This is a genomic window from Methanothermobacter sp., from assembly GCF_049720995.1.
Lineage (GTDB): Archaea > Methanobacteriota > Methanobacteria > Methanobacteriales > Methanothermobacteraceae > Methanothermobacter.
This window is the reverse complement of the sequence record NZ_JBNASF010000012.1, coordinates 1-49496: the sequence shown is the minus strand read 5'-3', so window position 1 is coordinate 49496 and position 49496 is coordinate 1. Positions and strand designations below refer to the sequence as shown.

Sequence of the window (49496 nt, the reverse complement as noted above, 5' to 3'; positions counted from 1 at the left end):
TTTTTGGTTCCAGAAAAAAAGGACATGAACAAACAATCATCTCTATACTGGTTTTTTGGTTCCAGAAAAAAAGGACATGAACAAACAATCATCTCTATATCACTCCAGAGACAGAAATGATGCTGCATTAAAAGGTTGAAAAGATTACAGATCAGATGCCAGGTGCCTTGCGAGGCGTCTTGCAAGTGCCATGAGAGTGAGGATTGGTGGGGCCCCCGGTGCCTCAGGCAGGACACTGGCATCGGCCACAAAGAGACCAGGGATGGATGTTTCAAGGTTCTCGTCCACAACATCCCCTATGGCCGCTGTACCCCCCGGGTGGGCTCCACGGGGGCGTGTGGATCGCAGGGTATCTGCCCGCACACCCGCCCCGGATAGAATCGCCCCTGCAAGGGAAGCGCCCTCAGCAAGATACCTCACATCCCTCGGGGTGTGGTGCTTCACAACCCTATCAGCCTCCACACGGCCGCAGGCCTCATCCCTTATCTTGACCATGAGTCCAAGGACATCCCTCCTGTTCCTCTCAGGAAATAGAAGGGTTGAGAAGTGGGGTGCCAGTATGAAGCCATCCATTTCAATGAGAGCATTCATCTGGACCTCATCACAGAATCCAATCCCATCAAGTATGCCCCCCACTGTAACGAAGGTGTCCATGAAGAACCTCCTGCCTGCATCGATACCCGCCCTCATGAGGATTCTGGGGGTTTCAACTGCCCCCGCCGCCAGGACAACTGTTTCATCATGGAAACTACCCGCGGATGTTTCAATACCCTTAATCCTTCCCCCTTCAAGGATCAGATTCCCTGCCTCTGTCCCCTCAACCAGCACCGCCCCGTGTTCAATGGCCTCATCCATGAATTCCCTTGCAGACCATTTGGCACTCCTGGGGCAGCCGAAGGAGCATTTACCGCAGGGTATGCATTTTTCGGGTCTTATGAACTTTGGCATCCTCCTGATTTTGAGTCCAAGGGACTCGGCTGCATCCATGAGGAGTGCAGTCCCCCTCCCAGTGTGTGTATCAGGGAGTTCCCGCACATCAAGTTCCCTCTCGATGGCATCGAGATCGGCTGTTATATCAACGCCATAATCCTTCAGCGTGTCCTCAAGGACTCTGACGGCGTTACCTGCTGCCACCAGGGTCGATCCACCCACGCAGCTTGTTTTGAGAAGGTCAGGGTCATCTGAACTCTCATCGTAGCACATGAATGCATCCCTATCCTGAACGTATGGACCCCTTTCTATTACGGTAACATCAGATCCCCCCACTGCAAGTTCCCTTGCAAGGGTTGCCCCTGAGGCCCCTGATCCGACTATGAGAACCATCAATTCACCTGTTTTTCAGGATCTGAAAACTTTATCTGATTTCATTCAAATAGCATTATGGCCCTTGTAGGGCATGAATTGACACAGAAACTGCATCCTATACATTTCTGGTCGTCAATCCTGATCTCCCAGTCATCCTCGATGTATATGGCACTCACAGGGCAGAGTGAGACGCATGCCCCACAGTCCACGCACTTATCCCTGTCCTTCTTCACCACCCTCATTGCAGGGTGAACCTCAATTCCAGCGCCCTCTATGAACTCTATTCCCTCCTTCTCCTCAGGACCGCTTATCTCAACGAGCATCTTACCTCCACGGGGGGTGATGTTGGCACGGAGTATGTTGAAGTCAATGTCGTACCTCTTTATTGCCTCTGAGATTATGGATTTGTTAACTATATTAGGTGAGAATTTAAGCCAGGCCTTCATATTGACTCTCCCCTGTTTTCCAGTTTTCCTATCAGCCTTGAAATATCCTCTGCTGTGATTATACCCTTCACACGATTTTCTTCATCCACTATCGGTAAACCAGATATATTGTATTTATCTATACGTCTTGCAACAACATCAACCGGTTCATTTTCCCGTGCTACGATTACCCTACGGGTCATTACATCCTTAAGGCTTTTCTTACCCCTTGCAACTGCATCTGCAATGTCCCATGATGTCACAATACCCCTGAGGATGCCCTGGCTGTCAACAACAGGTATATGGTTTATGTTGTTGTTAACCATCTTCCTTGCCACCTCCCTGAGGTCGTCATCCTCATGGGTCATTATGACAGGTTTGCTCTCAAGTTCCCTCACCATTATTGAGGGTCTCCTTATTTCAAGTGGCTTTGTGGAATGTCCCCTTGATGGTAGGTGTTTTAGGGGTTCTGTGAGGAGGAAATCTCCCCTTTCAATCCATGATTTCAGTTCCTCTGCAATTTCCGTTGCCTTTTTAAGTGATGAAAGTGGGGATGTTGGAACCTCAACACCATTTATTTCAATTTTACCAGATTTCAGCTCCTTATAATTTGTTTCCATGACAACCGGTCTTGATCTTCTTGGAACACCGTAATCTATCACCCTGCACACTATCTCCTCATCTGATATTCCTGTTGCAGCTGCTATATCCTCATTGAGCACTGGTATGGGTATTCCCGCCCCAACATAGAGTGTGGGACCGTACCTTGGCATGGTCGCCCCCCTCACGTATTCAGGATCCATCCCCTTCATATCACCCCTGAGCATGAGGGTCCCTGCGGCTGAAACAGGAACACCATTTTTCCTGTCCACATCCGCTGAGTGCTGTGTACCCTCACCGATTATATAGCCCTCTGCACCGCACAGAAATATCCTCGTGCCAACACCTATCGTCTGGAAGTAGGGGTCGTTGATGAGTGGGCTCAGCTCCCCTGCACTTGAATATGTTACATTACCGTAATTTGGAAGTAGTGTTCCCATGTAGGTGTAGAGGGTCTCCTGGGTTGAATTGACGGCAACAGCGTAGTTCTGGTAGCAGTTCCTGGGGTTTACCATGACCGCCTGGTTTATTGTCTCAAGGCTTATGAGGGTTTCCACGCTCTTTAATGGGTAACAGTCGGTACCATAGGCCTCTGCAACCAGTTCTATCTCCTTTCCCCTTATGAGGTCCTCAATGACGTGTGAACCTCCATAGCTGAGGCCTATCTCAGGGTCCCTGTTTGGCTGTGTTGCCCCTATGTAGGCGTCCACAGCTGCAAGACCTGAATATGCCTCCACACCATTCAGGTAGGTTTTTGACATCTTTATTGGTGGATCAGAGTGTCCGAAGTTGAGGAAAGCACCTGATGAGCACATAGCACCAAATGTACCGGTTGTAACAACATCAACTTCCCTTGCAGCAGCTTCTGGTCCGGTTTCAGCCACAATTGCTGTCATCTCAGCTGCAGTTACGACGACAGCATCCCCATCCCTGATCTTCTGGTTTATTTCCTCAATTGTCTTCAATATACCACATCCGGTGCTATCTGTAAAATGAACTGATTAGTTGGTATATGGGTGTTCATTTAAATAATTTATCTACTGACCCCTGGATCCAGTATCTGGCTGCTGCAATGGCATTCTACAAACTTAATCCAATAACTCCACAAACATGCAAAAGAATCATAAGGCTCCACCAACAGATAAACCTAAAGAAACTTCTTGAAGGCTGATGGGAAATGGATATCGATATGGATCATCTGGACAGGGTACTCAGCGTCATAGCTGAGAAGGTTGAATACGCAGATATAAGGGCAGGGGCGTCCTCTTCAGGTTCAATCATACTCAAGGACGGCAGTGTGCAGGAGGTCAAGTCAGGACAGGCTGCAGGGTTCAGGATAAGGGTGCTTAAAAATGGTTCATGGGGATTCGCATTCACCGATAAACCAGAAGAGCTTGAGGAGATGGCAATCCACGCTGTTAGGATGGCAGAATCCCTCAGGGGTGATGTTGAGGTTGGTTCACTGCACCCTCAACACGATAAGACATCCGTTAAATCATCAAGGGTCCCCTCAGATGTTCCAGCAGATGAGAAACGGGAGCTTGTATTTGAGGCTCACCATGCGGCATCGGTTGATGGAATTGTGAGCACCACCGTGAGTTACGTTGATATGGAGAGTTCAACCGTTTTCCTCAACTCTGAGGGATCCTGCATTGAGATGGCAGATTCAAAGGTTGCCCTCTTCCTCAATGCCGTTGCATCCGACGGTACCAGCATCCAGTTTGGTCATGGTAGCTGCGGAGGTACAGGAGGATTTGAGATACTTGAACGGGAGGACATCGAAGAATTCGGGCGCAGGACAGGTGAGAAGGCGGTGAGGCTCCTATCAGCAGATTCCCCCCCATCAGGGCGCTTCCATGTGATAACAGACCCTGAACTTACAGGTGTCTTCATACATGAGGCCCTGGGACATGCCGCCGAGGCCGACCTCATACTTCAGGGTGATTCAATCCTTGAGGGCAGGCTCGGTGAGAGGATCGCCTCAGAGTCTGTGACCATAGTTGACGATCCCACAATTGATGGTTTTGGCAGTTACAGCTACGATGCAGAGGGTGTAGGTGCATCAAGGACAGTTCTTGTGGAGAATGGCACTCTAAGATCACTCCTGAATTCCAGGGAAACAGCCTTCAAGCTTGGACTTGAACCATCAGGAAACGCACGTTCAGCCATAGGGGACCAGCCCATTGTCAGGATGAGCAACACATTCCTTGAACCAGGAGAACTATCATTTGAGGAACTCATTGAGGATGTGCGTGACGGCATCTACCTCAGGGGTTCAAGGGGAGGGCAGGTTGATACAGGTAAGGGGATATTCCAGTTCAACGCGGCTGAATCATTCAGGATAAGGGATGGTGAGATATGCGAGCCCCTCAGGGATGTTTCACTCTCAGGGAACGTTCTTGAGACCCTGATGAACGTTGATGGTGTTGGGTCGGACTTCAAGCTGGGGATTGGCTTCTGCGGCAAATCAGGACAGAGCGTCCCTGTGGGTGATGGGGGACCCCATGTAAGGATACTGAATGCGATGGTTGGTGGAACATGAAATCCATATCAAGAGAGGAGGGAAGGCTGCTTATTGAAACCGCAAGGAGTGTTATTGAGGAGCACCTCCACGGCTCTGAAACCTTCAGATTACCAGCGGATATTCCTGATAAATTCAGGGAGAACAGGGGAGTATTCGTTACACTGGAGAAGAATGACAATCTCAGGGGATGCATAGGTTATCCTGAACCGGTAAGGCCCCTAATAGATGCCCTAATCGACGCCGCCATATCCGCGGCCACACGTGACCCCAGGTTCCCACCTGTTGAACCCGAGGAACTTGATGAGATAGAGGTTGAGGTCAGCGTCCTCACACCACCCACCCCCCTCAGGGTTGAAAATCCCGCTGATTATCCCCTGAGGATAAGGGTTGGTGTTGATGGCCTCATCGTTGAGAGGGGATGGGCCAGGGGCCTTCTACTGCCACAGGTTGCAACAGAGTGGGGATGGGATGCTGAGGAGTTCCTCTGCAACACCTGCATGAAGGCTGGACTTCCACCTGACTGCTTCTATGACCCCCAGACAAGGGTTTACAGGTTCCAGGCACAGATATTCCGTGAAAGGGATTACAGATAAAAACCCGGAATCATACCCCTGAGGTTCACCGCATAAATAAGTACATTCCAGAATTATTAATGGAGAAAAGTGATTTTCATGATAATACCAACAGTTCCAACAGCAGATGAACTCCTTGATAAGGGGTTCAGGAGGGCCAGAAAGGCCGCATCTCTCAAGAGGAGTTCAAAGATTCCTGGACAGAAAAAGGCCAGGATAATTGAATCCACACGCATCCAGACAGCATGCCAGGTTATAAGGGACCGTCTGAAGATGATCATCCAGCGCATACCCGATATAGAATCACTGCCAGAGTTCTATCAGGACTACATCGATGTAACCGTCGGTGTGGATGACCTGAAAAAGTCCCTTGGGGCTCTTAACTGGGCTGTTGGAATACTCAATCAGCTTGAATCGGATTACATGAAGAAAATCAAACGTTCTAAACCATCAGATGCATCAAATCTGAGAAGGGAGGCGTTCGGAAGGATATCCTCAGTGGTAAGAAGAATCGAGGCTGACCTTGACTTCCTTGACTTTGCAAAGAACAAGCTCAGGAACATGCCAACCGTGGACTTCGACGCATTCACGGTGGTTATAGCAGGGTTTCCAAATGTCGGAAAATCCACACTCCTCAGGACACTGACCGGTGCAGAACCAGAGGTTGCTGATTACCCCTTCACCACCAAGGGTATACAGATAGGTCACCTTGAACGTAAATGGAGGAAAATTCAGGTGATAGATACCCCCGGGCTCCTTGACCGGCCGGTTGAGGATATGAACAACATTGAACTCCAGGCCATGGTTGCCCTTGAGAACATAGCCGATGTCATACTCTTCATATTTGACGCCTCAGAAACCTGCGGATACACACTCGAAAACCAGTACAGCCTTTATCTTGGTATAAAGGGCGTCTTTGACACCCCAATCATCACGGTTTTCAACAAGATGGACCTTGCAGAAAATGTTAAGTATCTGGAAGAATATATTAATATGGTTGAGGAACCACTGATGGTGTCTGCATTCAAGGGCAGAGGGGTCTCCGAGATAGTAAAAAAACTGGAGGGTTTATATGAAAAAGAAACTGGAAAAACCCATGACAATGTTTGAGAAGAGAAGGCTGATGGCCGAGAAAATGATGGAGGATATGATAAAGAACATGAGAGAGATGCAGAAGGACTTCGAGAAGAAGATATCAGAGTACACCGAGAACATACCCGAAAAACTGAACATGGACGTCATAGAAACAGATGACCAGATAATCATAAAGACTGACCTTCCCGGTGTTAAGAAAGAGGACATAAACATAGAACTCACAGAAAATACCATATCCATCTCTGCAGTCTTTGAAGAGGAAGTTGAGGTCCAGGAGGCCAATTTCGTCAAAAAGGAAAGGAAGTATGGTGAAGCAAGAAGGGAGATGAGGCTCCCTGAAAAGATAAAGGTCGAAGAGGCCAAGGCCAAATTTGAAAACGGCGTCCTTACAGTTGAGCTCCCCAAGGTGGAGGTCAAAAAGAAACAGGTCCTCAAGGTGGAATGAACCACCTATTTTATTTTGTTTCCAGCCGGCCTAAGACCAATCTCACCATCAACTAAAAAACAGATTCATACCAGTACCCTGAATAAAGAAAAATCTATTAGTATCTGACCTTGCCGATGTGCCTTGTGCTTCCTGGATCCTCACCATTGAAGTGGGCAAGGTAGTATACGAACCACTCAAGGGGAACTGCAAGCACAAATGGTGATAGCAGTGGACTGAGGTCAGAGTAATCAGACATCCTGAACACTATGTTAAGGGCTCCAAGACTCTCACAGAACCTCAGGGCCCTCTCTGTAAGCTCATCACCTGGGAAGCCCGACTCAAGGAATATCACAGGCACCCCCCTCTCCACCCTCTCAATGAGTCCATGCCTGAATTCACCAGAATAGAGTGGACACGCATGTTTGAGCGCCCCCTCCATGAGCATGGTCATGGCAAGCTTGTATGCCAGTCCATAGTTCGGACCGCTGCCCATACAGTAGAATATATCCTCCCCTGCATGCTCCTCTGCAAGACCCCTGCAGTCATCCTCGGTGTCCCTCAGGAGCCTCCCAATCTCATCAGGTAGCTCCTCAAGTTCTGAGAGCACACCCTCGGATACCTCATCGGTGTGAATGCCAAACAATATCCTGTAGAGGGCCAGGAGCTGTGTCATGTAGGTCTTGGTGCCAAGTATGGCCTCCTCCCTGTCGCAGCGGGTTATTATGGTTCTCCGGGACTCAGAGGCCATGTTACTTTCAGGTTCATTTGTGATCGTAACAGTTTTAAGTCCAAGTTCAGTGGCCCTTCCAAGTGCCGCGAGGGTATCTGCCGTCTCCCCGGACTGGGATGTGAATATAACCACAGAGTCCCTCTCCTCAATCTTCCTGTGGTAGTAGAATTCATAGCCGGTCATGACATCAATGTTAAGCTCATAGTTCATTGCAACTGCATCCCTTGCACTGTAGCATGTGGACAGTGAACTTCCACAGCCAACAAGGTATATGCGCCTGCAGTCAGCAATCTCATCAGATATCTCGGACATCCGGTCCCCCTCAGCTTTCAGGGTCCTTTTAAGTGATCCTGGCTGTTCCATGAGCTCTGTGTACATCCGGTACTTCATTTCATCTCCCCAAAAGTTTTTCATAATCCTCTGCTATTCCAAGGGCCGCCTCTGCAACTTCAACGGCATTTTCTCCAGTGAGGACGACCATCGGCTCCTTACCCCATGCACCCCTGTGGTATATGACATCGGGGGGTGATTCTGAGTTTCCTATGGCCTCCTCAACACCCCAGGGTATGGTGCCACCCTCGATCTCCCGCACAGCTGGTGGTTCCCGGCTACGGTCATATGATGAGACCACCATTCCATGGTCATCACAGATATCAATTATGCTCTCATCAAATTTAATATTAAGTGCGCTTCTCTTCCAGGGAAAGTGCCTGTTGAGGGCTATTATGAAGCGTGCCATGTGGGACGATGCCCCGAATTCAGGTTCCCTGCATGCGAAGGCCCTCCCGCGAAACTCTGTGATTCTGCCGGGTACCGCCACAACATCCTCAATACCACGGGGGTTTTCCCTTGCCATTACAAGGTTTGACCTCACCTCGGGTATGAGAATCCCGAAGCATTCCGAGGATGATAGCATATCAAGGGCAAGCTTAACGTTCTCTATTTCCATGATATCACTCAAAGAGAATATTCCAGTAAAATAGTTATAGGCAGACCATTAATTTATAAGTATAAGTTTTGAGGTGTCAGTATGAAGAAGGTGAAGGAATTCAGGGGTATAAAGGAACATCTCGGTGTATTCCGGGAGGCTGTTAAGGATGCTGATAGGATAGGCTTTGCAGGTGTACCAGGAGTCTGCACACCCTTTGCCCAGCTATTTGCATATGCCTCAAGGGACAAGGATAACATATTCATACCCAATACAGACTTTGAAAGGGCAAGAGCACTGAAATTAACAGAGTACGGTGTTGAGCTTGGTGAAATGAAATCTGAAAAGGTTGATGTCCTGGTGCTGCTTGGGGGGCTCTCAATGCCAGGTATCGGATCAGACATTGAGGATGTTAAAAGGCTCGCTGATGATGCCCTTGCTGAGGGAGGAATGCTCATGGGAGTATGCTACATGGACATGTTTGCAAGGGCCGGATGGTACGACCTACTGGACTTTGACTGTGTCATAAACGCAGATATAGAGGGTTTCGTCCTCAGAAGGTGATGGGTATCGATTTGAAGAGAAAACATGAAGATGGGGTGTCATCCGAGGGCACAGGGTACACCGCCGAATCCAGTCTCAGGGTCCTTGATATGGTCCCTGGACAGCTATATGAGACCATAGTTGTATCATGGGATGAATCAATGGGGGGAAATGCTGCCCCCATCGGAGTCCTCTGCACCGGTGAGAGGAGTGTGACCCTCTACCTGTATCCTGGAACCCACACCCTTGAGAACATACTCGGAAACAGGATATTCACTGTGAACGTGACCCTGGATCCCCTCATATTCACCGAGGCCACCCTTGGTGAGCTGGGGCATGAGATGTTCTCATCCCACAGAGGGTACCTTCACCTCCGGGGAGCCGATGCATTCTTCACCGCAGAGGTTGAATCCGTTAAGAAGGTTGTGAGGACCGACAGTTACGGTGAAACAGAAATCCACATCGTGAATGCCGGGATCAAGGAGATTCTAAGGGGTGAAGATTTCAGGATGGTCCTCAACAGGGGAATATACGCTGTTATAGAGTCCCTCATAAATTACACCCGGGCCGGCTTCATGGACCCCCACGACCTGATGGACCGGATCAGGGAAATGAACAGGGTCGCAAGGAAGGTTGGGGGACCCCGTGAACGGGAGGCCATGAAAATGATAATAAGGGAACTTGAGTCGAAGGGTTTTAAGTGACCATCAACTGGAACACATCAGGATAATAAGGGAACTTGAGTCGAAGGGTTTTAAGTGACCATCAACTGGAACACATCAGGATAATAAGGGAACCTGAATGGATCTAAGTCATCATAAACCTGAATAAATCCAGAAAAACCCATCATCACCCGACAATCACGTCTACGAACTGAAATTCATCCACACTGAAAAGTCCTCTATCACCTATTTTCAATTCAGGGATAACCAGAAGTGAGAGGAAAGACATCGTCATGAATGGGGCACTGAGAGTGCAGCCAAGATCACCCACAAAATCGTTGAGGTCCTCCATCATGGATGCCACCTTTCCTGCATCCCCATCTGACATTAAACCTGCAACCGGGAGTTCAAGGATCCTCTGATCATCATCTGAAACAGCCACAAGGCCCCCGCCTGTTTTTTTGAGGATATCGACTGCCCTTTTCATGAGCCCTGAATCAAGACCCACTGCGATGACATTGTGTGAGTCATGGGCCACCGTTGATGCAATGGCCCCCTCCTTAAGTCCAAAGCCATGAACGAATCCATTGGAGATGTTCCCCTTACCATAACGATCTATAACAGATACCTTAAGTACATCCATTGATGGGTCAGGGGTTACACGGCCATCATTCACCTCAAGTCTTTTCTGCAGCTCCCCGGTCACTATCTGGCCATCGAATACCTGGATGATCCTCACAGTGACCTCATCCCCCTCTGATATCACCTCAAGATCCTCTGCAGTGAAATCAACGATATGAAGGCGGTTCATCCTCCTGCGGCTGGTTCTGGGGGCCCCCAGATACCTTCCATTCTCTGCAACGAGCCTTCCATCAATGTAGACACTCCTAACATTGAAGTCCCTGAGGTTATCAACAACCACCATGTCTGCTGCCCTTCCAGGTGCTATGGCCCCTGTGTCGAGGTTGTAGTGATCTGCAGGGTTCACGGTGACCATCTGAACGGCTTTAACAGGGTCAACACCGTATTCAACAGCCCTCCGGAGTATCCTGTCCATGTGTCCCTCCAGGAGGTCTGCTGGGTGGATATCATCTGATACCAGGAAGTCACAGTCGACGGCTGCAAGGTCCCTGAGGTTCCTTGCACTGGAACCCTCACGGGCCATTATCTTCATTCCAAGTTCCCTCTTCTCAAGGGCCTCATCAGGGCTCACGCATTCGTGTTCTGTGGATATACCGGCCCCTATGTATTTACACAGTTCATCACCTGATAGGAGGGGGGCGTGGCCGTCCACCGGCTTGTTGAGTTTCCTTGCAGCATATATCTTCTCCATTACATCCAAATCACCGGATATCACACCAGGGAAGTTCATCATTTCACCCAGTGCGACCACAGATTCCCTTGAAAGGAGATCCTCTATCTCCCTGGCCGAGAGCTCTGCACCTGATGTCTCAAAGGGTGTTGCAGGTACGCAGGATGGTGCCGTGAAGTAAAATTTTAGGGGCGTGTGTGACGCATCCTCCAGCATGAACTCAACACCGTCAACACCCATAACATTGGCTATCTCGTGTGGATCAGAAACAGCAGCGGTGGTACCGTGGGGGACTGCCGCAGCTGCAAATGATGATGGGGTGAGCATTGAGCTTTCGATGTGGACATGGGCATCCACAAACCCCGGGAGGATTACATCCGTGAAGTTCCCCTTCACCCTCCGGACACCTGTTATCACGCCACCGGAAACTTCAACCTCAGCAGGGTATATGTCCCCTGTGAAGACGTTGAGGATGTTTCCCCTTATCATCTAATACTCCAGGTTGTTCATCTTTTTGAGTTCATGGAGGAGTATCGGGATGAACGCACCAACATCTGTAACCACGCTCACAGCCTGTGAACTGCCCCTGTCAGAGAGCTTCGTTACGGTTGCCGGGTTTATATCAACACATATCGTCTTAACACGTGATGGGAGTATGTTGCCGGTGGCTATTGAGTGGAGCATGGTGGCTATCATTATGACCATATCAAGGTCCTGCACGTACTTCCTCATCTCATTCTGGGCCTCCATGACATCGGTTATGACGTCGGGAAGTGGTCCGTCGTCCCTTATTGAACCTGCAAGGACAAATGGCACATTATTCTTTATGCACTCATACATTATCCCCGACCTGAGGACCCCCTTCTCCACTGCATCCCTTATTGAACCTGCACGGTTTATCTGGTTTATTGCGTTGATATGGTGCCTGTGACCCCTGCTTACGGCCTCACCCCTCTCAAGGTTAACCCCAAGTGAGGTGCCGTACAGGGCTGACTCTATATCATGTGTGGCGAGGGCATTACCTGCAAAGAGCACATCTATAAAACCCCGCCGTATCATCTCTGCAATCACCGGTGCCGAACCCGTGTGCACAATCGCCGGGCCGCCAACAAGGCCTATCTTACCCCCTCTCCTTTTGATATCGGTTATCTCAGAGGCTATCTTCTTTATGGTGGTCACAAGGGGTTTTTCACTTGAAACATCGCTGCCCATGAATTCAAATACTCCCTGCTTTCCCCTGGGTCTCTCAGGCGGCACCACCTTTATGCCCTCTCTTCCAACAACCACCAGGTCACCCTCCCTTATATCCCTGATTGGTTTGCACCGGGCAGTTTTTGTTTCAGGGTCAACGACGATCATGCAGTCCATCTCTATCCCCTCAACCTCCAGCCATTCGCCTCCATGGTAAATGAAGGTCTGATGGTTGGTTGTGGAGTAGAAGTCATCAGGGAGAACCCTGTCCATCGGGGCCCTTTTCAGCTCAACCTCACTTATCTCTGCTATGGATGCCCCTATCTCGCTCAGTTCATCCAGGATCTGGTTGAGGAGTGATGGTGTATCCGCCTCCACAAGTATCCTTGCATGGCTTGGATCAGATTTTCTCTTTCCTATTTCAATTTCAAGTATCTGGAAATCCCCGCCCATATCCATTATTATATCAAGGGCCCTGGGGAGTATGAGACTGTCAATTATGTGACCCCTGAGTTCCACCTCTCGAGTATTCATATAAACACCACCGGGATTGATAATTAAATGGTTGGCCAACAAAGTATATAAAATCTGCTGGATCAGAAAGGGAACCAGGGCTTTCAGATGTTTTAAGGAATTATAAAAGTGTCAGAAGGTCATAGATGATCTTGGCCGCATTCACAGATGTCTGATCCCCAAAGCCGGTTGATGACACCTCCACCACATCAAAACCAATCACATCCTTCCGGGAGAGAACCTCAGCCATGTCCTCGAGAACCCATGGCGTGAGACCGCAGGGTGTGGGGTTACCAACGGATGGTGCATATGCCGGGTCAAGTACATCCATGTCAACCGAGATGTATACAGGGCCCCTGATACCCCGTAGGGCTTCAGCTACAGTCTCAGGGTTCTGCATTACCTCATGGGCCATTATGCATCTTATATCGTTCTCCATTACAAATTCGGCCTCCTCGGCTGATGCTGAGCGAACCCCAATCTGTATGACATCCGCCCCGAGTTCATGAACACGCCTCATGACGGTTGCATGGGAGTACCTCTCGCCCGCATAGCGATCCGCCATATCCATGTGAGCATCGAGGTGGATAACCAGGGGAGCCCTGTCGCGGGATGTGAGTTCCTCGACCACAGGGAGTGTCACAGTGTGTTCACCACCCAGGGTGATGGGTTTGAGGTCCAGATCCAGAACCCCACCGATGGAGTCACCTATGAACTCTGCGGTTCTCTGGAAACTACCCGGCACCACGTCCACGTCACCGAAGTCGAAGCATTTAACACCGGGCTTCCCTGAAAACCTGAGGTTATAGGATTCAAAGCTGTAGGATGCCTCCCTAACAGCCAGGGGGCCGAAACGTGTCCCGGGAACATAGGTGGTTGTGGAATCAAAGGGCACACCCAGTATTCCAAATGAAAGTTCAGATATCCTCTCAGGGTCCGTTGTTGAAAAAGCAAATTTTAGGGGGTCTTCTGTATGTAAAAGCATTCAGATCAAAAACCTGATTTTATCAGACTGGAAAAAAGGAGTTTTTTGGGGTTATCCCTTGATCCTCATGAGTTTCCTCTGGCCGAGGGCCTCTATGTACTCCACCTCAACACCCTCAACCAGCTGATCGCTCAGTTCATCAGGTATGGGTGTTTCAAAGGTCTCATAGGTTTCAAGGTCCATCAGCTGGACGTCTCCTCCCATTATGGCAAGGACCTGGGCTGTCCTCTTGTCGATTATGGGTATGTCAACCTTTGAGTCAACAGGCTTTACAAAGCTTCTCTTCTGGTTGTCAAAGATCCCAACAGCCTCAACACGGGCCTTCGCTGATCCATGCTTGCCCGGAGATGACGTTGAGATATTTGTAATCTTTGATGCCTCACCATCAATGATCACGTACTTTCCAACCTTAAGTGTCTTAACTTCAACCACTTTCTTTGACATTAATCTTACCTCCTGTTAGAATGAGTGATATGAGACAGATCTATATCTATTAATCTGGTGCACATATATAAAAGCTTTATAGGAATCAGTACCCCGAATTATGTGGTTGTAATTGAATCTGATAAGAAGTGATTGAAATGAAGGTTGCTATAACATCAGGTAGCTCTGAAGGACCCACCAGACTCAACGCCTTTGACAATGCCCTCCTTGAAGCTGGAATCGGTGATGTGAACCTCATAAAGGTTTCAAGCATACTCCCGAGGGGCGCGGAGATAGTTGAACTTCCACCCCTTGAACCCGGATCCATGGTGAACTGTGTGCTCTCATATAAAATATCAGATACCCCCGGTGACCTCATATCAGCTGCCATAGCAGCTGCAACTTCAGATGAGTTTGGATGTGTCGTTGAGAACTCTGGGGTTAACAGGAAACCCGAGGATGTGAGGGAAGAGGCCATCTCAATGGTCAGATACATGATGTCTGTGAGGGGACTTGAAATAAATGAATTAATAGTAGAAGAAACAAACCATGTTGTTGAAGACTGTGGGGCTGCTGTATCAGCGCTCATATACCTTGACTGAAGTCAGGAAGGGGGTTGAATGGAAGAATCAGACATCTACTACTGGAAGAGTATCGCAGTTAAAATGGCCGAGCAGGTTGAAAAGGCTGTTGCTCCCCTTGTAGGAACTCCTGATGCCGGGGAGATAATCAAAATGGGGGCTGATGGAACACCCACAAAACTCATAGACCTTGTGGCAGAGGATGAGGCCATAGGTGTGCTTGAGAACACAGATCGGCCCGTCACGATAATAAGTGAGGAGATCGGTATTCTCCACATAAACCAGGAGCCCCCGGATGAACCCAGAATAATCTTCGTTGTGGACCCCCTTGATGGTACAAGCAACGCAATAAGGAACATACCATTCTACGGTATCTCAGTGGCTGTTGCAGAATATATCCCTGGAGGTGACCTGCCCTCCCTCAACAATGTCCTTATGGGTTTCGTGAAGAACTTTGCAACAGGCGACCTTTACTGGGCAATAAGGGATCAGGGCGCATTCCTGAATGATAAAAAAATCAGTGCATCAAGCCAGAGTTCCCTGGATAGGACCTCACTGGGTGCATTCATCTACGGTACGAGATTCAGAAGGGTTGATAGCATCTGCAGGGTGATCCGCCGCATGCGCATTCTTGGCTCTGTGGCCCTTGAACTTGCGTACGTTGCAAGCGGATCCTATGACGCCTTCATGGACCTCCGGGAGAATCTGAGGATAGTTGATATTGCCGCATCCAAGCTGATCGTGGAGGAGGCCGGTGGTGTGGTGACAAATGAGAGGGGTGAATCAATAGACGGTCTCCTGAATGTCAAGGCAAGGACCTCACTTATCGCGGCAGGAAACATGGAACTCCACAGAAAGATAATGCAGACCCTGGAGGTCATATAATGCGTATAGGTATAATAGCCCGCTTTGATGTGCCCGAAGCCGTTGAACTTGCAGGTAAGGTGGCCTCATTCCTTCTGAACAGGGGCGTTGAACTGAGCGTTGACCTCAAGATCACAGAGGATCTCCCTGCACTCCGTGAATACGGAAAGGACATCAGGGACATGGAAGTCGACATGATACTCACCATTGGAGGGGATGGGACAATACTCCGGACCCAGAGCCTCATAGAGGGTAAGGAGATACCGATACTTGGAATAAACATGGGCACAGTCGGGTTCCTGACGGAGGTCGACCCTGAAAATGTCTTCTCGGCCCTGGAGGATGTTCTCACTGGCAACTATGCTGTTGAGAGGAGAACCCTCCTCAGCGTATACCATAACGGTGAACTTCCATCAGCCCTCAATGAGGTTGTTATGATGACAAGGAAGCCCGCCAAGATGCTCCACATAGAGATATCAGTTGACGATGAGGTTGTTGAGGAGCTCAGGGCGGATGGTATAATCATAGCAACACCCAGCGGTTCAACAGCATATTCCATGTCCGCTGGGGGTCCTATAGTGGATCCCCGCGTGGAGGCATTCCTTATAGTCCCAATATGCCCCTTCAAACTTAGCGCCAGACCACTGGTTGTCTCCAATAAAAGTGTAATCAGGGTTAATCTTTTGAGGAAGGGTAAGAAGGCCATCGCGGTGATTGATGGGCAGTACGAGGAGGAGATCAACCACATGGAGGAGGTTGTATTCAAAAAGTCAGATCACTGCGCCCACTTTGTAAGGCTCAGTAAGGACTTCTACAGGAAGGTGCGTGAGAAGCTCATAGAGGGGGGTATAGATTCCATGAATGATTGAATCTGATTCAGAACCGGAAAAAACCCAGAGGTAGTTTTGGTATAGATTCCATAAATGATTGAATCTGATTCAGAACCGGAAAAAACCCAGAGGTAGTTTTGGTATAGATTCCATAAATGATTGAATCTGATTTAAAAAAATCTCCTGTGATCTCAATGGTTAACCAAAGCCGTTTAACTGGACCAAGATTATAATGACCAAAAACCTCAAAACCACCACAAAACCCAAAAAAGGTACACAGATGACCAAAAACCTCAAAACCACCACAAAACCCAAAAAAGGTACACAGATGACCAAAAACCTCAAAACCATAACAAAACCGCTTGTTGTTGACCTCACACATGGTGGAGTTACAATTGCCCGTGAACTGAGAAAAATATCGGACGATGTCCTTGCATGGGACATATACGGGACTCTGAAGGGCTCTGACCATGAAATGCTCCTTGAAATGGGTATCCTGGAGGTTGATGGTCCCCTCGCCGATTCAACCATAATAGCGCCTGTTCACTGCCCGGTTAAAGCAGATATAACCCACCACGAAATAACCGGCCTTCTGCTGGACCCCTGGAAGGAAGCACGTGGGATACCTGTGGTTGAGGTTACAGGGGTCAAGGGTAAGACCAGCACGGTATGGATACTCAGAAAGATCATGGAGAACCTGAATCCCCTTGTCCTCAGTAGCCGCGGCTCCTATGCGGGTTCTGAACTACTCAGGAGGGATATAAGCATAACCCCCGCCAGTATGATTGAAACCGTGCAGCTTGCAGGTGACCGTGATTATGGTTCAGCCATCTTCGAGGTCTCCCTTGGTGGTACGGGACTCGCAGATGTGGGTGTGCTGACCAATATAGCCGAGGACTACAGCATAAGGAGAGGCACATCAAGGGCCAGTTCCGCCAAGAGGCAGATATTCAGGAGCAGAATGGTCTGCTGCGAGCTTCAGGCATTCAAAAGATACTACCGGAGTTTTGGGGATAAGACAAACACATTCTCGGTTGATTCTGGTGCCAGTGTCCACGCCACCGACGTTAGTTACGGCCTTGAGTCCACAGTGGCCAGCATCATAGTGGAGGACCTTAAAACAATTGATGGTGACCATATCAATACAGAATTTGGAATTGAAACATTTGCACCTGCAGAGCACCATCTATCAAACGTCCTTGCCGCAATCAGTGCAGCTCTCACACTTAACCTTGATGTGAAGGACATCCAGAGGGGTGTTAATGGCTTCCGGGGGATACCCGGCCGCACATCAATCAGAAGACTGGATGGTACCTGCATAATAGAGGAGGTGAACCCTGGTCTGAATGTGAAGGCTGTGGAGTACACACTGAAAATGGCAGAGGACCTCCCCGACCCTGCCGTAATCATAGGTGGAAGATACGGGGTTACATGTGAGGATATAGATGAGGACAGGCTCTCTGAAATTCTCAGAGAATACACTCACCTCAACCCCATATTCACAGATGAACTCGGATACAGTATAATGAGGAAAACCCAAAATAATGGCCCCTACTTCAAATCCCCGGATGATGCGCTGGGGGCTGCCCTTGAACATGAGACGGTGATCCTGATTTACAGGTCAGAGTATCGTGACCTCTCGAGAAGATGATGAGTAACCTCCAGCGTATGTAGTCAGAAATCGGGTTTTTTTAATAACCGTGACCTTTTAAAAACTTATAAATAGGATGCCATAAATTTTTCAAGTGATTAACGTTTACTGGAGATGATTCATTGATAGCTGGAACAAGGGGGAGTCGCCTGGCACTGGTACAGACAGACCACGTCATTGATATGCTCAGCGAAATCTGCGGTGAGAGAATCGAAAGGAGGATCATAAAGACGAAGGGTGACAGGATAAAGGATTCCCAGCTTTACAGTATGGACTCAAGGGGCCTCTTCACAAGGGAACTTGACAATGCGGTCCTGGAGGAGGAGGTTGACCTTGCGGTTCACAGCCTCAAGGACGTCCCCAGTGACCTTGACCCTGAACTTGTGATTGCAGCAGTACCCCTGAGGGAATCCCCCAATGAGGTTCTTGTATCCCGTTTTGACTGGGATGAGCTCCCCTCCGGTGCTAAACTTGGAACCAGCAGTCTCCGGAGGGAAGCATTCTGCAATCATCACCAAAAAAATTTTAAGATGGAGCCCCTAAGAGGAAATATAGATACCAGGATAAGAAAGGTGATGGAAGGAGAGGTCCATGCAACCATAATGGCCGAGGCGGGTTTAAAGCGTCTCGGACTCGAAAATTACATTAAAAAAAGATTCACACTGGAATACTTCACGCCAGCCGCCGGGCAGGGGGCTCTGGCTGTTATAACAAGAAGGGACAGTGAATTGAGGGGTTCAATTGAGAAAATAACCCATTACCCATCCCAGCAGGAGGTCACAGCCGAGAAGACCCTCCTAAGGGAACTGGGTGCCGGGTGCCAGTGCCCGCTTGGCGTTATAGCAAGGGCCTCCGGTGGAGAGATCAATCTCTACGCTGTTCTTCTAACAAGAGATGGTGAGATACTCAAAAGAGTTAATGTTAAGGGATCCGTTGATAAAGCAGAGGACATTGGTAAAAAAGCTGCCAAAGAAATGGAGGATTATATTTGAGAAAGATAAATGTGGGTGTAATCGGCGTTGGAGCCATGGGTTACAACCATGCCAGGGTTTACTACAGGCTTAAAAATGCGAATCTTATGGCTGTATCCGACATCATGAAGGGAACACTCCAGAAGGTTGCCAACAAGTACGATGCTGTCGGGTATGTGGACTACGAGAACCTCCTTGAGATACCGGAGATAGAGGTGGTAAGTGTCTGCGTACCAACCACCCACCATTACCGTGTGGTCATGGACGCCCTTGAACACGATAAACACGTTCTTGTGGAAAAGCCCATTGCATTCACACTTGAAGAGGCAAGGGAAATGGTGAAAACAGCCCGAAGGAAGGGTCTGAAGCTGGGGACAGGACATGTTGAAAGGTTCAACCCTGCTGTTCAGAAGGCGAAGGAGTTAATTGAAAATGATGTGATAGGGGACGTGGTTTCTGCATCTGCAAAGAGGGTCGGCCCATTTCCCCCAAGGATAAAGGACGTTGGTGTTACCATTGACCTTGCGATACATGACCTTGATGTCATGCACTACCTCTTCAGTGAACCCGTGGCAGAGGTATACGCGGTCATGGGCAGCATACTAGAGAAATGCGAGTATGAGGACCATGCAGAGATAATGACAAAATTCAGAAGCGGAATCACAGGGATACTTGAGGTTAACTGGCTCACACCCTACAAGAGGAGGAAACTGGCCATCACAGGGACAGATGGCATAATAAACGTTGACTATATCGATCAGAAACTGGATGTGTACGGCAAATTCGCCCAGGACATCCAGATCAAACATGAGGAACCCCTCAGGAATGAAATCAAATCATTCCTCTCATCGGTTATCAACGATGAGGAGCCTGAGATAACCGGTGAGGACGGTATATACGCACTTAGAACTGTGCTTGCAGCCATGAAATCTTCAAGGGAACACAGGCCCGTGAAACTTAACGGTGATATTTGAGGTGCTTGTAATGGAAAATGAACTTATAAAGAAGGCCCGGGAACTGAGAAAAAGGGGTTTTACAACAGGGGAAATTGCAGATGAACTGAACGTGTCAAAGGATACTGCCAGGTGGCTGACGCTTCAGACCGCCAGTTCAGTTTCCCCCAAGGAGGCTCCTGTGGATTTTGCCATCAACTGGGAAAGCCTAGGCGGCAGTTCATCCCGTATGAGGTATGTTTCGGCTGCAATGGCAGACATGGCACTCAAGTACGGTGTTGCAGATGTTGTGCTCGGTATAGCCATAAGCGGCATACCATTCGCCACCCTCATGGCCGATGTTATGGGGGCTGAAACCGGGCTTGAAACATCCCTTGCCGTCTTCCACCCTGTGAAACACAGGAAGGACGAGGGAGCAGAGGGCGCCATTAGCAGCAACTTTGCAAAGGTGAAGGACAAGAGGGTTGTGGTTGTTGATGACGTGATAACCAGCGGGAGGACCATAGGTGAGGTTGTAAGGGTCCTCAGGGAGCAGGGAGCCAAACCCCTGGCGGTCACCGTCCTCATAGATAAGAAGGGGATCTCAGAGGTTGATGGTGTGCCAGTTGAGTCACTCATAAGGGTCAGCAGACTTGGCTGATAACTCAATTTATCCCAAACCCCAACATCCCTGAAGACTTTCTTCATTCTTTAAAGCCTGAAATTTATCTAAAACCTTTTTTCCGGCTTTATGCCGCATCTAACCTTTTAAATGGTTAAACCTCAGCATCCCATCCAGTTTAAATGTTTTCTCCAGCCCCTAACTCAATTTTTTAAATAGATTCGGTGCTATCCCCGCACTTAAAGGCATAATCAGATGATTGATTAAAAGATTGCCACAATTCAATCTAATTTTTCAGATAAAACCTGCAGATATCGATAAGATTTCATTTAAACATAGTTAATACTATGTTAGGCCATGCATATGAAACCGGTTTTCTGAAAAATGTCAAAATTTTAAGGGAATTTTTTTCATCCCTGAAAGACCTCTTCGTCTATGGTGGAATTCTTCCAGCGCTCTGGGGACCATCACTCCTTCTGGCATCCTCCGCCCTTCTTGAAAGACCGTGCAGGCCCATAACCGTGGTGATATCCTTCATGCTCCCCCTCACGGTGTACGCCTACGACTATCTTGCAGACTCCAAAGTGGATTCCCTCACAGACCCCCAGAGATCCCATTTCAGCGAGCGGTGGGGTAAATGGATTATCTCATCCTGTGCAGCCACACTTATCGCGTTGCTTGGCATATGCAGGGATCCCTTCATGACAGCTCTCACCGTGGTTCTTCTGACAGCGGGGATCCTCTACACGGGTTTCTTCAAGGGCCTCACCAGAAGGATCACCGGCTTTAAAAACATCTACCTGGGCCTCATATGGAGTTCGTGGACCGTTCTACCGACAGCTCCCTGTACCCTCACAGAATCGCACCTGGTGGTGTTCACCTTCATCTTCCTTAAAGTATACGTGAACACTGCATTCAGTGACTACAAGGATGCTGAATCAGACAGACTGCAGGGACTCAGAACACTTCCTGCAGTCTACGGTGAAAAGGGAAGTTCAGTTATCCTTCAGGTTATAAACGCCTCAGGCGCGGTTGTTCTGTGTGCAGGTATCCTCCTTGGACTTGTACCTGGAACCGGTGCTGCTGCAGTGATCCTTGCCATCTACACTGGCCTTTACCTGCACCTGAAAGGGAAGATGGATATAAAAAGAGCCACACTCACTGCAGACCTGGAGGGTCCCCTTCACCTGATACTTATCCTGGGATCATTTAATGTGCCCTTTCAGTTAAACCCCTGAATGCTCAGGGGCGGTACCTCAGTATCGCCCCTATACCCCCAAAGGCCCTCAGGAGCTGCATACCCTCCTCTGTCTCTGTTGATATGATCTCAACCTCGGTTCCAACCTCCTCGGCCATCTCAACCAGGTCATCGATCATGTCCCTCCTGTCTGAGAGCCTCATCTGATCGTTACATGATGGACAGGTTTCGGTGTCTGGCAGATCCTTCCCTGTCCTCTCCATGCTGTGACCGCATGAAGCGCACTCATAGGTTCCCCTCTGGTATTTGAGGTCCTCTGAGAGCAGTAGAACCTCAACTGCGCCCATCTGGAGGTGCTGGCGGACCTCCCTTTCACCATAGGATGCCAGGCCATCCTCATTTATGAGTTCCCTCAGGAAGCGCTGGACGAGTTTCTTCTCCCTCATCACATCAATTTCACTCAGGACGTCCATGGACTTGTCGATAACCTCCCTGATACCGAATTCCCCTGTGTATGATGTGTCCACCGTGGTTATGACCTTCTTCTTGAGTTCATGGTGAAGGTAGTCACCGTTTAGGAACTCCTCCTTTGTGTGTCCTGGGCCCCCGAGGATGATGCCCTTGAGGTCCTCAATCTGCAGGAAGGCCTCGTTCATGTGCTCCCCTATCCTCTTGAGGAACTCGTGAGCTGCGAGGTCTATGAGACGGTCAAACCTCCTCTGGGACTGACCACCTGCCTTGTGCTTACCTGGCACGCCACTTGTGAGGGTCTTAAGGATGTCTATCCGCTTACCCCGGAGGGTTGCAATGGTCGCCTCCTTCCTGTCAAGTACAGCCAGCCCGTAGGTCTCCTTCTCCTCAAGCATCTCCCTCAGTGGTTCAAGATAGAACTCTGAGTTGCAGTGGTATATGTAGGTCTTTATGGGTTCAGGTGGCTCGAAGACGTAGGTTTCCATCTTCTCTGTACCGGGTCCTCCCCGTGGCACCATCCCCACGAACATCACAAGACCCTTCTCTGGTGGTCTGGGGAAAAGCTTCAGCCTCTGCATTATAACCTCAATTGCTGACTGCACATTCTTCCTGGTCTGCTTGCTCTTGATGTTGGCGCTCTGGCTCAGTTCCTCCCTCATATGCTTTGCAACGTCACTGATCTGTCTGTCGGGGGGTATGTATACCGATACAAGCTCTGTCCCCCTTCCCCTCTTATCTGATAGTTCCTGGAGGGTTCTCTTGAATTCAAAAAGTTCCTTTGATGATGGTTCACTCACTATGAATCACTCCTCATGAAAATGATAAAATAAACTGTAACTGTATATGGGGTGGGGTAATTATAAAGTTTACTGGATGCCTGGAGAAAAGATATAAGTGGATTCAGTCATAACTGGAAAGGAAGAGTCAACTAATTTTCGCGGTGGATCGTTATGAGAATTGTTATTACCATTGGAGGATCAATCCTTATACGTGAATTCACACATGAAATGTTCAGGGCATACGCCGATATTCTGAATTCGCTGAGGAATGAACATGAACTGTTTGTGGTTGTGGGTGGGGGCAGACCCGCCCGTGATTACATAGGGGTTGCACGAAAACTGGGGGCTGGGGAAGCCCAGTGCGATGATATAGGAATCGATGTCACAAGGTTGAATGCCAGGATTCTCATAACAGCCCTGGGTGAAAGTGCATACCCATCTGTACCTGAAAACTTCAGGGAGGCCGTCAGATTTGCAGCATCAGGCAGAATAGTTGTGATGGGTGGTACGGAGCCTGCCCACAGTACCGACGCTGTTGGGGCAATACTGGCCGAAACCGTTGGGGCTGACCTCATGATAAACCTCACATCGGTTGACGGTTTCTATGACAGGGACCCCCAGAAGTACCCGGATGCGAGGTTCTACCCTGAGATCAGCGCCAGTGAGATGCTGGAGCACCTCAGCGAATCTGATGTGAAGGCCGGCACCTACGAGTTCTTTGACCATACCGCCCTTAAGATGATAAGGAGGTCAGGGATAAGGACCATCATAGCCAGTGGCCGTGACCCCGAGAACCTTCTGAGGGCAATCGATGGTGGAATAGGAACCACTGTTATCCCTGAATAAATGTGAAAGTTTAAATTCATCAATGGAGGTGAAGAGAATGGTTGAACCGCACAAGCACTGTCCTGTATGCAGCACCCCCATACCCATGGATGAGGTGACCTGTTCAGAGAGGTGCCAGGAGATCCTATCAAAGAATCAGCAGAGGGTGAGGAGAACAAGGACAATCTTCTACCTGGTATTCGCGCTTTTCATTGTGGTGTGGGTTGTGCTCTCCATAAAAAGGTAGGTGATTTTTTAGGGTGGCTCAGGGTGACCTCAGCACCGCCACCCCATAAACAACAAGTATAATACCAACGGCGACCCCCACAAAGACCGGGTTGAATGACAGCGCACCCATAAGGATGTATATGACCCCCAGGATGGCGCTTATTATGCCAGCATTTCTTTTCAGGTAACTCTGGGAGCCGGCTGAAAGTATCAGTATTCCGGCAACAAGCAGGAGGATGCCTGTAACGTAAAGCCAGGCACCAGCAAGTTGATTTATGAGGAAGACCCTGAAGACCAGCATGAGACCAGCTGCAAGGGCTATAACTGCAAATATCATCCAGAGTATCCCCACCTCCATGTACCTCCTGGCCATGATGGCATTTGCAAGCATCCAAACACCAAGACCCGATAGCACAAGACCCGTGAGTATGCTTATAGCTGTTACACCTGAGATCGGAGATACAAGAAATACAATACCTAGAATAACCGAGAGGAGACCCATCCATTTTTTCAGCATCATCTCACCGGTCTGTTATTATGTTCAACTGATTTTATATATTTTATGAAATTTCAGCTGTAAATCAACCTGGAAAATCACCCTGAAGCCCGTGACAGTGAACCGGACCATGTATCTAAAGGATCATCCTGAAGCCAGTGACAAGGAGCAGGGCCATGAAGAGTACCTTATGTACCTCACATCAACCCTGTGGGCTGCCATGACACCAAGACGTGAGGACGGGACACTCATTAATGCAATGGCCATGAACTGAACCAGATTAACATATCCCACTGAAAACTGGCCCCCCGGTCCGCTCATGAGATATGAGACTGTGCCTGATGCTGCGGTCATCGCAATCACAACCGAGGAGGTCCCTACGGCTTCAAGCACATCAAAACCTCCAACCAGCACGAGGAGGGGTACAAGGACAACCCCGCCGCCGATGCCAAGGAGACCTGAAAGGAAACCCGCAAGGAACCCCAGTGGAATGGCGGCATTCTTCCTCCCATGGGATGGTGAAATCCTGGATGATAGGAGGAGCTGCAGTGAAACAAGGATCAGGAGCAATCCAAATACCATCCTGAGGATCCCTGCAGGTGATGACGTGGCAGTCAAAACCCCCAGGATGCTACCGCAGGCACCGAGGGCCCCCATGGGGATGGCCCTGCCTGCATCAACACATCCCCTCCTGTAATGTGAGTAAGCCCCTGTGAGGGCAGCTGGCAGGATAACTGCAAGGCTGGTTGCAAAGGCTGTCCTTATTGCAATATCCGGTGGTGTGCCTGAGGACTCCATTAAAAAGAAGAGTACGGGGGCTATTATGAAGCCTCCGCCAACACCCAGGAGGCCTGTTGCAAGTCCGGCCACGATGCCCGTGAGAAGTAGTACTGGGATATAGAATACCGGATCCATGTTATAACCTGAGGTGTTCAATCATCAACCATTACCGCGATTAATTTATAAGTTACAAGATCCATATCTCACCCTGCTAATTAAATTAATTTCTTCTGGGTGAATAACTTTGAGATCAGACAGGTTCATGGCAGCCGGCATAATCTTCATTGCACTGGCAATCACACTCTTCACGACAGACACCCTTGACCCCATTATAACACCCCTAACACACGTATTCCTCATGGGCTCCTCAGAGGGCAAGGATGTGATATTCTTCACCATAATGGGGACCATGTTCCTCCTTGCACCCCTCTTCAGGGAGGGTGGAATTTTCTGCCCTGAAGGCATCGATAAGAACACCTACCTTTACATTTCAGCTTTAATAGCACTTGTAACCTACCTCACGGGTCTTGCAGTTGAGGTGGCACTTCGCATTGAAATGGGCGTATCACCATTCACGACCTTCATATCAATGAATCCGGCTGCCTCAACCAGTCTGACCCACTCCCATGTATTCAAGGCAAGCCTCAGCCCCCTAACCGGGCTTGTAGTGCCTGCCTCATCGGGCATCCACACCGGTTCATCACTGGCAGGTCACATTCCATTCCTCCTCCCGGTCACGATCACCTCCATCACACTGATATACATCCTCGGGCTTCTCTCAACAGGTGACAGAAGGGATTTCCATGTGGCGATAGTCATATTCGCCACAGCATCCACAATAATAGGTATAATAGACGGGGGGATCTTCTCAACCCCCGCACTTGTCGGGCTGTCCGGGATTATAGGTATGAGCGCCCTCAGGGTTCCCTTCAGTCCGGGAAACCTTAAAATCCCGGCCCTCATAATAGCCTCACTCGTTGTTCTGAGGGTGCTCCTTGGAATCCTGGGATCAGTGCCCGGCTACTATGAGGTCACCATCCTTGAGCCATATGGCGCCCCCAGCACCGAGGGGCTCCATGTTCTCTCAGAGGAGAGAAAAGATGATAGGCTGATACTGAAACTTTCACCGGAACAGAACGAGATGGTGCTCCTTGACAGGTTAACCCGCCGCCTTGACGGCAGATGCAGCGGGTTCTTCATGACATGGAACTTCTTTTCATTCTTCTGAAGGAGGATAAATGATGAAACTCAGCATAATCATACCGACCTACAATGAGGAGGAATATCTGCCTGCGCTGCTTGAAAGCATAAGGAAACAGGACTTCACAGACTATGAGGTTATAGTGGCAGATGCAGACTCTGAGGATAATACAAGGAAAATTGCGGAGGAGTACGGCTACAGGGTGGTTGAGGGTGGAATGCCCGCAGCCGGAAGAAACAGGGGTGCTGAGGTCGCCAGGGGAGAACTCCTCCTCTTTCTGGATGCTGACCTTGTTCTCACCGACGGGTACCTCAGGGATGCTGTGGAGGAATTCGAATCAGAAAACCTGGGAATCGCCATAACCCAGATGATACCCCTCTCAACCAGAAGGCGTGACAAGATACTCCATGAATTCGCAAACAGATTCATGATACTTGTTGAATCCATTAAACCCCATGGGGCAGGCTGCTACGGAATACTGACCCGTAAGGAACTCCATGAAAGGGTCGGGGGTTTCGATGAGTCCCTTGACTTCGGAGAGGATACAGACTACATTGAGCGCATAGGTAAGATAAGAAGATTCAGGGTTCTGAGGAAACCAAGGGTTCTGGTATCCATAAGGAGGCTTGAAAAGGAGGGCCTCAGAAACCTGGCATTCAAGTACACAAAGAGCACATTATATGACTTCATGGGAAAGAAGGTGAGTGCCAGTGACCTCAAATATGAATTCGGGCACTCCCGGAAGAAGAGGGTGCTTTACTCTGTCTGCGGTGAGGGGATGGGACACGCCATAAGGAGCGGGGTTATCCTGGACAAGCTCACAGAGGACCATGAGGTCCTTATATTTGCAAGTGACCGTGCCTACAGGTACCTCAGCAGCAAATTCGATAATGTCCATGAGATATACGGCTTCAACACTGTCTATGAGGATAACAGTGTAAATGACATGAAAACATTCGTAAAGGCCATGAAAACATTCCCAAGGGACCTCAAGGAAAATCTTAAGCTCCTCTACAGGATAGCGAAAGATTTCAGGCCGGATGTGGTTGTGTCTGACTTTGAGTTCTATGCAAGTGTGATAAGCAATATGCTCAGGATACCCCTAATAAGCATAGACAACATGCACGTCATAACCCAGTGCAGGATAGAGTATCCTGAAAAATTCAGGAGGGACAAAATCAAAGCCGCGGCTGTTGTGAGGTCATTCATTGTAAGACCCAGACGATATCTAATAACCAGTTACTTCTTCCCTGAGGTTAAGAACCCCAAGAAGGTATCCATGTATCCTCCTGTCCTGAGGGAGGAGATAATGAATCTTGATCCCTACTATGGGGACCATGTGCTGGTCTATCAGACGAGCAGGTCAAACAAAAAGCTCATTGAGATACTGAAGAGTATAGACAGGAACTTCATAGTATACGGCTTTGACAGGGATGAAGTGGACGGAAACCTTACCTTCAGGAGATTCAATGAGGACCTGTTCTTCAGGGACTTTGAGTCTGCGGCTGCGGTTATAACCAACGGTGGCTTCACCCTGATAAGTGAGGCCCTCTACCTCAGAAAGCCAGTATACAGTGTCCCTGTTAAGGGACAGTTCGAACAGATACTCAATGCGGTATACCTTGAGAAGCTGGGTTACGGGGAATTCCATGAGGAGACAGAAAGGGAGAGCCTTGAGGGGTTCCTTGGGCGACTTGACGTCTACAGACGGAACCTTGAGGACTATGATGGGGGTAACAATGAGATAATAGATGCCCTTAAGAGGGCAATAGATGAATGTTCACGGGGATGCTAACATGCAGAGCCGTTCCCGGAGTTTTAGGGGTTTTCCTTATTTTTCAGATTTTTGAGGACTGTAAACTGAAAAAGAGCATATGGTTTCCCCCCTAAAACCCATCATCTATGCAGAATATAAAGAACAGTACAATCTATTCTGAATTGACCCCATTTAACAGTCAAAGAAATATCCTGATAAAAAACTCATTAAAAATTGTTCCTGGTGTAACTAGAGCGTTACACCAAGATCGAGCTGTTCTGTGAGCTCCTTGTACCTGTTCCTTATTGTCACCTCGGTTACACCTGCAACCTCTGCAACGTCCCTCTGGGTCTTGCGCTCCCCGAGGAGGACCGATGCGATGTACAGGGCTGCTGCTGCAACACCTGTGGGACCCCTACCCGATGTGAGTCCATTCTCCATTGCCATCTCTATGATCTCAATGGCCTTGGACTGGACCTCACCTGAGAGTCCCAGTTCACTTGCGAACCTTGGCACGTAGTCAACAGGGGATGTTGGCGGCAGCTTTATGTTTAGTTCCCTTGTTAAGAACCTGTAGGTTCTTCCAACCTCCTTCTTGCTGACCCTTGAGACCTCTGCAATCTCATCAAGTGTCCTTGGGACGTTGCAGCTTCTGCATGCTGCGTATAGTGACGCTGCAACCACCCCTTCAATGCTTCTTCCCCTGATGAGTTTGTTCTCAACGGCTCTCCTGTAGACCATTGATGCTGCTTCCCTGACGCTTCTCGGTAATCCCAGCCTTGAGGAGTCCCGGTCGAGTTCGCTCAGTGCAAATGCCAGGTTTCTCTCTGTGGCCCCTGAGATCCTTATCTTCCTCTGCCATTTCCTGAGGCGGTACCACTGGGCCCTGTTCCTTGCAGGGATGTCCCTTCCGTATATGTCCTTATTTCTCCAGTCTATCATGGTTGATAGACCCTTGTCGTGTATGGTGTAGGTTATGGGTGCCCCCACCCTCGTCCTCTTGTCACGCTGTTCATGGTCGAAGGCCCTCCATTCTGGACCCATGTCAACCAGGTTATCGTCTATGACAAGACCGCACTTTCCACACACTATTTCAGCCCTTTCGTAGTCGCCCCTGAGATCCTCGGAGCCGCACTCAGGACATTTTGTTTCCTTCTCTATTTCAGAAACATCAGACCTCATTTTCTCCTTCGTTTCCTTCGCCCCCATTTTTTCACATTCTTTATACCCACGTATAAAGTCTCTCCAGCTCGGTTCTCAAATTTTTCAGGTTTTATTGCACGAACTGGTTTTACTGATATGTATGGATTTCGTGTTGGACCGAAGATGTCGTGCACTTTTCCTACCATTTTCCCTTCAGAAGTAAAAACGGGTGCTCCAAGCTGCGGTGTCCTTGTGGAACGTACTATGATTCTTCCCTTGCTGGAGACATGTGAAATATTCCCTAAACTCTTCATAATTCACCGAAAATTTTATATAGTGTATTCTTCACTTACTAGTATATAAATGTTTCGATAATTTTATATTAAAACAGTGTTTGATGTACAGGGATGTGCATGGTTTTCTGAGTCAATCCCCGGCAGCCATTATGTATCTCCCGTAGTACAGTGCCGAAAGAAAACCTATAATTGTGGGTGCAAAGTAACTTGCGATTCTATCAATCACGCTGGCAGCCATGACATAATCAGCCCCTATCCCTGCAACAGCAAATAGACCCACAAGTATACCCTCCCTCAGTCCAAGGGATCCCGGTAGAAGTGGTAAAAGTGATATCAGGATCCCCACGGTGTATATGATTATAAGGGGCACTGCAGGTGGTGAAACCCCAACTGCCAGGAAGCAAATATAGATGCGGCAAACATCGAGGGCCCACATTCCAAGTGAAACAAAAATGCCCGCCATAAAGACCCTCTTATCAGTTATCGCTGTTGAAAAGCCCTCACTGAACCTGTTTATATAGAATATGACCCTCTCATGTATTCTGGAGAAACTGACATCCCCCTTCCTGAACCTTGAAAACCACTCCACAACTCTTCTCACAATCGAGAGCGCAAGCCTCTGGGCAATATCACGGTTCATTCCAGCATAGATTGCAGCTGAAAAAAATGCGATTGTGAAAAAGATCAGAACACTCACAATAACCCTTGTCCAGATGGATATGCTCCAGGTCATTATAAGGATCGCGGAGAGAATGGATATAGCCGCAAAGGGTATGAACTCAAAAACCCTGTCTGCCGTTGACGATGCAAAACCTATCTCAAATGGTGTCCCCTCAACCTCCCGCAGGAGGTATGCCCTCAGTGGCTCGCCACCGGCGGCCCCCGGTGTTATGTTGTTACCGAAGATGCTTGCAAAAAGAAGCATCAGGAGCCTGGAAAATGAGGGAGCATCATCAACCAGATTAAGTATAAGCCGCCATCTCACCGTCCACAGCACCAGTATAAGTGACTCCAAGAGAAAGTTCAGTGCAAGAAAATAGGGGCTGGTCCTCTCAAGGGCCCTCAGAATATCCTCAAAGCCTGCAAATAATCCTATGAGTAATATGAGAATAGCAACAGCAATGAAGGAGAGAATTATGGTGCGCTTATTCTCCCCGATGTAAGCAAAAACTTCCTTCTCTCCCATGGAAACACACTACTTCAATCCAAGAATCTCAGAAAGGGTGAAACCCTCTGCAAGTTTCTCCTTGATGGATGATTCCTTCTTTCTGATCTCCATTGCCATACGAACAACGTCAGGCACAAGTTCAGCGGGAACCACAACCACTCCAGATTCATCTCCAAATATGAGGTCTCCACTCTCAACTCTGACACCATCGCACTCAAGGTTCAGGTTGAGCTTGCCCTCTGCCAGCGGTTCCCCTGCACAGGGGACATAATCCCTGGAGAATACCGGAAATTCAAGTTGAAGAAGTGCATCCCTATCCCTGCAGGATCCGTAGATCACAGCACCTGCTATACCCTTAGCCATGGCTGTTTTTGATGTGAGCTCTCCCCAGACAGCCATATCATCTCCATCAGTCCCTATGAAAACAACATCACCTTTACCTGCGGCGTCTATGGCCATCACCGAGGTCCCCCAGTCACGGCTGGATGTGCTTGCAGTCACAGCCCATCCGCAGAGCCTCAGATTGTTAACGGGCTTTATGGATGGTATAACCCCATCCATACCAGCCACAGCCTTAAGTGCATCTGAAACCTGGGGGGCCGATATGTCAGAAAGAAGCCTCAGGGGATCCCGCGGGCTGCGGAAACTTCTCAGGCGTTCAATGGGCTTTATGCCTTTTATAGCCATATAATCAATCCTGGGGAGTTGTAACCTCTTCCACCATGGTTTTTCCAGCTACAACTTCGTCAACGCTGTGAATGGAACCCCCATAACTCTCAATGGCCCTTGTTATCTCATCAAAATCAAGGTCGTTTCCCTGAATCGTGACCTTGATGTTCTCTGTCTCCTTATCGATCTCCATGAGGGTTATGTTAACACCCTCAACGCCCCTGAGTTCACTCAGGTACTTGGCATATTCAGGTATTATGGGTTCGTGGGGTTTGAGTATATCCAGAACAATTCTTATAAGGCCCTTAGCCACCATCTTTCCTCCATGATTCTTTAAAATGATATGCTATTATGATAGAAAGGATATTTAAATATAGTCCCATTCCAGCAAGGGACATCTGTGATTATTTTATATATCAGTATCTCCATATAAAATATAGATATTATCAAGCTACTGAAAGGGCTCAATATGTCTCTTATAAAGCTTCAGCAGATAACACATGAAATAAATGAACTTAAATACCAGGGAGAACTTGGAGTACCCATTCTCATCGAGGGCCGGAAGGACGAGGAGGCCCTCCGGGAACTGGGTGTCGAGGGACCCTTCATAAAGGTTTCAGGATCCATGATGGGACTTTCTGAAATCGCCCTCAGGGCAGCCAGTGCCTCGAGGGTTATCATACTTACAGATTTTGACCGTAAGGGCAGTGAACTTGCAAAAAGATTGTACACTGATATACAGAGCCTTGGAGCGAATCCAGACCTCAGAATACGGCGAAGACTCATGGGGATGACCAGAAGATACATCAAGGACATACAGAGCCTTCCTTCATACATCGAAAGGCTGAAGCTGGAGGTATGCCCGTACCCCCTTGATAATATCTGAAAACTGTTATCATCATATTTTTTCAATTTGATAACCAGTTCATTCCTCAAAGGAGGGTTTACATGGGAAAAGAAGAAATAAGTACAACCAAATACCTCATTCACGCTCAAATTAATGCTAACGGAATCGTTGAGAAACCTGACGTTGTTGGGGCAATATTCGGACAGACTGAAGGTCTTCTCAGCAATGACCTGGATCTCAGGGAACTCCAGAAGACAGGTAGAATCGGCAGGATCAAGGTCAACATCACATCAAGGGGTGGTAAATCAAAGGGGGAGATAATCATCCCATCAAGCCTTGACCGTGTTGAAACCGCCATACTTGCAGCTTCCCTTGAAACAATAAACCGTGTCGGACCATGTGAGGCCTACATACAGGTCACAAAGGTTGAGGACGTCCGTGCGGTTAAACGTAAAAGGGTAGTTGAGAGGGCCAAGGAGATATACGCCAGCATGATGGAGGAAGTGACCCCTGAAAGCCTCAGAATGATCGAAGAGGTCAAGGAGGCCATGAGGGTCCATGAAATCACAGAGTATGGTGATGAAAAGCTTCCAGCAGGACCCAACGTTGAGACCTCAGACGCCATACTTGTTGTGGAGGGAAGATCCGACGTCCTCAACCTCCTCAAGTACGGTATAAAGAACGCCATCGCAGTTGAAGGGGTCAGTGTGCCAAAAACCGTTGCAGAGCTCACAAAGAAGAAAACGGTCACAGCCTTTGTCGATGGTGACAGGGGCGGGGAACTGATCCTCAAGGAGCTCCTCCAGGTGGGGGATATAGACTACGTCACAAGGGCACCCAAGGGCAAGGAGGTGGAGGACCTTGAGAAGGATGAGATCATGATGGCCCTCAGAAACAAGGTGCCTGTTGAGCAGTTCTACCATGACCTGGGGATGCAGAAGGAGAAGAAGAAATCAGAGGACAAGATGGTGCTCCTCCGGAATATCCTGAAGGAACTTGAGGGGACAGGAAATGCCGAGATACTCGATGACGCCCTCAACATACTGAAGGAGGTCAAGGTGGAGAACCTCTACGATGAACTAAGTCGCGCCAACAATCACCCCTACGCTGTGGTCTTTGATGGTGTGATAACACAGCGCCTCGTGGACCTTTCCTTTGAAAAGGGGCTCAGATACCTTGTGGCTGTGAGAAGCGGGGACATTGTCAAGAAACCCCACAACCTCAAACTCATAACAGGCCACACCTGAACCCATGGAAGGCATAAAAATGTATGTCGACATGAACCGTGAGTACCTGAAGGATATAAACACAACAGAAGACGTTAAGATACCTGAAGACCCCCTTGAGAGGGTCATAGGGCATGAGGACGTCATGCCCATGATAAAGATAGCTGCAAAGCAGAGGCGGCACCTCCTTCTCGTGGGGCCGCCAGGTATAGGAAAGTCCCTGCTTGCCCAGGCAATATCATTTCACCTCCCTGAACCATCAGAGGAAATAACAGTAGTCCATAACCCTGAAAGGCCTGAAAGACCATTCGTTGAGGTTAAAAACCGGAAGGAAATAGAGGATGAAATCCTTGAGATTGAAAGGGCTGAGGGGGAACTCATAGACCCCCATAGTGTCCCTGAGGCTGTTGCGGAACGCCTGGGCTTCAAGTGCATACACTGCGGCGAGTACAGCAGCGCCTACAACAGCATCTGCCCAAAATGTGGCGGTGATAAGTTTTCCCATATTAAGGCAAGGAGGAAGCACATCGGAGACCTCCTTGGAATGTTCGAGATGAGTTCAGGGAGCCTCAGCGTTCCCCAGAAGAGGGTCACAACCACCAGGATCATGGATGGTGTTGAGGAGGTTGTGATATACGAGAGGGTTGGCGGAGACAGCATCAAGGTCCTTGATCAGAGAGCCCTTGAAAAGAGGAGACAGATGGTTGAAGAGAAACCCAGAAATGTCATAGTCCCCCTTGAGAGAAAAACCTTCATTCAGGCCACAGGGGCGAGTGAAACCGAACTCCTGGGTGATGTCCGCCATGACCCCTATGGGGGACACCCTGACCTGGGTTCCCAGCCCTATGAACGTGTGGTTCCCGGGGCAATCCACGAGGCCCATGAGGGTGTGCTCTTCATAGACGAGATAGTCCATATAGCCGGTCTTCAGAGGTTCATATTCACTGCCATGCAGGATAAGACATTTCCCATAGTTGGCAGGAACCCCCAGAGCGCCGGGAGTTCCGTTAAGGTTGATGAGGTCCCCTGTGACTTCATATTTGTGGGAGCCTGTAACATCGCGGATCTCCAGTACATACTCCCACCTCTTCGCTCAAGGGTTCAGGGCGAGGGCTATGAGCTTCTCCTGAATACCACCATGCCGGATACCGATGAGAACAGGGCAAAAATCGCGCAGTTCGTTGCACAGGAGATAGAACTTGATGGAAAGATACCCCATGCACGGGCTGCCGCTGTGGAACTCCTTATTGAGGAGGCAAGGAGAAGGGCCAGGGCCGTTGATGATGTGGATGATGCCCTCACACTCCGCCTCAGGGACCTGGGTGGTGTTGTGAGAATGGCCGGGGACCTTGCCGTGATGGATGGTAGCGACTACATCGAGACCAAGCACATGGAGGTTGCGATAAGGAAGGCTGTTTCCATTGAGGACCAGATCCTCAAGAGGTACAAGAGCTATGAGAAGGCTCTTGAGAAGGACCTCTCAAGTTCACAGAGGATGTCCCATCAGGGTTATAACAGTGAGAACATAGACCGGAGCTACATGTGAACTCAGGAAGCCGGAGATCACACCGTATGATACCCCTCAGCATCAGGCACAGCAGTGAGTACATGATCCGCAAGATTTAAGTGGATATTTATGGTAGATACCATGAATATGAAGAGGGAGTCAGAGAAAAGGCAGGGTCTTCTTGAGCGTTACGATTTTCCAGAACTCATTGAAGATTATCTCGTTGAACTTGAAATCAGGAATTATTCGCCAAACACCATAAAAACCTACAAATCAATCGTTAAAAATTTTTATGAATTCCTGATGAATGAGGATGACCTCTATGACGAAAGGAGGGTTCTAAGGTCATTTAAGAGGTACATACAGTACCTTAAGAGAGATAAAAAGGTTACACAGAACTACATATACCTTGTTACGGTTGTTGTTAAGAAGTTCTTTGAATTCAGCGGCATAGATTGTCTGGATGAGGTTAAGGCTCCCAAGAGAACCAAGTCCCTCCCCAAGTCCCTCAATGAGGACGAAGTGATGAGGCTCATAAACGCCGTTGAGCTGACTGATGATGGCTCACTCATAAAGAGATTCATAAGGACCCGTGACCGCCTTATACTATCACTTCTCTACTCCTCAGGGCTCCGGGTCTCTGAACTGGTCTCCCTCAGGATCAATGACATCGACCCCGATGAGAGGACCATGAGGATAAGGGGTAAGGGTGATAAGGACCGCATAGTTCTTTTTGATGAGAACACCAGGGACCTCCTCCTGGATTACCTCAGCAAGAGGATACATGAAAGCGAGTATCTGTTCCTCAACCGCTTCGGGGACCCGCTGACACCAAGGTACGTCCAGATGATGATAAAGAACTATGCAAGGAAGGCGGGTATAAACAAGAAGGTCACTCCACACATTCTGAGGCACTCATTTGCAACCCATCTACTCAAGAATGGAGTGGATATAAGGGCCATACAGCAGCTTCTCGGGCATTCGAACCTCTCAACCACACAGATATACACCAGTGTCGATATGCAGACCCTCAAGAATGTTTATGACCGTGCCAGACTCCTCTGATTAACCTCATTTTCACCTGGACAGGGATGAAAGCTTCAGGGTCAGAATTTAATCCCCGGTGGGAGATTCTCGGGTATCTGGATGAGGTTTACAGAATGGTCAGCTGAAGGTCCTCATCCCTATGTGTGGAAAAGGTTATATACTGCAGCCCGTAATATATCCATAAATTTGAATATATTGATTGGAGGTTAAAGGTTGTTACAGGAATTCGCAGACTATGTAACATACAATCTCATGGGACTTGAACCGGCCTCTCACCTTGGAAGCGCCGTCAATTTCTTCATCTACGACACCATAAAGATATTCATACTACTCGCAACCCTGATATTTGTAATATCATTCATAAGGACATACATACCCCCCAACAAGGTTAAAGAGACCCTGGAAAAACGGCATAAATATACTGGAAACTTAATAGCCGCCCTTGTAGGGATAATCACACCATTCTGTTCATGTTCAGCCGTACCCCTCTTTATAGGGTTCGTTGAGGCGGGTGTTCCCCTGGGCGCAACATTCTCATTCCTCATATCATCCCCCATGATAAACGAGATAGCAATAATACTGCTTCTTGGACTCTTCGGATGGGAGATAACAGCATTCTATATAATATCCGGTTTCATAATCGCAGTTATAGGCGGAATATTCATAGGAAAACTTAAAATGGAGAATGAACTCGAGGACTATGTCTACGAGACACTGGAGAAGATGAAGGCCCTGGGGGCTGCAGATGTTGAGCTTCCAAAACCAAGCCTCAGGGAGAGGTACATTATAGCAAAAAATGAGATGAAGGACATACTCCGCCGTGTTTCACCCTACATAGTGATAGCGATAGCCATAGGTGGGTGGATACATGGATATCTACCTTCAGATTTCCTGCTAAGGTATGCAGGTGCAGACAATATACTGGCAGTTCCACTGGCAGTTCTCATAGGTGTACCCCTCTACTCAAACGCCGCGGGCACGATACCCCTAATATCAGCCCTTATAGAAAAGGGAATGGCTGCAGGAACTGCTCTGGCGCTCATGATGTCCATAACCGCCCTTTCACTCCCTGAGATGATAATCCTCAGGAAGGTCATGAAACCAAAGCTCCTTGCAACATTCATCGCAATTTTGGCGGTCTCAATAACAGTGACAGGCTACATATTCAATATAATAATCTAAAAACGGCCACAATACACTGAGAAGCCACATACTCAACTAACTTCAGGTGACCAGAATGTTCACCCGGACCCTGATCATGCCATCATGTTAACAGGTTCAACCTGAATATCAATGAGAGGTGAAAATATGAAGATACAGATATACGGTACAGGATGTGCAAACTGCCAGATGCTGGAAAAAAACGCCAGAGAGGCTGTTAAGGAACTTGGAATCGATGCTGAATTTGAAAAGATAAAGGAAATGGATCAGATCCTGGAAGCAGGACTCACAGCCCTTCCAGGACTTGCAGTTGATGGTGAACTCAAAATAATGGGGAGGGTCGCCTCAAAGGAGGAGATCATGAAGATCCTCTCCTGATCACATTTTATGGTGATAATAATGGTTAAGGATGAGGAAAAGGGTTTTGAGGGAAAGATAAAGGCAATGATCTCCTCAAGGGCATGTGCCTGCCAGACAGGCATACTTGAGAAGAAGAAGTCAGGTTTAAGATACGTCAACTGCAAGGGCTGCGGTAAACTGTTCAAAACTGACAGAGACACCGAATACTGCATGGACTGTGAGAAAAAAATGAAGTGATAGCAATGAGGATATCATTCCTGGGCGGTGGAAGGGTCGTGAGGATAATCCTCGGGGGCCTCAAAAGGGCAGATGAGCTTCCAGGGAATGTGACCGTATGCGACCCTGATGAGGACGCCCTCAGAACCATTGAAGATGAATTCGGGGTTGAAACATCACAGGACTGTATGAACATTGATGGGGATGTGATATTCCTTGCAGTGCATCCCCCAATCCTCAGGGACCTGCTTGAGATGATGGAGTCCCCTGACCCCCGGTCCATTGTGGTTTCCCTGGCCCCCCGGATAAGCATACATGAAATACAGGAGGCCCTCAGCCACCAGCGGGTTGTAAGGGTGATACCAAACGCCCCCTCAATTGTTAACAGGGGATACAACCCATTCAGCCCGGCAGATGAACTCACAGAAACCGACAGGAAAACACTGCGCTCAATATTTGAACCCCTGGGTGAATTCCCGGAGGTTTCAGAGGATGAACTGGAGGCATACGCCGTTATAACCGCCATGGGACCAACCTATCTGTGGTTCCAGCTGCGTGAACTGGAGGTGCTGGGTATGGAGTTCGGTATGGACTCCCAGGAGGCGGCAGCCGCCGTGCACTCAATGGCTGCTGGTGCAGTGGAGGCCCTCTACACTTACAGTAAATCAGATGATGTCATGGACCTCATACCTGTGAAGCCGCTGAAGGACTCTGAGGATGATATAAGAGCCATTTACCATGAGAAGCTCAGGTCACTCTACAGGAGTCTTAAGGAGTGAATGCAATTGGTGCTTGAGGTTGAGGGTCTGAGCAAGAAATTTGGCGATCTGGTGGCCGTGGATAACATCAGCTTCAGTGTTAATGAGGGTGAAATATTCGGGTTCATCGGGCCAAATGGGGCGGGTAAAACAACAGCCCATGGGATGCTCACTGGGAGGTATTCCAGGTATGATACCACCAGTAACAGGTACGATCGGGGTATGCTTCATTCCCGTCCCTTCAATGAGAATCAATTCAATGAATATTCTGGAATAATTTAGGAGGCGATAACTTGTACAGAAAGATATTGCTTGCAACTGATGGATCAGACTGTTCAATGCAGGCTGCAAGATACGCCATAGAAACCGCAGAACAGAACAAGGCTGAACTCGTGGCACTGACGGTTACAGAGACCTATTCCCTGGATAATCTACCCGTGGAGGAACTGACAAGGAAGGTTACAGAACTCTTCAGGAGGGAATCAGAGGAAGCCCTCCAGAAGGTGGAGGACCTTGCCATGAGTCTTGAGAGTCCCGTGAAGGTTCACAGGATGATGGTGGATGGTTCACCCGCAGAAACAATCCTGAAAGTTGCTGATGAAGAAGATGTGGATCTCATAGTTGTTGGGGCATCAGGAAAGCATGCCCTTGAAAGGTTCCTCCTTGGAAGTGTCTCAGAGAAGGTTGTGAGACACGCAAGGGTGCCTGTGCTTGTGGTCCACAGTCAGAAACTTGAATGTTAGGTAGTTACAATGAATTCATGCAACAGTGACAGACCGACACCCGAGCAGCTCCAGGAACTGAATAAGAGGCTGGCAGGGCTGCCTGATGATGGTGAAATAAGCAGGGCCGCGGAAGCCCTGAAGGCCCTGGCAGACCCGACCAGACTGCGTATAGTGCACCTCCTCTCTGAGGGTGAGCTCTGCGTCTGTGAAATAATGGCTGCCCTTGAAAAACCTCAGCCAACCATTTCACATCACCTCAACATACTGAAGAGAGCAGGATTTCTGAAAGCAGAGAAGCGCGGTGTCTGGGTTCACTACAGTCTTGGCAATGAAGAACTCCCATCAATGATAAATCAACTCATAAATAAAGGAGGGATCTCTTGAGAGAAGATTCTTGCAGTTTAGAAGGGGATATCTGCCCATCAAGACTGGGATTTCTCGATAAATATCTTACACTCTGGATTTTCCTTGCAATGGCAGCCGGTGTTTCAATAGGTTACCTTTTCCCCCAGTTCCGGGGACTCGTAAACATGTTCCAGGTGGATACAACAAGTCTTCCCATTGCCATTGGACTCATACTGATGATGTATCCCCCACTTGCAAAGGTCCGCTATGAGGATCTCCCGGATGTGTTCAGAAACTTCAGGGTGCTTGGACTCTCACTCTTCCAGAACTGGATCATTGGACCCCTACTGATGTTCATCCTTGCCATTGTCTTCCTACGTGACCACCCTGAATACATGGTCGGACTCATACTAATAGGACTTGCAAGGTGCATCGCCATGGTGATAGTCTGGAATGAGCTGGCCAGGGGTGACAGGGAGTATGCCGCCGGTCTTGTGGCGTTCAACAGCATCTTCCAGGTTTTATTCTACAGTGTCTACGCATGGCTATTCATCACAGTGCTTCCGCCACTTTTCGGTGTTCAGGGGAGTGCCGTGGACATCAGCATAGTGGAAATAGCAAAGAGTGTCTTCATATACCTTGGAATACCCTTCATTGGAGGATTTCTGACAAGGTACATCCTAAGGGGGAGGATGGGGGCTGAATGGTATGATGGTAAGTTCATCCCCAGGATAAGCCCTGTGACACTTATAGCACTCCTCTTCACCATCGTGGTGATGTTCAGCCTGAAGGGGGACTATATAATCCAGATACCATTTGATGTTGTTCTGATCGCCATACCACTCCTCCTGTACTTCGTGTTCATGTTCCTGATAAGTTTCCTCCTGGCGTACCGGGTGGGGGCCGACTACTCAAAGTCCTGTGCCATTTCCTTTACAGCTGCAAGTAACAACTTTGAACTCGCAATAGCGGTTGCCGTGGCTGTCTTCGGAATAGGGTCCGGTGTGGCGTTCGCAGCTGTGGTGGGACCACTCATAGAGGTGCCCGTGCTGATAAGTCTTGTCAACGTGGCACTCTACTTCCAGAGGAAATTCTACGGGGCTGAACCGTGACAATTAAACCGGGGAGACTCCGCAACTGAAAGCCCCCCCCAAAAAACCCTTTTCAGAACACAACTCCCACAAGACTCCGCAACTGAAACCAGATACATGATAACCGGAAACTGGAGATTCATAAAACACGTTCAGGTCACTCCATCAGCACATGGAAGTTCAAAAAACAGGTCAGGTTATCCTGTCAACATAAAACTGCTCAAAGAACTCAAAGGTGAATACAACACCCTCATCACTGCTTTTAACCTCAATGTGCCCTCCAAGCTGCCCTGCAAGGTTTTCCATCATCCTGAACCCGAATGATCCCCCATCAGGGAAACTGACGTCCTCCGGTAGACCGGAGCCATTATCCCTGTATATGAGTCTGTGACGGCCATTTAATCTCCTGATTTCAATAATTATCTCACCACCACCCTCCCTGAAGGCGTGTTTGAGTGAGTTGGAGATCAGTTCTGCTGTTATAAGTGCCAGTGGGAGGGCTGTATCCATGTTAAGCTCTGCAGGATCCCCCATGACTCTTACACTGACATCTGATGCCTTCTCATGGGAGTTAAGAAGATGGGATGAGAGACTCCTGATATATGCATTAAAATCAATGATGTAGGTGCCTGAGGATGGATAGGCACCCTCATGTATCATTGCAATGGAGCGCAGCTGGTTAACGTAATCCCTGAAAAATTCATCAATAGCCGGATCCTCTATGTACATTATCTGCAGGGAGAGGAGGCTTATAATGAGCTGGAGGTTATTCTTGACCCTGTGGTGAAGTTCCCTTAGGAGCTTCTCCTTCTCCTCTATTGACCTTTTAAGGTGCTCGTTGATGGTTCTCTCCCTCAAAAGCTTCAGCCGGTTCTTCTTTGCCTCATGCTTGTAGAGGGCCATTTCAAGGTTCACCTTTATATCCCTCTCATGGAATGGTTTAATGATGTATGCTGAGGGTTCAGTTTCCCTTGCCCTTCTAACTATCTCATCGCTGCTGTAGGCCGTGAGGTATATTATTGGGACATCCATCCGGTCCCTGACTATCCTCGCAGCGTCGATACCATCCATTTCACCCTCAAGCATGATATCCATTATTATGGTATCTGGCTTGAGTTTATCAAGACTCTCAAGGAGGTCCTCGGCTGAGTGGAATATTGCGGCCACATCATAGCCTGCATCCTCAAGTATGTACCTGATATCCTGGGCAACAAGTTCCTCATCCTCTACGATAACAACCCTTCCCTTCATCACCCACCACCGGTGTCAAAGGTGACTGTGAAAACAGCCCCATCGCAGTTCTCTGCAGTTATTGATCCATTGATCCTCTTCATCATGAATTTGACGAGTTTAAGACCGAAACCTGGGGGATCTGAAACTTCAATGTCAGGGGGCAGTCCCCTGCCGTTATCTGCAACCGTGAGCACCCCCCTGCCATCTGAGAGTGAAAGTCCGATCCGCACTTCACCACCGGAAACTACACCATGCTTTATGGCATTTGTTACGAGTTCATTGACGATGAGTCCAATGGAAACCGCGGTTTTGATTCCCACATGAACCTCCTCGAGTTCCATCCGGAATACGATATCTCTCCCCCGGCACATATCCATCAGTTCAGAGAGGAGATCCTCCATGTAATCTCTGAGGTTAACAGCCATTCCATCCCCTGCTCCATAGAGTTTTTCATGCACAAGGGCTATGGATTTAACCCTGTTCTGGCATTCGGTGAATATTTCCAGGGCCCTCTCATCATCTATGTACCTTGACTGGAGCCTTATAAGACTTGATATCAGCTGAAGGTTGTTCTTAACCCTGTGGTGCATCTCAGATAGGAGGAATTCCTTCTCCCTGATTGATGCCTCAAGGGATTCCCTGATGCGTTTATCCTCTGTTATATCCTGTTTTATTCCTATCACCGATTTTGGATTTCCCCGTGGGTCCTTCAGAACCTTTGCCCTTAGCAGCACCACGGAGATGGAGCCATCATCACGGACCACCCTGTATTCACCCTCAAATGGCCTCAGAGACCTGATGGAATCTCTGAAGGTTTCCTGTTCATCAGGATGAATCCTTGAGACCATCTCATCCAAGCTGCCCCTGAATTCCTCCCCGGGGATTCCAAGTATTCTGAGGGCCTCCTCAGAGCATGAGAGTGTGTCTGAGGCGATATCCCACTGCCAGCTCCCTATCCTGCCTATCTTCTGGGCTTCCCGCAGTTGCCAGTGACTCTCAACCAGTGACTGCCTTGTTCTTTCAAGCTCCTGTTCCTTCTCAACCTCTCTGATCGCTCTTCTTATTGCAAGGGGGAGCTTCGAAAAGTTGCTCTTGAGGACATAGTCAGTGGCTCCTGCCTTAAGGGCCTCCACTGCAAATTCCTCACCTATCTTGCCACTCACAAATATGAATGGCACCCATGGACACTTCTCCCCTGCTATTGAGAGGGCGGAAACCCCATCGAATGATGGAAGGGAGTAATCTGCAAGTATGACGTCTGGTTTGAACTCCTCGAGGGCCCTCATGAAGTCGTCCTCATTATCAACGACCTCTGATATGAATTCAATTCCTGCCCTCCTTATCTCCCTCTCCATGAGTTCAACGTCAAATGGAACATCTTCAAGTATTAGAATCCTGCATGTCATCCTATCATCTACAGTATCCTCTTAGAGAACCTAGGATATAGGCGGGGACTGGGAGCCCTGCTTGATCCGCTGCAAATATGGGTAAGGTTATCTATAACCAGGTACCTAAATATAGTTTATGAGAAAATTCAGGCGCCCGGTCCTTGTGCTAAGTCGCTGCATTGAACATGACCACTGCCGCTATGATGGATCGATGATATCAAGCCCCTTTGTGAGGGATTTCGGAGATCATGCTGACTTTGTAACGGTCTGCCCGGAGGTCGAGATTGGACTTGGTGTTCCACGGCCCCCCATCCACATAAGAGAAAGGGATGGGGAGCTGAGGCTTGTGCAGCCAGAAACAGGCCGTGATATAACCTCCGAAATGAGATCATTCACGGAATCCTTCCTGAATTCCCTGGAGGTCGTCGACGGTTTCATCCTGAAGAACAGATCCCCCTCCTGCGGTATAAGGAATGTGAAGGTCTATCATGGTGAAGGGCAGCGCCCAGGCAGGGATGGGATGGGATTTTTTGGAAGGGCCGTCATGGAGAGATTCCCGCATATGCCCCTTGAGGATGAGGGACGCCTGCGTAACCTCCAGATAAGGGAGGATTTCCTCATTAGGGTCTACCTCTTAAGGGACCTCAGGGGAGTGAAAACCCTCCAGGATCTCATAGAGTTCCACACAAAGAACAAGTTACTGCTCATGTCCCTCAGTCCAGATGGGCAGAACAGACTTGGAAGGGTGATTGCAGAGCAGAAGGATCTGGAAGACACCATTGAAACCTACTCTCAATTATTTTGCAGGATCATGGAGGGTCCCATTAAGCCTGAAAGAAAGGTCAATGCCCTTCTGCATGCCTTCGGTCATTTTTCATCCAGACTGAATGGTGAGGAAAGGAGGTACTTCCTTAAATCCATTGAATGGTACCGCAGGGGTGTGGTCCCGATGCTCGTCCCCCTCAGCATACTGAGAGCATGGGTTGCCAGGTTCGATGAAACTTACCTCAGGGAACAGACATTCTTCGAGCCATATCCCCGGGAGCTAGTACCTGTAACCATCATAAGCTGAGGAATCCGGATGATACAGAGGGAAAGGATAAGAACCCTCAATGGTGTGGAGCCCGATGATCGGGGCAGTTACGTGATATACTGGATGCAGGCATCTGTGAGGACCCACTGGAATCATGCCCTTGAATATGCCATTGAAACAGCCAATAGGCTAGAAAAGCCTCTTCTGGTGGTATTCGGCCTCACAGATGAATTCCCAGATGCCAACTCCCGCCATTACCGTTTCCTCATTGAGGGTCTCCTGGATGTGAGGGACGGTCTGAGGAAAAGGGGTATACAGTTTGTAATTGAAAAGGGCTCTCCACCATCTGTTCTCCTGAAATACGCCGATGATGCGGTTGAAGCTGTGACTGACAGAGGATACCTTGACATCCAGGAGCAGTGGGTCCTTGAGGCTGCAGGTGCACTCCACATCCCCCTCACACAGGTTGAGAGCAACGTCATAGTACCCGTGGAAACAGCATCAGATAAGGAGGAATACTCTGCAGGGACCTTCAGGCCGAAGATAGGGAGGCACCTCAGGAGGTTCCTGGTCCCGGTGCGGAAGAGAAGCATCAGGATGGAGTCCCTGGATCTTGAACCCGGACCTGAATTTCAGGATGTGATCAGGGGTTTCATGGCCCCTGATGGGCCCGGGCCATCGGTATTCAGGGGCGGAACATCTGCTGCCCTCGCAGTGTTCAGCGAATTTTTGAGAGAAAAGCTCGAATGCTTTGAAATGCACAGAAATGACCCTGTGAAGAACTGTCTATCCAATATGAGCCCCTATCTTCATTTCGGCCATATATCTCCCCTTTATCTTGCACTGAAAGCCTCAGAGGCAGGGGACTGTCCTGAGTTCCTTGAGGAGCTAATTGTGAGGAGGGAGCTCAGCATGAACTTTGTCCACTACAGTGAGAATTACAGCAGCATAATGTGTCTTCCAGAGTGGGCCCGGAACACCCTCATGGAGCACGCAGGAGACCCCCGGGAATATGAGTACACTCTCAGGGAATTTGAGGATGCCAGAACCCATGACCCCTACTGGAACGCCGCCCAGAAGGAGATGGTTATCACCGGAAAGATGCACGGTTACATGAGGATGTACTGGGGTAAAAAGATCCTGGAATGGACAGATCACCCTGAAAGGGCCTACAACATAGCACTTTACCTCAATGATAAGTATGAGATAGATGGCAGGGACCCCAATGGCTTCACAGGGGTTGCCTGGTGTTTCGGTAAACATGACCGGGCCTGGGCCGAAAGGGAGATATTCGGAAAGGTCAGGTACATGAATGACCGTGGACTTGAACGGAAATTCAGAATAGGTGAATATGTGCGGAGAGTTCAGGAGATGGAGGGGTAGCTGATGACACAACATCCCTTACCACAGAGAACATCCCGCAGAAACTGACCTGATGAAAAACCCTCACACAACAAAACTTTTTTATCATCCGACAGCCAACTATCTAAGGGATTCCAATTATTCTCACCCCAGGGAGGTTATGATATGAACATTGACCTTGAAGGATACTACAGGATGCGTTACAGTCTGTTCAGATGGAGACACACTCAGACATGGATCAGCAAGACAGTCATGGCATTTTTCATGGCCTGTGTAACAGGTGCAATGGCCCAGGTTGTGATTCCGCTGCCATGGACACCTGTACCCATCACCGCCCAGACACTGGCAGTCCTCATGTCCGGTGTTGTCCTTGGAAGGTACTGGGGCGGGGTGAGCCAGGCCATATACGTCCTTATTGGTGCTGCGGGAGTGCCATGGTTTGCAGGTATGACCGGTGGAGCCTCTGTACTGATGGGTGCAACCGGGGGATACCTCATTGGATTCGTTCTTGCAGCGTTGCTGCTGGGCCACTTCGTTGACAGGCACATAAGATCAAGGAAGTTCACACCGATGATGGCCCTCATGCTTGTTGCAAACTTTGGCCTCATCTACATCCCTGGACTTCTTGTTCTGGGGCTCTGGACCATGCAGACAACAGGGAACATGCCATCAGCATGGGAACTTCTTGTCATGGGGCTTTTACCGTTCATACCAGGCGATCTGCTTAAGATAACAGGGGCTGCGGCACTTACAAGGGCAATAACACCAAAGGAGCCCTACGGTGAAGAGGTTGACGTCCATAAATTCCCTGAATGGAGGCTGCCCTGAGCTGATAATCAGGGCACATCACCTCCTCTGTATGCGGGGGTTTCAGGGATACGGCTACAGCAGGGAATTCGTTGATAATATGGAGAGGATCCTCAGCTGGATCCATGATAACCCCCGGAAGTCCATGATGATTGTTGATTTTCCAGACGATATCTGTGCTGCATGTCCATTCCTTGATGGATCCGCCTGCCTGAGAGCCGAAGACACCGTGAGGCTCATGGATCATAGGCTCATGGAGTTAATGGGTATAAATAGCGGGGATGAACTGACACCCGCAGAAATTGAAGGGCTTATCGCCCCCCTCCTGGATTCCCCTGAATTAACCGAGATGTGCGGTGAATGTTCCTGGATTGAAGTCTGCCTGGTACACAGAAAGCCCCAATGTTTGAGGTGAAAGGATGATCCGGCGAAAACTGGGTTCAACGACCATATCTGCGTCTATACTGGGAATAGGGGTCATGAGGTTCCCTGAGGTAAACGGTAGACTTGATAGAAGATCTGCAGCGAGGATTATGGAGTTTGCCCTTGAGAGCGGTATAAACTACATTGACACCGGTTACACCTACCATGGCGGTGAAAGTGAGGTCTTCCTGGGGGACTTTCTTTCAGAAAATGATGAGTGCATGGACGATGTTGTTGTGGCAACCAAGCTTCCCACGTGGCTTGTTAACAGAAGAAAGGACATGGATGTGTATTTTGAGGAGCAGATGAAGCGCCTCAGAGGCAAAATTGACATATACCTGCTGCACAACCTCAAAAAGGATTCCTGGGTGTCCCTCAAGGATATGGGGGTTCTTGATTTTCTTGATTCACTCCAGAATGATGGAATTTACGTTGGATTCTCATTCCATGATACAGCAGATGTATTCTTTGAGATAGCCGACTCATACAGCTGGGATGTCATTCAGGTCCAGCACAATATAGTTGATGATGACCAGGCAAACCCCACCACCCTTTCATACGCCCGTGGACTTGGTGCCGGCACTGTGATAATGGAGCCACTGAGGGGAGGCTCGCTTGTACGCAACATTCCACCTGAGGTCAGGGAGATATATGAAATGGCCAGGACCCCCCGAAAGCCTGTGGAGTGGTGTCTGAGGTATCTATGGGATATGGATGATGTTGACGTGGTTCTGAGTGGTATGGGCAGTGTATCAGAGATCAGGGAGAATGTTGAAATTGCATTGAACTCACAAGAGCTCACAGAAGATGACCATGAAATTTTAAGGGAGATCAAAAGGGCCTACCGCATGAGGAAGAGTGTGCCCTGTTCAGAATGCGGATACTGTATGCCCTGCCCTGAGGGTGTTGACATACCCCGTAACTTCAGGCTTCTGAATGACGTATACAGGTTCATGAGCAGCAGGGGAGTGGAAACTGAGTACAGGAAGATCATGGATGCCCGGGAGCGGGCATCAAACTGTTCAGGCTGCGGTTCCTGTATGCCCTGCCCCCAGATGATTGACATACCCTCTGAACTCAGGAAGGTCCATGAAAAACTTGGATAGGTGAACTCCTTGATTGAAAGGATCAAGTACTCAATCAAGATTGCGGTGATACTCGCGGTGCTTGGCTCGTCCGTCCTCTTTATATGGGGGATGATCGGAAGGATGGCTGTGGACTGGAACGTTCTGAGGTCAGCCCTCGAAGGTTTTGTTGCATTTGGAATATTTGGATTCATACTTGGATTTCTGATATATGACCTTGAACCCTAGATTTGAAGGGAGTTACTGATGGCAAAATGGAGCTAAAAATTTCTGATATTGGTTGAACCATGGCTACATGGATAATGACTTATATATCCCCCAACATAGTAGGATAAGGGGGTGTGATTTCTTTGAAGGTTCCTGAAAATTTCAACCTCATCGTGACCCTCAGCGGTCAGAAGGGTGGCCCTGCAGGTGAGGAGATAGTTGGTGTTGAAGAGATTGAAATGGCGCTTTCAAGGTACGAAGGCGAAGTCAGGGTCAGGGATTCTGATTTTCCAAATGTCCTTAAATTTGATCTTGATATGGACCCATTTGAGGCTGTTAATATAATCAGGAATTCTCCAACCACTGTAATATCCAAGGTCGTCCCTGTTGAGGCTGTTGTGAGAACAAGGCTGGACAGTATAATCGAAAGGGTTGCGAGCCTCGTATCTGAGAAGGTTAAGGCAGGGGAGAGTTTCAGGGTCATCTGCGACCTCAGGGGGCGCAGGTACATAAAGTCTCCAGAGGAGGTCGTTGATGCGGTTTCGGCTTTTTTAATGGAGAGGTTTCCGGTTAAGGAATCTGATGATCCTGACTGGATTATACAGATAGAGGTTGTGGGTGAGGCAACCGGGGTGAGTGTCCTAAAACCCCATGATGTTCTGAAGAAGGGGTGAAATTCACATAGATATTAAATATAGAAAGGAGGTTTTTCATGAAAATGAATGCAGGGATTGTCATTGCTCTTTTTGCTATGGCGGTCCTGGCTGGAACAGGTTATGCCACAGCTGCTAATGCACCCTTAAAGGTTGCTGCGGCTGGAAATACAACTATAGAAGATGGTGTTTACTACACCATCAACGGTGCCATGCCAACTGTAAATAGTACAAGGTACACATCCCCGATTGTCCTCAACAGGACACTGAACATAAAGTATGTGATAATCAAAAACGGCACAGTGAAATACGGCATAATAAACCAC

57 protein-coding genes are annotated in these 49496 nt (G+C 48.7%); 38 read left to right on the top strand and 19 right to left on the bottom strand.

Annotation, left to right across the window (positions count from 1 at the left end; all coding sequences use genetic code 11):
• Positions 1-144: 144 nt before the first annotated feature.
• Genes ACPLJI_RS05255 through ACPLJI_RS05245 form a run of 3 tightly spaced genes read right to left on the bottom strand, consistent with a single transcriptional unit; the run spans position 145 to position 3295 of the window.
• Positions 145-1323 (bottom strand): GMC family oxidoreductase N-terminal domain-containing protein, encoded by a 1179-nt coding sequence (locus ACPLJI_RS05255; RefSeq protein WP_424730827.1) that lies wholly within the window; start codon positions 1321-1323, stop codon positions 145-147.
• A 41-nt stretch (positions 1324-1364) separates the two neighbouring features.
• On the bottom strand, positions 1365-1751 hold the full coding sequence (locus ACPLJI_RS05250) for a 4Fe-4S dicluster domain-containing protein (RefSeq protein WP_424730825.1): 387 nt from the start codon (positions 1749-1751) through the stop codon (positions 1365-1367).
• Entirely contained in the window at positions 1748-3295 is a 1548-nt protein-coding gene (locus ACPLJI_RS05245) for a homocysteine biosynthesis protein (protein ID WP_424730824.1), read from the bottom strand. Before ACPLJI_RS05245 ends, ACPLJI_RS05250 begins: the two co-directional genes overlap by 4 nt.
• A gap of 212 nt (positions 3296-3507) precedes the next feature.
• Between ACPLJI_RS05245 and ACPLJI_RS05240 the strand changes: the two genes are divergently transcribed.
• The 4 genes from ACPLJI_RS05240 (at position 3508) to ACPLJI_RS05225 (ending at position 6966) form a co-directional block, all read left to right on the top strand.
• Positions 3508-4872: a TldD/PmbA family protein gene (locus tag ACPLJI_RS05240; protein ID WP_424730823.1), complete on the top strand. Its 1365-nt coding sequence runs from the start codon at positions 3508-3510 to the stop codon at positions 4870-4872.
• The gene (locus ACPLJI_RS05235) at positions 4869-5447 is read left to right on the top strand and encodes a TIGR00296 family protein (protein ID WP_424730822.1); all 579 of its coding nucleotides are present in this window, start codon (positions 4869-4871) and stop codon (positions 5445-5447) included. The genes ACPLJI_RS05240 and ACPLJI_RS05235 overlap by 4 nt, the downstream gene beginning before the upstream one ends.
• Before the next feature lie 78 nt (positions 5448-5525).
• Positions 5526-6536: an NOG1 family protein gene (locus ACPLJI_RS05230; RefSeq protein WP_424730821.1), complete on the top strand. Its 1011-nt coding sequence runs from the start codon at positions 5526-5528 to the stop codon at positions 6534-6536.
• On the top strand, positions 6499-6966 hold the full coding sequence (locus tag ACPLJI_RS05225) for an Hsp20/alpha crystallin family protein (RefSeq protein WP_424730820.1): 468 nt from the start codon (positions 6499-6501) through the stop codon (positions 6964-6966). The genes ACPLJI_RS05230 and ACPLJI_RS05225 overlap by 38 nt, the downstream gene beginning before the upstream one ends.
• Positions 6967-7063: 97 nt before the next feature.
• Here ACPLJI_RS05225 and ACPLJI_RS05220 read toward each other — a convergent pair whose 3' ends face one another.
• Both ACPLJI_RS05220 and ACPLJI_RS05215 read right to left on the bottom strand, forming a co-directional pair.
• Positions 7064-8068, bottom strand: coding sequence for an SIS domain-containing protein (locus ACPLJI_RS05220; RefSeq protein ID WP_424730819.1), 1005 nt, complete (start codon positions 8066-8068; stop codon positions 7064-7066).
• Position 8069: 1 nt separating this feature from the next.
• Positions 8070-8627 carry a thiamine-phosphate synthase family protein gene (locus ACPLJI_RS05215; protein WP_424730818.1) on the bottom strand — a complete coding sequence of 186 codons (558 nt, stop codon included), beginning with the start codon at positions 8625-8627 and terminating at the stop codon, positions 8070-8072.
• A gap of 81 nt (positions 8628-8708) precedes the next feature.
• Here ACPLJI_RS05215 and ACPLJI_RS05210 point away from each other — a divergent pair, with 81 nt between their 5' ends.
• Both ACPLJI_RS05210 and ACPLJI_RS05205 read left to right on the top strand, forming a co-directional pair.
• Positions 8709-9170, top strand: a complete 462-nt coding sequence (locus tag ACPLJI_RS05210; RefSeq protein ID WP_424730817.1) for a DUF2124 family protein — start codon at positions 8709-8711, stop codon at positions 9168-9170.
• Positions 9170-9853, top strand: coding sequence for a DUF447 domain-containing protein (locus tag ACPLJI_RS05205; protein WP_424730816.1), 684 nt, complete (start codon positions 9170-9172; stop codon positions 9851-9853). The genes ACPLJI_RS05210 and ACPLJI_RS05205 overlap by 1 nt, the downstream gene beginning before the upstream one ends.
• Positions 9854-9998: 145 nt before the next feature.
• Here ACPLJI_RS05205 and ade read toward each other — a convergent pair whose 3' ends face one another.
• The 4 genes from ade to eif5A form a co-directional block, all read right to left on the bottom strand.
• Entirely contained in the window at positions 9999-11612 is a 1614-nt protein-coding gene (ade, locus tag ACPLJI_RS05200; RefSeq protein ID WP_424730815.1) for an adenine deaminase, read from the bottom strand.
• Positions 11613-12848: a TIGR00300 family protein gene (locus tag ACPLJI_RS05195; RefSeq protein ID WP_424730814.1), complete on the bottom strand. Its 1236-nt coding sequence runs from the start codon at positions 12846-12848 to the stop codon at positions 11613-11615.
• Positions 12849-12948: 100 nt separating this feature from the next.
• Entirely contained in the window at positions 12949-13812 is an 864-nt protein-coding gene (gene speB / locus ACPLJI_RS05190; RefSeq protein WP_424730813.1) for an agmatinase, read from the bottom strand.
• 51 nt (positions 13813-13863) lie between these two features.
• Positions 13864-14256: a translation initiation factor IF-5A gene (eif5A, locus tag ACPLJI_RS05185; protein WP_424730812.1), complete on the bottom strand. Its 393-nt coding sequence runs from the start codon at positions 14254-14256 to the stop codon at positions 13864-13866.
• Between the two features lie 137 nt (positions 14257-14393).
• On the opposite strand from eif5A, the gene ACPLJI_RS05180 reads away from it, so the two are divergent.
• The 8 genes from ACPLJI_RS05180 (at position 14394) to ACPLJI_RS05145 (ending at position 21924) form a co-directional block, all read left to right on the top strand.
• Entirely contained in the window at positions 14394-14837 is a 444-nt protein-coding gene (locus ACPLJI_RS05180; protein ID WP_424730811.1) for a pyruvoyl-dependent arginine decarboxylase, read from the top strand.
• Positions 14838-14855: 18 nt separating this feature from the next.
• Complete coding sequence (locus tag ACPLJI_RS05175) at positions 14856-15701, top strand: bifunctional fructose-bisphosphatase/inositol-phosphate phosphatase (RefSeq protein WP_424730810.1); 846 nt, start codon at positions 14856-14858, stop codon at positions 15699-15701.
• Complete coding sequence (locus tag ACPLJI_RS05170; RefSeq protein WP_424741158.1) at positions 15698-16549, top strand: NAD(+) kinase; 852 nt, start codon at positions 15698-15700, stop codon at positions 16547-16549. The genes ACPLJI_RS05175 and ACPLJI_RS05170 overlap by 4 nt, the downstream gene beginning before the upstream one ends.
• Before the next feature lie 289 nt (positions 16550-16838).
• Positions 16839-18161 carry a coenzyme F430 synthase gene (gene cfbE / locus ACPLJI_RS05165; RefSeq protein ID WP_424731512.1) on the top strand — a complete coding sequence of 441 codons (1323 nt, stop codon included), beginning with the start codon at positions 16839-16841 and terminating at the stop codon, positions 18159-18161.
• Between the two features lie 122 nt (positions 18162-18283).
• Complete coding sequence (hemC, locus tag ACPLJI_RS05160; RefSeq protein WP_424731513.1) at positions 18284-19153, top strand: hydroxymethylbilane synthase; 870 nt, start codon at positions 18284-18286, stop codon at positions 19151-19153.
• Entirely contained in the window at positions 19150-20106 is a 957-nt protein-coding gene (locus tag ACPLJI_RS05155) for a Gfo/Idh/MocA family oxidoreductase (RefSeq protein ID WP_424731514.1), read from the top strand. Before hemC ends, ACPLJI_RS05155 begins: the two co-directional genes overlap by 4 nt.
• 10 nt (positions 20107-20116) lie before the next feature.
• Positions 20117-20725, top strand: coding sequence for an orotate phosphoribosyltransferase-like protein (locus ACPLJI_RS05150; RefSeq protein ID WP_424731515.1), 609 nt, complete (start codon positions 20117-20119; stop codon positions 20723-20725).
• Positions 20726-21033: 308 nt separating this feature from the next.
• Positions 21034-21924 (top strand): UbiA family prenyltransferase, encoded by an 891-nt coding sequence (locus ACPLJI_RS05145; protein ID WP_424731516.1) that lies wholly within the window; start codon positions 21034-21036, stop codon positions 21922-21924.
• Between the two features lie 4 nt (positions 21925-21928).
• Here the strand turns inward: ACPLJI_RS05145 and prf1 are convergent, their stop codons facing one another.
• A complete protein-coding gene (prf1, locus tag ACPLJI_RS05140; protein ID WP_424731517.1) occupies positions 21929-23152 on the bottom strand; it encodes a peptide chain release factor aRF-1 in 1224 nt (407 codons plus the stop codon).
• Positions 23153-23305: 153 nt separating this feature from the next.
• Here prf1 and pyrH point away from each other — a divergent pair, with 153 nt between their 5' ends.
• A complete protein-coding gene (pyrH, locus tag ACPLJI_RS05135) occupies positions 23306-23980 on the top strand; it encodes a UMP kinase (RefSeq protein WP_424731518.1) in 675 nt (224 codons plus the stop codon).
• 37 nt (positions 23981-24017) lie between these two features.
• Complete coding sequence (locus ACPLJI_RS05130) at positions 24018-24206, top strand: DUF2116 family Zn-ribbon domain-containing protein (protein ID WP_013296085.1); 189 nt, start codon at positions 24018-24020, stop codon at positions 24204-24206.
• A gap of 18 nt (positions 24207-24224) precedes the next feature.
• Here ACPLJI_RS05130 and ACPLJI_RS05125 read toward each other — a convergent pair whose 3' ends face one another.
• Together ACPLJI_RS05125 and ACPLJI_RS05120 are read right to left on the bottom strand one after the other, a co-directional pair.
• Positions 24225-24704: a DUF308 domain-containing protein gene (locus tag ACPLJI_RS05125; protein ID WP_424731519.1), complete on the bottom strand. Its 480-nt coding sequence runs from the start codon at positions 24702-24704 to the stop codon at positions 24225-24227.
• Positions 24705-24827: 123 nt separating this feature from the next.
• Positions 24828-25598: a sulfite exporter TauE/SafE family protein gene (locus ACPLJI_RS05120; protein WP_424731520.1), complete on the bottom strand. Its 771-nt coding sequence runs from the start codon at positions 25596-25598 to the stop codon at positions 24828-24830.
• A 109-nt stretch (positions 25599-25707) separates the two neighbouring features.
• Here ACPLJI_RS05120 and ACPLJI_RS05115 point away from each other — a divergent pair, with 109 nt between their 5' ends.
• Together ACPLJI_RS05115 and ACPLJI_RS05110 are read left to right on the top strand one after the other, a co-directional pair.
• Positions 25708-26691, top strand: a complete 984-nt coding sequence (locus ACPLJI_RS05115) for a hypothetical protein (RefSeq protein WP_424731521.1) — start codon at positions 25708-25710, stop codon at positions 26689-26691.
• A 13-nt stretch (positions 26692-26704) separates the two neighbouring features.
• The gene (locus ACPLJI_RS05110; protein ID WP_424731542.1) at positions 26705-28459 is read left to right on the top strand and encodes an MJ1255/VC2487 family glycosyltransferase; all 1755 of its coding nucleotides are present in this window, start codon (positions 26705-26707) and stop codon (positions 28457-28459) included.
• Between the two features lie 210 nt (positions 28460-28669).
• On the opposite strand, the gene ACPLJI_RS05105 is transcribed toward ACPLJI_RS05110, so the two are convergent.
• From ACPLJI_RS05105 to ACPLJI_RS05085, 5 genes are all read right to left on the bottom strand, one after another.
• Positions 28670-29602, bottom strand: a complete 933-nt coding sequence (locus ACPLJI_RS05105; RefSeq protein WP_147672016.1) for a transcription initiation factor IIB — start codon at positions 29600-29602, stop codon at positions 28670-28672.
• Complete coding sequence (locus tag ACPLJI_RS05100; RefSeq protein WP_424731522.1) at positions 29599-29877, bottom strand: Gar1/Naf1 family protein; 279 nt, start codon at positions 29875-29877, stop codon at positions 29599-29601. Before ACPLJI_RS05100 ends, ACPLJI_RS05105 begins: the two co-directional genes overlap by 4 nt.
• Before the next feature lie 112 nt (positions 29878-29989).
• Positions 29990-31045 carry a UPF0104 family protein gene (locus tag ACPLJI_RS05095; RefSeq protein ID WP_424731523.1) on the bottom strand — a complete coding sequence of 352 codons (1056 nt, stop codon included), beginning with the start codon at positions 31043-31045 and terminating at the stop codon, positions 29990-29992.
• Positions 31046-31054: 9 nt separating this feature from the next.
• A complete protein-coding gene (locus ACPLJI_RS05090; RefSeq protein WP_424731524.1) occupies positions 31055-31714 on the bottom strand; it encodes an RraA family protein in 660 nt (219 codons plus the stop codon).
• Positions 31715-31718: 4 nt separating this feature from the next.
• A complete protein-coding gene (locus ACPLJI_RS05085) occupies positions 31719-32012 on the bottom strand; it encodes a DUF211 domain-containing protein (protein WP_013296094.1) in 294 nt (97 codons plus the stop codon).
• A gap of 153 nt (positions 32013-32165) precedes the next feature.
• On the opposite strand from ACPLJI_RS05085, the gene ACPLJI_RS05080 reads away from it, so the two are divergent.
• From ACPLJI_RS05080 to arsB, 12 genes are all read left to right on the top strand, one after another.
• Positions 32166-32582 (top strand): toprim domain-containing protein, encoded by a 417-nt coding sequence (locus tag ACPLJI_RS05080; protein ID WP_237779964.1) that lies wholly within the window; start codon positions 32166-32168, stop codon positions 32580-32582.
• A 62-nt stretch (positions 32583-32644) separates the two neighbouring features.
• Entirely contained in the window at positions 32645-33790 is a 1146-nt protein-coding gene (dnaG, locus tag ACPLJI_RS05075; RefSeq protein ID WP_321210933.1) for a DNA primase DnaG, read from the top strand.
• A 19-nt stretch (positions 33791-33809) separates the two neighbouring features.
• Entirely contained in the window at positions 33810-35315 is a 1506-nt protein-coding gene (locus ACPLJI_RS05070; protein WP_424731543.1) for an ATP-binding protein, read from the top strand.
• A 90-nt stretch (positions 35316-35405) separates the two neighbouring features.
• A complete protein-coding gene (xerA, locus tag ACPLJI_RS05065) occupies positions 35406-36341 on the top strand; it encodes a site-specific tyrosine recombinase/integron integrase (protein WP_424731525.1) in 936 nt (311 codons plus the stop codon).
• A gap of 195 nt (positions 36342-36536) precedes the next feature.
• Positions 36537-37505 carry a permease gene (locus ACPLJI_RS05060; RefSeq protein WP_424731526.1) on the top strand — a complete coding sequence of 323 codons (969 nt, stop codon included), beginning with the start codon at positions 36537-36539 and terminating at the stop codon, positions 37503-37505.
• Between the two features lie 126 nt (positions 37506-37631).
• The gene (locus tag ACPLJI_RS05055) at positions 37632-37862 is read left to right on the top strand and encodes an MTH895/ArsE family thioredoxin-like protein (RefSeq protein ID WP_115892107.1); all 231 of its coding nucleotides are present in this window, start codon (positions 37632-37634) and stop codon (positions 37860-37862) included.
• Between the two features lie 21 nt (positions 37863-37883).
• Positions 37884-38081, top strand: a complete 198-nt coding sequence (locus ACPLJI_RS05050) for a hypothetical protein (protein WP_424731527.1) — start codon at positions 37884-37886, stop codon at positions 38079-38081.
• A gap of 5 nt (positions 38082-38086) precedes the next feature.
• Positions 38087-38839, top strand: coding sequence for a pyrroline-5-carboxylate reductase family protein (locus ACPLJI_RS05045; protein WP_424731528.1), 753 nt, complete (start codon positions 38087-38089; stop codon positions 38837-38839).
• Positions 38840-38848: 9 nt separating this feature from the next.
• A complete protein-coding gene (locus tag ACPLJI_RS05040) occupies positions 38849-39100 on the top strand; it encodes an ATP-binding cassette domain-containing protein (protein ID WP_424731544.1) in 252 nt (83 codons plus the stop codon).
• An 11-nt stretch (positions 39101-39111) separates the two neighbouring features.
• Positions 39112-39561: a universal stress protein gene (locus ACPLJI_RS05035; protein WP_424731529.1), complete on the top strand. Its 450-nt coding sequence runs from the start codon at positions 39112-39114 to the stop codon at positions 39559-39561.
• A gap of 9 nt (positions 39562-39570) precedes the next feature.
• Complete coding sequence (locus tag ACPLJI_RS05030) at positions 39571-39927, top strand: ArsR/SmtB family transcription factor (protein ID WP_424731530.1); 357 nt, start codon at positions 39571-39573, stop codon at positions 39925-39927.
• Positions 39924-41000, top strand: a complete 1077-nt coding sequence (gene arsB / locus ACPLJI_RS05025; RefSeq protein ID WP_424731531.1) for an ACR3 family arsenite efflux transporter — start codon at positions 39924-39926, stop codon at positions 40998-41000. The genes ACPLJI_RS05030 and arsB overlap by 4 nt, the downstream gene beginning before the upstream one ends.
• Positions 41001-41171: 171 nt before the next feature.
• Here the strand turns inward: arsB and ACPLJI_RS05020 are convergent, their stop codons facing one another.
• Together ACPLJI_RS05020 and ACPLJI_RS05015 are read right to left on the bottom strand one after the other, a co-directional pair.
• Entirely contained in the window at positions 41172-42230 is a 1059-nt protein-coding gene (locus tag ACPLJI_RS05020) for a histidine kinase dimerization/phosphoacceptor domain -containing protein (protein WP_424731532.1), read from the bottom strand.
• Complete coding sequence (locus ACPLJI_RS05015; protein ID WP_424731533.1) at positions 42230-43618, bottom strand: sensor histidine kinase; 1389 nt, start codon at positions 43616-43618, stop codon at positions 42230-42232. Before ACPLJI_RS05015 ends, ACPLJI_RS05020 begins: the two co-directional genes overlap by 1 nt.
• Before the next feature lie 118 nt (positions 43619-43736).
• Here ACPLJI_RS05015 and ACPLJI_RS05010 point away from each other — a divergent pair, with 118 nt between their 5' ends.
• The 8 genes from ACPLJI_RS05010 to ACPLJI_RS04975 all read left to right on the top strand — a co-directional run.
• Positions 43737-44672 (top strand): YbgA family protein, encoded by a 936-nt coding sequence (locus ACPLJI_RS05010; protein WP_424731534.1) that lies wholly within the window; start codon positions 43737-43739, stop codon positions 44670-44672.
• Between the two features lie 9 nt (positions 44673-44681).
• Positions 44682-46016, top strand: a complete 1335-nt coding sequence (locus tag ACPLJI_RS05005; RefSeq protein ID WP_424731535.1) for a deoxyribodipyrimidine photo-lyase — start codon at positions 44682-44684, stop codon at positions 46014-46016.
• Positions 46017-46160: 144 nt separating this feature from the next.
• On the top strand, positions 46161-46823 hold the full coding sequence (locus ACPLJI_RS05000; RefSeq protein WP_424731536.1) for a biotin transporter BioY: 663 nt from the start codon (positions 46161-46163) through the stop codon (positions 46821-46823).
• The gene (locus ACPLJI_RS04995) at positions 46777-47217 is read left to right on the top strand and encodes a DUF1284 domain-containing protein (protein ID WP_424731537.1); all 441 of its coding nucleotides are present in this window, start codon (positions 46777-46779) and stop codon (positions 47215-47217) included. Before ACPLJI_RS05000 ends, ACPLJI_RS04995 begins: the two co-directional genes overlap by 47 nt.
• Positions 47218-47221: 4 nt before the next feature.
• Entirely contained in the window at positions 47222-48331 is a 1110-nt protein-coding gene (locus ACPLJI_RS04990; RefSeq protein WP_424731538.1) for an aldo/keto reductase, read from the top strand.
• A 9-nt stretch (positions 48332-48340) separates the two neighbouring features.
• Positions 48341-48538, top strand: a complete 198-nt coding sequence (locus tag ACPLJI_RS04985; RefSeq protein ID WP_424741157.1) for a hypothetical protein — start codon at positions 48341-48343, stop codon at positions 48536-48538.
• Positions 48539-48660: 122 nt separating this feature from the next.
• The gene (locus ACPLJI_RS04980) at positions 48661-49191 is read left to right on the top strand and encodes a THUMP domain-containing protein (protein WP_424731540.1); all 531 of its coding nucleotides are present in this window, start codon (positions 48661-48663) and stop codon (positions 49189-49191) included.
• Between the two features lie 44 nt (positions 49192-49235).
• Positions 49236-49496 (top strand): chitobiase/beta-hexosaminidase C-terminal domain-containing protein (locus ACPLJI_RS04975; protein ID WP_424741156.1); only part of this gene is annotated, 261 nt, incomplete at its 3' end.

Coding starts and splice junctions, on each gene's coding strand:
- ACPLJI_RS05255 (WP_424730827.1), bottom strand. CDS start 1,323: ATGGTTCTCATAGTCGGATCAGGGGCCTCAGGGGCAACCCTTGCAAGG.
- ACPLJI_RS05250 (WP_424730825.1), bottom strand. CDS start 1,751: ATGAAGGCCTGGCTTAAATTCTCACCTAATATAGTTAACAAATCCATA.
- ACPLJI_RS05240 (WP_424730823.1), top strand. CDS start 3,508: ATGGATATCGATATGGATCATCTGGACAGGGTACTCAGCGTCATAGCT.
- ACPLJI_RS05235 (WP_424730822.1), top strand. CDS start 4,869: ATGAAATCCATATCAAGAGAGGAGGGAAGGCTGCTTATTGAAACCGCA.
- ACPLJI_RS05230 (WP_424730821.1), top strand. CDS start 5,526: ATGATAATACCAACAGTTCCAACAGCAGATGAACTCCTTGATAAGGGG.
- ACPLJI_RS05225 (WP_424730820.1), top strand. CDS start 6,499: ATGAAAAAGAAACTGGAAAAACCCATGACAATGTTTGAGAAGAGAAGG.
- ACPLJI_RS05220 (WP_424730819.1), bottom strand. CDS start 8,068: ATGAAGTACCGGATGTACACAGAGCTCATGGAACAGCCAGGATCACTT.
- ACPLJI_RS05215 (WP_424730818.1), bottom strand. CDS start 8,627: ATGGAAATAGAGAACGTTAAGCTTGCCCTTGATATGCTATCATCCTCG.
- ACPLJI_RS05210 (WP_424730817.1), top strand. CDS start 8,709: ATGAAGAAGGTGAAGGAATTCAGGGGTATAAAGGAACATCTCGGTGTA.
- ACPLJI_RS05205 (WP_424730816.1), top strand. CDS start 9,170: ATGGGTATCGATTTGAAGAGAAAACATGAAGATGGGGTGTCATCCGAG.
- ade (WP_424730815.1), bottom strand. CDS start 11,612: ATGATAAGGGGAAACATCCTCAACGTCTTCACAGGGGACATATACCCT.
- ACPLJI_RS05195 (WP_424730814.1), bottom strand. CDS start 12,848: ATGAATACTCGAGAGGTGGAACTCAGGGGTCACATAATTGACAGTCTC.
- speB (WP_424730813.1), bottom strand. CDS start 13,812: ATGCTTTTACATACAGAAGACCCCCTAAAATTTGCTTTTTCAACAACG.
- eif5A (WP_424730812.1), bottom strand. CDS start 14,256: ATGTCAAAGAAAGTGGTTGAAGTTAAGACACTTAAGGTTGGAAAGTAC.
- ACPLJI_RS05180 (WP_424730811.1), top strand. CDS start 14,394: ATGAAGGTTGCTATAACATCAGGTAGCTCTGAAGGACCCACCAGACTC.
- ACPLJI_RS05175 (WP_424730810.1), top strand. CDS start 14,856: ATGGAAGAATCAGACATCTACTACTGGAAGAGTATCGCAGTTAAAATG.
- cfbE (WP_424731512.1), top strand. CDS start 16,839: ATGACCAAAAACCTCAAAACCATAACAAAACCGCTTGTTGTTGACCTC.
- ACPLJI_RS05150 (WP_424731515.1), top strand. CDS start 20,117: ATGGAAAATGAACTTATAAAGAAGGCCCGGGAACTGAGAAAAAGGGGT.
- ACPLJI_RS05145 (WP_424731516.1), top strand. CDS start 21,034: ATGTTAGGCCATGCATATGAAACCGGTTTTCTGAAAAATGTCAAAATT.
- pyrH (WP_424731518.1), top strand. CDS start 23,306: ATGAGAATTGTTATTACCATTGGAGGATCAATCCTTATACGTGAATTC.
- ACPLJI_RS05130 (WP_013296085.1), top strand. CDS start 24,018: ATGGTTGAACCGCACAAGCACTGTCCTGTATGCAGCACCCCCATACCC.
- ACPLJI_RS05125 (WP_424731519.1), bottom strand. CDS start 24,704: ATGCTGAAAAAATGGATGGGTCTCCTCTCGGTTATTCTAGGTATTGTA.
- ACPLJI_RS05120 (WP_424731520.1), bottom strand. CDS start 25,598: ATGGATCCGGTATTCTATATCCCAGTACTACTTCTCACGGGCATCGTG.
- ACPLJI_RS05110 (WP_424731542.1), top strand. CDS start 26,705: ATGAAACTCAGCATAATCATACCGACCTACAATGAGGAGGAATATCTG.
- ACPLJI_RS05105 (WP_147672016.1), bottom strand. CDS start 29,602: ATGAGGTCTGATGTTTCTGAAATAGAGAAGGAAACAAAATGTCCTGAG.
- ACPLJI_RS05100 (WP_424731522.1), bottom strand. CDS start 29,877: ATGAAGAGTTTAGGGAATATTTCACATGTCTCCAGCAAGGGAAGAATC.
- ACPLJI_RS05095 (WP_424731523.1), bottom strand. CDS start 31,045: ATGGGAGAGAAGGAAGTTTTTGCTTACATCGGGGAGAATAAGCGCACC.
- ACPLJI_RS05090 (WP_424731524.1), bottom strand. CDS start 31,714: ATGGCTATAAAAGGCATAAAGCCCATTGAACGCCTGAGAAGTTTCCGC.
- ACPLJI_RS05085 (WP_013296094.1), bottom strand. CDS start 32,012: ATGGTGGCTAAGGGCCTTATAAGAATTGTTCTGGATATACTCAAACCC.
- ACPLJI_RS05080 (WP_237779964.1), top strand. CDS start 32,166: ATGTCTCTTATAAAGCTTCAGCAGATAACACATGAAATAAATGAACTT.
- dnaG (WP_321210933.1), top strand. CDS start 32,645: ATGGGAAAAGAAGAAATAAGTACAACCAAATACCTCATTCACGCTCAA.
- ACPLJI_RS05070 (WP_424731543.1), top strand. CDS start 33,810: ATGTATGTCGACATGAACCGTGAGTACCTGAAGGATATAAACACAACA.
- xerA (WP_424731525.1), top strand. CDS start 35,406: ATGGTAGATACCATGAATATGAAGAGGGAGTCAGAGAAAAGGCAGGGT.
- ACPLJI_RS05055 (WP_115892107.1), top strand. CDS start 37,632: ATGAAGATACAGATATACGGTACAGGATGTGCAAACTGCCAGATGCTG.
- ACPLJI_RS05050 (WP_424731527.1), top strand. CDS start 37,884: ATGGTTAAGGATGAGGAAAAGGGTTTTGAGGGAAAGATAAAGGCAATG.
- ACPLJI_RS05045 (WP_424731528.1), top strand. CDS start 38,087: ATGAGGATATCATTCCTGGGCGGTGGAAGGGTCGTGAGGATAATCCTC.
- ACPLJI_RS05030 (WP_424731530.1), top strand. CDS start 39,571: ATGAATTCATGCAACAGTGACAGACCGACACCCGAGCAGCTCCAGGAA.
- ACPLJI_RS05020 (WP_424731532.1), bottom strand. CDS start 42,230: ATGAAGGGAAGGGTTGTTATCGTAGAGGATGAGGAACTTGTTGCCCAG.
- ACPLJI_RS05015 (WP_424731533.1), bottom strand. CDS start 43,618: ATGACATGCAGGATTCTAATACTTGAAGATGTTCCATTTGACGTTGAA.
- ACPLJI_RS05010 (WP_424731534.1), top strand. CDS start 43,737: ATGAGAAAATTCAGGCGCCCGGTCCTTGTGCTAAGTCGCTGCATTGAA.
- ACPLJI_RS05005 (WP_424731535.1), top strand. CDS start 44,682: ATGATACAGAGGGAAAGGATAAGAACCCTCAATGGTGTGGAGCCCGAT.
- ACPLJI_RS05000 (WP_424731536.1), top strand. CDS start 46,161: ATGAACATTGACCTTGAAGGATACTACAGGATGCGTTACAGTCTGTTC.
- ACPLJI_RS04990 (WP_424731538.1), top strand. CDS start 47,222: ATGATCCGGCGAAAACTGGGTTCAACGACCATATCTGCGTCTATACTG.